At 65.7% G+C, this 57,671-nt stretch carries 44 protein-coding genes (2 of these 44 running past the window's edge); 15 read left to right on the plus strand and 29 right to left on the minus strand.

Going from position 1 to position 57,671, the window contains the following annotated elements; translation table 11 throughout:
• Window positions 1-1,507: the 5' portion of a putative bifunctional diguanylate cyclase/phosphodiesterase gene (locus ACLBKS_RS14490; protein WP_410193513.1), read on the minus strand. Its footprint begins 836 nt before the window's first position; 1,507 of the gene's 2,343 nt are visible here — the first part of the coding sequence; its start codon is at window positions 1,505-1,507; its stop codon lies off the left edge, out of view.
• 180 nt (window positions 1,508-1,687) lie between these two features.
• Here ACLBKS_RS14490 and ACLBKS_RS14495 point away from each other — a divergent pair, with 180 nt between their 5' ends.
• From ACLBKS_RS14495 to ACLBKS_RS14520, 6 genes are all read left to right on the plus strand, one after another.
• On the plus strand, window positions 1,688-2,512 hold the full coding sequence (locus ACLBKS_RS14495; protein WP_410193514.1) for an EAL domain-containing protein: 825 nt from the start codon (window positions 1,688-1,690) through the stop codon (window positions 2,510-2,512).
• A gap of 249 nt (window positions 2,513-2,761) precedes the next feature.
• Complete coding sequence (locus ACLBKS_RS14500) at window positions 2,762-3,244, plus strand: NAD(P)H-dependent oxidoreductase subunit E (RefSeq protein WP_410193515.1); 483 nt, start codon at window positions 2,762-2,764, stop codon at window positions 3,242-3,244.
• The gene (locus ACLBKS_RS14505) at window positions 3,241-4,821 is read left to right on the plus strand and encodes a formate dehydrogenase beta subunit (RefSeq protein ID WP_410193516.1); all 1,581 of its coding nucleotides are present in this window, start codon (window positions 3,241-3,243) and stop codon (window positions 4,819-4,821) included. The genes ACLBKS_RS14500 and ACLBKS_RS14505 overlap by 4 nt, the downstream gene beginning before the upstream one ends.
• Window positions 4,822-4,855: 34 nt before the next feature.
• The gene (gene fdhF / locus ACLBKS_RS14510) at window positions 4,856-7,741 is read left to right on the plus strand and encodes a formate dehydrogenase subunit alpha (protein WP_410193517.1); all 2,886 of its coding nucleotides are present in this window, start codon (window positions 4,856-4,858) and stop codon (window positions 7,739-7,741) included.
• A 20-nt stretch (window positions 7,742-7,761) separates the two neighbouring features.
• Window positions 7,762-8,643 (plus strand): formate dehydrogenase accessory sulfurtransferase FdhD, encoded by an 882-nt coding sequence (gene fdhD, locus ACLBKS_RS14515; RefSeq protein WP_410193518.1) that lies wholly within the window; start codon window positions 7,762-7,764, stop codon window positions 8,641-8,643.
• A gap of 19 nt (window positions 8,644-8,662) precedes the next feature.
• Window positions 8,663-8,884 (plus strand): formate dehydrogenase subunit delta, encoded by a 222-nt coding sequence (locus ACLBKS_RS14520; protein ID WP_410193519.1) that lies wholly within the window; start codon window positions 8,663-8,665, stop codon window positions 8,882-8,884.
• 101 nt (window positions 8,885-8,985) lie between these two features.
• Here the strand turns inward: ACLBKS_RS14520 and ACLBKS_RS14525 are convergent, their stop codons facing one another.
• Window positions 8,986-10,245, minus strand: coding sequence for an Hsp70 family protein (locus tag ACLBKS_RS14525; protein ID WP_410193520.1), 1,260 nt, complete (start codon window positions 10,243-10,245; stop codon window positions 8,986-8,988).
• 435 nt (window positions 10,246-10,680) lie between these two features.
• Here ACLBKS_RS14525 and gstA point away from each other — a divergent pair, with 435 nt between their 5' ends.
• Together gstA and ACLBKS_RS14535 are read left to right on the plus strand one after the other, a co-directional pair.
• Window positions 10,681-11,286, plus strand: coding sequence for a glutathione transferase GstA (gstA, locus tag ACLBKS_RS14530; protein ID WP_410193521.1), 606 nt, complete (start codon window positions 10,681-10,683; stop codon window positions 11,284-11,286).
• 1 nt (window position 11,287) lies between these two features.
• Entirely contained in the window at window positions 11,288-12,772 is a 1,485-nt protein-coding gene (locus ACLBKS_RS14535; protein ID WP_410193522.1) for a chromate transporter, read from the plus strand.
• A 139-nt stretch (window positions 12,773-12,911) separates the two neighbouring features.
• Here ACLBKS_RS14535 and ACLBKS_RS14540 read toward each other — a convergent pair whose 3' ends face one another.
• The 12 genes from ACLBKS_RS14540 to ACLBKS_RS14595 all read right to left on the minus strand — a co-directional run bounded on the left by ACLBKS_RS14540 (window position 12,912) and on the right by ACLBKS_RS14595 (window position 27,379).
• The gene (locus tag ACLBKS_RS14540; protein ID WP_410193523.1) at window positions 12,912-13,562 is read right to left on the minus strand and encodes a hypothetical protein; all 651 of its coding nucleotides are present in this window, start codon (window positions 13,560-13,562) and stop codon (window positions 12,912-12,914) included.
• A 109-nt stretch (window positions 13,563-13,671) separates the two neighbouring features.
• On the minus strand, window positions 13,672-14,376 hold the full coding sequence (locus ACLBKS_RS14545) for a Rieske 2Fe-2S domain-containing protein (protein ID WP_410193524.1): 705 nt from the start codon (window positions 14,374-14,376) through the stop codon (window positions 13,672-13,674).
• The gene (gene cobA, locus ACLBKS_RS14550) at window positions 14,373-15,296 is read right to left on the minus strand and encodes a uroporphyrinogen-III C-methyltransferase (RefSeq protein WP_410193525.1); all 924 of its coding nucleotides are present in this window, start codon (window positions 15,294-15,296) and stop codon (window positions 14,373-14,375) included. The genes ACLBKS_RS14545 and cobA overlap by 4 nt, the downstream gene beginning before the upstream one ends.
• Complete coding sequence (gene crcB, locus ACLBKS_RS14555) at window positions 15,293-15,706, minus strand: fluoride efflux transporter CrcB (RefSeq protein WP_410193526.1); 414 nt, start codon at window positions 15,704-15,706, stop codon at window positions 15,293-15,295. Before crcB ends, cobA begins: the two co-directional genes overlap by 4 nt.
• 32 nt (window positions 15,707-15,738) lie before the next feature.
• Window positions 15,739-16,479: a type IV pili methyl-accepting chemotaxis transducer N-terminal domain-containing protein gene (locus ACLBKS_RS14560; RefSeq protein ID WP_410193527.1), complete on the minus strand. Its 741-nt coding sequence runs from the start codon at window positions 16,477-16,479 to the stop codon at window positions 15,739-15,741.
• 42 nt (window positions 16,480-16,521) lie between these two features.
• Complete coding sequence (locus ACLBKS_RS14565; protein WP_410193528.1) at window positions 16,522-19,422, minus strand: molybdopterin-dependent oxidoreductase; 2,901 nt, start codon at window positions 19,420-19,422, stop codon at window positions 16,522-16,524.
• 119 nt (window positions 19,423-19,541) lie between these two features.
• On the minus strand, window positions 19,542-19,928 hold the full coding sequence (gene nirD, locus ACLBKS_RS14570; RefSeq protein ID WP_410193579.1) for a nitrite reductase small subunit NirD: 387 nt from the start codon (window positions 19,926-19,928) through the stop codon (window positions 19,542-19,544).
• A 42-nt stretch (window positions 19,929-19,970) separates the two neighbouring features.
• A complete protein-coding gene (gene nirB / locus ACLBKS_RS14575; protein WP_410193529.1) occupies window positions 19,971-22,430 on the minus strand; it encodes a nitrite reductase large subunit NirB in 2,460 nt (819 codons plus the stop codon).
• An 85-nt stretch (window positions 22,431-22,515) separates the two neighbouring features.
• Window positions 22,516-23,328: an ABC transporter ATP-binding protein gene (locus ACLBKS_RS14580; RefSeq protein ID WP_410193530.1), complete on the minus strand. Its 813-nt coding sequence runs from the start codon at window positions 23,326-23,328 to the stop codon at window positions 22,516-22,518.
• A 61-nt stretch (window positions 23,329-23,389) separates the two neighbouring features.
• Entirely contained in the window at window positions 23,390-24,388 is a 999-nt protein-coding gene (gene ntrB, locus ACLBKS_RS14585) for a nitrate ABC transporter permease (RefSeq protein ID WP_410193531.1), read from the minus strand.
• A 29-nt stretch (window positions 24,389-24,417) separates the two neighbouring features.
• Window positions 24,418-25,683 carry a CmpA/NrtA family ABC transporter substrate-binding protein gene (locus ACLBKS_RS14590; protein WP_410193532.1) on the minus strand — a complete coding sequence of 422 codons (1,266 nt, stop codon included), beginning with the start codon at window positions 25,681-25,683 and terminating at the stop codon, window positions 24,418-24,420.
• A gap of 466 nt (window positions 25,684-26,149) precedes the next feature.
• A complete protein-coding gene (locus ACLBKS_RS14595) occupies window positions 26,150-27,379 on the minus strand; it encodes a nitrate- and nitrite sensing domain-containing protein (RefSeq protein ID WP_410193533.1) in 1,230 nt (409 codons plus the stop codon).
• 208 nt (window positions 27,380-27,587) lie between these two features.
• Between ACLBKS_RS14595 and ACLBKS_RS14600 the strand changes: the two genes are divergently transcribed.
• Window positions 27,588-28,994, plus strand: a complete 1,407-nt coding sequence (locus ACLBKS_RS14600) for a sensor histidine kinase (RefSeq protein ID WP_410193534.1) — start codon at window positions 27,588-27,590, stop codon at window positions 28,992-28,994.
• Window positions 28,995-29,021: 27 nt separating this feature from the next.
• Complete coding sequence (locus tag ACLBKS_RS14605) at window positions 29,022-31,454, plus strand: EAL domain-containing protein (protein ID WP_410193535.1); 2,433 nt, start codon at window positions 29,022-29,024, stop codon at window positions 31,452-31,454.
• Between the two features lie 26 nt (window positions 31,455-31,480).
• Here ACLBKS_RS14605 and ACLBKS_RS14610 read toward each other — a convergent pair whose 3' ends face one another.
• The 5 genes from ACLBKS_RS14610 to ACLBKS_RS14630 form a co-directional block, all read right to left on the minus strand.
• Window positions 31,481-33,232 (minus strand): methyl-accepting chemotaxis protein, encoded by a 1,752-nt coding sequence (locus ACLBKS_RS14610; protein WP_410193536.1) that lies wholly within the window; start codon window positions 33,230-33,232, stop codon window positions 31,481-31,483.
• A 302-nt stretch (window positions 33,233-33,534) separates the two neighbouring features.
• Window positions 33,535-35,223 carry a methyl-accepting chemotaxis protein gene (locus ACLBKS_RS14615; protein ID WP_410193537.1) on the minus strand — a complete coding sequence of 563 codons (1,689 nt, stop codon included), beginning with the start codon at window positions 35,221-35,223 and terminating at the stop codon, window positions 33,535-33,537.
• Window positions 35,224-35,239: 16 nt separating this feature from the next.
• A complete protein-coding gene (locus ACLBKS_RS14620) occupies window positions 35,240-36,535 on the minus strand; it encodes a TRAP transporter large permease (RefSeq protein WP_410193538.1) in 1,296 nt (431 codons plus the stop codon).
• A gap of 6 nt (window positions 36,536-36,541) precedes the next feature.
• Complete coding sequence (locus ACLBKS_RS14625) at window positions 36,542-37,048, minus strand: TRAP transporter small permease (RefSeq protein WP_410193539.1); 507 nt, start codon at window positions 37,046-37,048, stop codon at window positions 36,542-36,544.
• Window positions 37,049-37,079: 31 nt separating this feature from the next.
• Window positions 37,080-38,051: a TRAP transporter substrate-binding protein gene (locus tag ACLBKS_RS14630; protein WP_410193540.1), complete on the minus strand. Its 972-nt coding sequence runs from the start codon at window positions 38,049-38,051 to the stop codon at window positions 37,080-37,082.
• A 164-nt stretch (window positions 38,052-38,215) separates the two neighbouring features.
• Between ACLBKS_RS14630 and ACLBKS_RS14635 the strand changes: the two genes are divergently transcribed.
• From ACLBKS_RS14635 to ACLBKS_RS14650, 4 genes are all read left to right on the plus strand, one after another.
• A complete protein-coding gene (locus ACLBKS_RS14635; RefSeq protein ID WP_410193541.1) occupies window positions 38,216-38,758 on the plus strand; it encodes a winged helix DNA-binding protein in 543 nt (180 codons plus the stop codon).
• Window positions 38,759-38,902: 144 nt separating this feature from the next.
• A complete protein-coding gene (locus ACLBKS_RS14640) occupies window positions 38,903-42,604 on the plus strand; it encodes a hydantoinase B/oxoprolinase family protein (RefSeq protein WP_410193542.1) in 3,702 nt (1,233 codons plus the stop codon).
• Between the two features lie 52 nt (window positions 42,605-42,656).
• Window positions 42,657-43,271, plus strand: coding sequence for a hypothetical protein (locus tag ACLBKS_RS14645; RefSeq protein ID WP_410193543.1), 615 nt, complete (start codon window positions 42,657-42,659; stop codon window positions 43,269-43,271).
• Window positions 43,272-43,283: 12 nt separating this feature from the next.
• Window positions 43,284-43,646, plus strand: a complete 363-nt coding sequence (locus ACLBKS_RS14650) for a hypothetical protein (protein WP_410193544.1) — start codon at window positions 43,284-43,286, stop codon at window positions 43,644-43,646.
• A 105-nt stretch (window positions 43,647-43,751) separates the two neighbouring features.
• On the opposite strand, the gene rfaE1 is transcribed toward ACLBKS_RS14650, so the two are convergent.
• From rfaE1 to gyrA, 10 genes are all read right to left on the minus strand, one after another.
• The gene (gene rfaE1, locus ACLBKS_RS14655; RefSeq protein WP_410193545.1) at window positions 43,752-44,684 is read right to left on the minus strand and encodes a D-glycero-beta-D-manno-heptose-7-phosphate kinase; all 933 of its coding nucleotides are present in this window, start codon (window positions 44,682-44,684) and stop codon (window positions 43,752-43,754) included.
• Window positions 44,685-44,846: 162 nt separating this feature from the next.
• The gene (locus tag ACLBKS_RS14660) at window positions 44,847-46,118 is read right to left on the minus strand and encodes a lipopolysaccharide assembly protein LapB (protein ID WP_410193546.1); all 1,272 of its coding nucleotides are present in this window, start codon (window positions 46,116-46,118) and stop codon (window positions 44,847-44,849) included.
• Between the two features lie 36 nt (window positions 46,119-46,154).
• The gene (locus ACLBKS_RS14665) at window positions 46,155-46,484 is read right to left on the minus strand and encodes a lipopolysaccharide assembly LapA domain-containing protein (protein ID WP_410193547.1); all 330 of its coding nucleotides are present in this window, start codon (window positions 46,482-46,484) and stop codon (window positions 46,155-46,157) included.
• Between the two features lie 69 nt (window positions 46,485-46,553).
• A complete protein-coding gene (locus ACLBKS_RS14670; protein ID WP_410193548.1) occupies window positions 46,554-46,856 on the minus strand; it encodes an integration host factor subunit beta in 303 nt (100 codons plus the stop codon).
• A gap of 116 nt (window positions 46,857-46,972) precedes the next feature.
• Entirely contained in the window at window positions 46,973-48,652 is a 1,680-nt protein-coding gene (gene rpsA / locus ACLBKS_RS14675) for a 30S ribosomal protein S1 (protein WP_006297153.1), read from the minus strand.
• 205 nt (window positions 48,653-48,857) lie between these two features.
• The gene (locus tag ACLBKS_RS14680; protein ID WP_410193549.1) at window positions 48,858-50,867 is read right to left on the minus strand and encodes a bifunctional 3-phosphoshikimate 1-carboxyvinyltransferase/cytidylate kinase; all 2,010 of its coding nucleotides are present in this window, start codon (window positions 50,865-50,867) and stop codon (window positions 48,858-48,860) included.
• Window position 50,868: 1 nt separating this feature from the next.
• On the minus strand, window positions 50,869-51,831 hold the full coding sequence (locus tag ACLBKS_RS14685) for a prephenate dehydrogenase (RefSeq protein WP_410193550.1): 963 nt from the start codon (window positions 51,829-51,831) through the stop codon (window positions 50,869-50,871).
• Between the two features lie 8 nt (window positions 51,832-51,839).
• Window positions 51,840-52,946: a prephenate dehydratase gene (gene pheA, locus ACLBKS_RS14690; protein WP_410193551.1), complete on the minus strand. Its 1,107-nt coding sequence runs from the start codon at window positions 52,944-52,946 to the stop codon at window positions 51,840-51,842.
• Between the two features lie 18 nt (window positions 52,947-52,964).
• Entirely contained in the window at window positions 52,965-54,098 is a 1,134-nt protein-coding gene (gene serC, locus ACLBKS_RS14695) for a 3-phosphoserine/phosphohydroxythreonine transaminase (protein ID WP_410193552.1), read from the minus strand.
• On the minus strand, window positions 54,095-56,767 hold the full coding sequence (gene gyrA, locus ACLBKS_RS14700; protein WP_410193553.1) for a DNA gyrase subunit A: 2,673 nt from the start codon (window positions 56,765-56,767) through the stop codon (window positions 54,095-54,097). The genes serC and gyrA overlap by 4 nt, the downstream gene beginning before the upstream one ends.
• 322 nt (window positions 56,768-57,089) lie before the next feature.
• Between gyrA and ACLBKS_RS14705 the strand changes: the two genes are divergently transcribed.
• Window positions 57,090-57,671: the 5' portion of an OmpA family protein gene (locus ACLBKS_RS14705; RefSeq protein WP_410193554.1), read on the plus strand. 24 nt of this gene lie beyond the right edge of the window; the window shows 582 of its 606 coding nt (coding positions 1-582); it begins with the start codon at window positions 57,090-57,092; its stop codon lies beyond the right edge, outside the window.

Raw genomic sequence — 57,671 nt, forward strand, 5'->3', positions numbered from 1 at the left:
CCCAGCGCCCGCGCCCCGATTCCTTCGCCGCGTACATGGCCATGTCGGCCTGCACCAGCAACCCGTCCAGCGAAACAGGTTCGTTGTGGCGCAGGGTCAATCCCACGCTGGCGCCGATGCGCAGGCTGCGCGAGCCGATTTCCACGGGCTCCGCCAGGGCGTCGACCACGCGTTGCGCCAGCTTGTCGGCCTGGGGCAGATCGGTCGGCTCGGACAGCACAACCGCGAACTCGTCGCCACCGAGGCGCGCCAGCAGCGCCTCGGTCGGAAGGTGCGCGCGCAATCGCTCCGCCACCGCTTGGAGGACGGCATCGCCCGCACTGTGACCGTGGTTGTCGTTCACCGCCTTGAAGCGGTCCAGGTCAATGGCCAGCAAGGCAAGAGGGCGCTTCTGCCCGATCAGCCGGTTCAGCGTGTCGCGCAGCATGAATCGGTTGGCCAGGCCGGTGAGCGAGTCGGTGTGGGCCAGTCGCCTCAAGGTTTCTTCGTGTCGCACTTTCTCGGTCACGTCACTGAGTACTCCGCGCCAGCCCAGGAAGGCGCCGTTCTCATCCGACAGCGGCTTGCCATTCATCAGCAGGTGCACGATGCCGCGCCCATCCTGGAGGGAAAGTCGCAGGTCCCGGAATGGCTGACCCGATGCCAATTGCCTGCCCAGCACGTCGGCCCCCGTGACGCATCGGGGCAGCAGCAGATCGAGCAAAGCCCCGCTCTCCGGCACGTCGGGCGACAGACCCAGCAGTTCGCGCAGGCGGATCGAGGTGTGCCGCAACCGTCCGGCGGCGTCGGTTTCCCACAGGGCGTCGCCCGCGTTCTGCTCAAAGTCCTGAAGCAGTAGCGACAGCATCTGTTCCTGCCTCGCCGATTGCGCCTGCGCGCGCAGCAGCGCAGTGGCCTTGTACCAGTTCACCAGCGAACCAATCACGACGATGGGTGCATACAGGCCCACAAGCAAGGCAACCTTGGCCGCGGGCGCGCTGCCGACGTTGATCAACGCTCCGATGGAGCCGAGGGTAATGGCCCCGGCCCAGGCCAGGCTTGCATAGGGCAAGGGGCTGAGCACGAAGCTGCCAGCACCGAGCATGCCGCTGATCAGCGCAACCAAGGGAAGTTGTTGTCCGACGCTTGAACCCTCGAACCACAGCAGCGGGAGCACGCCCCAGACCGAGGCGAGCAGCAAGGCATGCACTGTGGCGCGACGCACGCTGCGCGACGAGGCGGTGAGAACAGGTCGCCCTCGACGTCGTAGCCAGTTCAGCATGGCCAAGCCGCACACGGCGCACAGCGCAAACATCCAGACCCAGAGGCCGAGCGGAATGTCAGGCGTGAAAGACAACAGCGTCAAGACGCCGCTGCCGAAATTGGCGACCATCAGCGGCGGCGTCAACCGGATCACCGAACTGAGGTGAGCGCCCCGCAAGCGCGCGGCCTCGGGTTCCGCGCCGTCGTACATCGCGGTGATGTCGGCTCGCAGTTCACGCAGGGACGGGTGGCCGGGTCTCGACATGGGAGTGACAGGTGGCTTTGATTTCTTATAGCACGCGGCGCGCTTCCCGTGCTTGACGTTGGTCAGGAGTGACGCAGCTTATGCCCCTAGGGTATACGCACATCGACAAATCCCGATGTCTGTGCAGTAGTAGCACGCTGCCCGTGCCGCTCGATGATGATCCTGCTCGATAATCTTGACATGCGCAGCGACTCCACACCCCGCTTCAATCCCTCATTTCCCGTCGACTTTGTGCCCTTGCAAGGCACCCCACGAGATTGCGAGGATTGCGGCAAGGCGGAGCGGGTGGGTTTTCAGTTCGACTACGCATTCCAGCCCATCGTGGACGTTGCCGCGCGCACGGTCTTCGCGCACGAGGCGCTCGTGCGGGGCCCGCAGGGCCAAGGCGCCGCCAGCGTGCTGGCCCAGGTCAACGAGCACAACCGCTACCGTTTCGACCAAGCGTGTCGGGTCAAGGCCATCAAGTCGGCCAGCGAGTTGGGCATCGCCGAGCCCATCTCAGTCAACTTCCTGCCCAACGCCATCTACAAGCCCGAGCTGTGCATCCGCACGACCGTGGAGGCCGCCCGGGCTCATGGTTTTCCCGTGCAACGCATCATTTTTGAAGTGACCGAAGGCGAGCGCATCGAAGACGGCCCCTGGTTCGCGGACATCCTGCGCGAGTACAAGCGCTGTGGCTTCATGACCGCGATCGACGACTTCGGTGCCGGTTACGCGGGCTTGAAGTTGCTCTCCGATTTCCAGCCCGACCTGATCAAGTTGGACATGGACCTCATCAGAGGGGTGCATGTCGACAAGCCGCGTCAGGCGATTGTTCGCAGCATGGTGGCCTTGTGCGCCGACATGGGCATTCAGCTGATCGCCGAAGGCATCGAGACCGTGGCCGAGCGAGACTTTCTGAGCGACGCTGGCATCCGTCTGATGCAGGGCTATCTGTTTGCCCGTCCGGCCTTCCGTTCCACCGCGCGGATCGACCCCGCGGTCTTCCCGACGACATCGGCCTGAAAGCAGAAGGCTCCGATGTGAGCGGGTGGCACGCACTGCCGCCCATGGAGGGGGGGATAGGGTGAAGGCCCAAGTGAGAATGAAGCAATTGACATGAATTCTCATTCGCAAGGGTGTGTGAAATTGCGCTGTCACATTCACGGAATGAATCAAAGCATGTCCTAAACAAATTTGCCTTTGATCGAATACGCGATGAAACTCATCGCACAGTCCCGTCCATCCCTGCGGGTCAGACCGAGCGAGGCAAGCATGAACAAGACCACGGGCGCAGCCCGGAACCATCCCTCCAGCCCAGAGCAGAGAGCGGCGGTGCGCGCGGTGCTCGACGCGCGCAGCCAGCAACCCGGCGCTTTGCTGCCCATCCTGCACGACATCCAGGATCAGTTGGGCTACATCCCCGCCGATGTCGTGGCCGACATCGCCGAAGCCCTCAATGTCTCTCGGGCCGAGGTGCATGGGGTCATCACTTATTACCACCACTTCCGCAGCGAGCCCGCCCAGGGCGCCGTGGTTCAGGTTTGCCGGGCCGAGGCCTGCCAGTCCTGCGGTTCCGAGGCGCTGTGGGAACACGCCAGCAAGAAGGCTGCTGGTCAGAACGTGACGCTGGAGCCGGTGTATTGCTTGGGCCTGTGCGCCACCGCCCCCGCCGTGCAGATCCAGGACAAATTCCACGCACGTGTGACACCCACCAAGTTCGACCGTCTGCTGGCGCAGCTGAAGGAGGCCGCATGAGCACCACCGTGAAGATTTACGTGCCGCGCGATTCGGCCGCCCTGGCGCTGGGCGCGGATGAAACCGCCGCTGCGGTGTTGGCCGAGGCAAAGAAGCGCAACATCGCCATCGAACTGGTGCGCAACAGCTCGCGCGGCCTGTTCTGGCTGGAACCTCTGGTCGAGGTCACGACCAAGCAAGGCCGCGTGGCCTACGGCCCGGTGCAGGCCGAGGATGTGGCCGGTCTGTTCGACGTCGGCTTTCACAACGGCGGCGCGCACAAGCTCGGTCTCGGGCTGACCGAGGAGATCGCTTACCTGAAGAATCAGGAGCGCCTGACGTTCGCCCGCATGGGCATCACCGACCCGGTGTCGCTGGAGGACTACCAGGCGCACGAGGGTTACGCCGGGCTGCGCAAGGCGCTCGAGATCAAACCCACGGACGTGGTGCAGCAGGTGCTCGACTCCGGCCTGCGTGGCCGTGGCGGCGCCGCCTTCCCGGCCGGCATCAAGTGGAAGACCGTGGCTGCGGCGCAGGCGGATCAGAAATACGTGGTCTGCAACGCCGACGAGGGTGACTCCGGCACCTTCTCCGACCGCATGACCATGGAGGGCGACCCCTACATGCTGATCGAGGGCATGACCATCGCTGCCATGGCGACGGGTGCCACCCGCGGCTACATCTACGTGCGCAGCGAATACCCGCACGCGATCGCCAACCTGAATGAGGCCATTGTGCGCGCGACGAAGGCGGGCTTCCTGGGCGACAACGTGCTGGGCTCGGGCCGGGCCTTCCATCTGGAAGTGCGCAAGGGCGCGGGCAGCTACGTCTGCGGCGAAGAAACGGCCATGCTGGAAAGCATCGAGGGCAAGCGCGGCATCGTGCGCGCCAAGCCGCCGATCCCGGCCCTGCAAGGTTTGTTTGGCAAGCCCACCGTCATCAACAACGTCATCACCTACGCCTCCGTGCCCATCATCCTGGCGCGCGGCGCGGCCTTCTACGCCAACTACGGCATGGGCCGTTCCAAGGGCACGCTGCCGATCCAGCTCGCGGGCAACATCAAGCATGGCGGCCTGGTGGAAAAAGCCTTCGGTGTGACGCTGCGTGAACTGGTGTTCACCTACGGCGGCGGGACGGCCAGCGGTCGGCCCGTCAAGGCGATCCAGGTCGGGGGTCCGCTGGGCGCCTACGTGCCCGAGCAGCACTGGGACTTGCCCATGGACTATGAAGGCTGGACGGCCGTGGGCGCGACCGTCGGCCATGGTGGCATCGTGGTGCATGACGACACCTCGGACATGCGCAAGTTGGCGCGCTATGCCATGGAGTTCTGCGCCATCGAATCGTGTGGCAAGTGCACGCCCTGCCGCATCGGCTCCACGCGCGGCGTGGAGGTCATCGATCGCCTCGCCGAGGCGGATCGCCAGGGCAAGCCCGAGGTCAAGGCGCAGCAGGTCAAACTGCTGCGCGACCTGTGCGACACCATGGTCAACGGCTCGCTCTGCGCCATGGGCGGCATGACGCCGTTCCCGGTGCTGTCCGCCCTCAACCACTACCCGCAGGATTTCGGCTTGTCCAACCCGGACAAGAAAGCCGCCTGAGTCCCGGACCACCGAACCTTTGAAGGAGCGCACCATGCTCGACCATCTGAAGCTTGAAATCGACTACGGCACGCCCCTGCGTGAATCCGAGAAAAAGGTCACGCTGGAGATTGATGGCCAGACCGTCACCGTGCCCGAAGGCACGTCGCTGATGCGCGCCGCGGTGGACGCGGGCGTGAAAGTGCCCAAGCTGTGCGCCACCGACAGCCTGGAGCCCTTCGGCTCCTGCCGACTCTGCCTGGTGGAAGTGGAAGGGCGGCGCGGTTTCCCGGCCAGCTGCACCACGCCCGCTGAGAATGGCATGAAGGTGCACACGCAGACCAGCAAATTGCAGGAGCTGCGCAAGAACGTGATGGAGCTGTACATCAGCGACCACCCGCTGGATTGCTTGACCTGCTCGGCCAACGGCAATTGCGAACTGCAAGACATGGCGGGCGTGACCGGCCTGCGCGAGGTGCGCTATGGCCAAGGCGCTGACGCGGGCGCGAACCATTTCAAGGGCGAGAGCAAGCCCCTGATTGACTTCTCGAACCCCTATTTCAACTACGACGCGAGCAAGTGCATCGTCTGCAACCGCTGCGTGCGCGCTTGCGAGGAAACGCAGGGCACCTTCGCCCTGACGATTTCCGGCCGTGGTTTTGACAGCCGGGTCTCGCCCGGCCAGGACGAGCCCTTCATGGCCTCCGAATGCGTGAGCTGCGGCGCCTGCGTTGAAGCCTGCCCCACGGCCACCCTGCAAGAAAAGAGCGTGGTGCAGCTCGGCCAGCCCGAGCACAGCGCCATCACGACCTGCGCCTACTGCGGCGTGGGATGCGGCTTCAAGGCTGAGATGAAGGGAAACGAAGTCGTGCGCATGGTGCCTTGGAAGGACGGCAAGGCCAATGAGGGCCATGCATGCGTCAAGGGCCGTTTCGCCTGGGGGTATGCGACGCACAAGGACCGCATCACGAGCCCGATGATCCGCAAGAGCATCAATGACCCTTGGCAGGAAGTCAGCTGGGAAGAGGCCATCAACTACACGGCCAGCGAGTTCAAGCGCATCCAGGCCAAGTACGGCCGGGATTCGGTGGGCGCCCTCGTGTCTTCGCGTTGCACCAACGAAGAAGGTTATCTGGTTCAAAAGCTGGTGCGCGCGGCCTTCGGCAACAACAACGTGGACACCTGCGCCCGCGTCTGCCACTCGCCCACGGGCTACGGTCTGAAGCAAACGCTGGGTGAGTCCGCTGGCACGCAGACCTTCAAGTCGGTGGAGAAGAGCGACGTCATCATGGTGATCGGTGCCAACCCGACCGATGGCCACCCGGTGTTTGGCTCGCGCATGAAGAAGCGCCTGCGCGCTGGCGCCAAGTTGATCGTGGTGGACCCGCGCCAGATCGATCTGGTCAAGAGCCCGCACATCCGCTCGGACTACCACCTCAAGCTCAAGCCTGGCACCAACGTCGCCATCATCAGCGCCTTGGCGCACGTGGTGGTGACCGAGGGCCTGGTGGACGAGGAGTTCGTCAAGGCGCGTTGCGAGATGAAGTCTTTCAACGAGTGGCGTGACTTCGTGGCCAAGCCCGAGAACTCGCCCGAGGCGATGGAAGCCGTCACCGGCGTGCCGGCCGAGCAGATCCGCGGCGCCGCGCGCCTCTTCGCCACCAAGGGCAAGAACGCCGCCATCTACTACGGCCTGGGCGTGACCGAGCACAGCCAGGGTTCGACCATGGTCATGGGCATTGCCAACCTGGCCATGGCCACGGGCAACGTGGGGCGCGAGGGTGTGGGCGTCAACCCGCTGCGCGGCCAGAACAATGTGCAGGGCTCCTGCGACATGGGCTCCTTCCCGCATGAACTGCCGGGCTACCGCCATGTGTCGGACAGCACCGCGCGCAGCCTGTTTGAAAGCGCCTGGAACGTGGAACTGCGCGCCGAGCCCGGCCTGCGCATCCCCAACATGCTGGGCGCCGCCGTGGACGGCAGCTTCAAGGCCCTGTATTGCGAGGGCGAGGACCCGGTGCAATCCGACCCCGACACCCAGCACGTGGCCCATGCCCTGGAGTCCATGGAATGCGTGGTGGTGCAGGACCTGTTCCTGAACGAAACCGCCAAGTACGCGCATGTGTTCCTGCCAGGTGCATCCTTCCTGGAAAAGGACGGCACCTTCACCAATGCCGAGCGCCGCATCTCCCGCGTGCGCAAGGTGATGCCGCCCAAGGCCAAGTACGCGGACTGGGAAGTGACGCAGATGCTGTCCAACGCCCTGGGCTACCCGATGAACTACAAGCACCCGAGCGAGATCATGGACGAGATCGCCGCGCTGACGCCGACCTTCAAGGGCGTGAGCTTCGACAAGCTCGACAAGCTGGGCAGCGTGCAATGGCCGTGCAACGACGAGGCGCCCGAAGGTACCCCGACCATGCACATCGGCAGCTTCGTGCGCGGCAAGGGCAAGTTCATCATCACCCAGTACGTGCCGACCGACGAGAAGGTCACGCCCAAGTACCCGCTCATCCTGACCACGGGCCGCATCTTGTCCCAGTACAACGTGGGCGCGCAAACCCGCCGCACGGAGAACGTGCACTGGCACAGCGAAGACCGGCTGGAAATCCACCCGCAGGACGCGGAAGACCGCGGCATCAAGGAAGGCGACTGGGTCGGCATCCAGAGCCGTTCGGGCTCGACCGTGCTGCGTGCCATCGTCACCGACAAGGTGCAGCCGGGCGTGGTCTACACGACCTTCCACTTCCCCGAGTCGGGCGCCAACGTGATCACGACGGACAACTCCGACTGGGCGACCAACTGCCCCGAGTACAAGGTGACGGCGGTGCAGGTACTGCCCGTGACGCAGCCGTCCGAATGGCAGAAGGGCTACGAGCGCTTCAACCGCGAGCAGTTGCAGCACTTGCAAGCCGCTCAGGCCGAGGTGGTGGGCAAGTAAGTTTGCCGGACAATGCAGGCATGAAGCTGCAAGACCTGCCCCCACAGACACCGCCCCGCGCCGAGCTGGCGATGGCGGATGCCCGCAAAGTCCCGGTGACGGGACTGCACGACGGGCAGGTGTTTCAAGGCGAAGACTGGGTCGCCGAGGAATGCCCCGTGGCCTTGGTCTACAACGGCATCTCCCATGCGGTGATGCTGGCCACGCCCGCCGATCTGGAGGACTTCGCCCTCGGCTTTTCTCTCAGCGAAGGCATCGTGGACAGCCCGGCCCAGGTGTATGGCATCGAAGTCCAGTCGGAGCGTTCCTGCGATGGGCAACCCGGCCTCAACGTGAACCTGGACATCGCCTCCGCCAGCTTCGCCCGACTCAAGGAGCGCCGTCGCACTTTGGCGGGGCGCACGGGCTGCGGCCTGTGCGGAACGGACAGCCTGGAGCAGGCCGTGCGTGCGCCCAACACCTTGCCCAAGAACGCGGACATCGTGTTCCGTGCCGCGGCGGTTTCAGCCGCGCTTGGCCAAATGCGCGAGCGCCAGCGACTGCTGGGCATCACCGGTGCGACGCACGCCGCGGCCTGGTGCTCTGCGGATGGCACCATCGTGTTGCTGCGCGAAGACGTCGGGCGCCACAACGCGCTGGACAAGCTGATTGGTGCCTTGTCGCGCCCGGGTGCCCCAGCGGCCGCGGCCCGCGCGAATGACGGCTTCATCATCGTCAGCAGCCGGGCCAGCTATGAGATGGTGCAAAAAACCGCCAGCGCGGGCGTGACCCTGCTGGCCGCTGTTTCGGGTGTCACGGGCTTGGCCGTCGACATGGCGCAAGGCTGTGGCTTGACGCTGCTGGGCTTCGCCCGCGGCCAAGACCTTTCCGTGTACAGCCAGCCCCAAAGAATCGTTTTGTGAGATTTTGTGAGACTCCACCATGAACCTCGAACACCTCATCCGCATGGCCAACCAGATCGGCACCTTCTTCGCGGCCATGCCCGACCGTGCCGAGGCGCTGGAGGGCATTGCCAACCACATTCATAAGTTCTGGGAGGCTCGCATGCGCCGCGAGTTGGCCGCTGCGATCGAAGCCGGCCAGGCCGAGGCCTTGTTGCCCATCGTGCGCGAGGCCTTGAGCAAGCATCCTTCGCCGGCCTGACCGCGATCATCACCGTCACCAAGTCCGTTTGGCGGCATGCCGAGGCGCGGTTCAGGCAGCGTCTACCATCGCTGCGCATTCATGAGAGGGCGTGTCGCGTGTCAGGCCCCGCCGCCATAGGCCAGTCCCGAGGCCACCCCACCGAACAAATCCCCTTCCACCAGCGGCACGCCCGCGAACTCCGCCCGCAGCGCCTGCTGGAAGGGGCGCAGGGCGGATGACCCGCCGGTGAGGTAGATGGCCGAGAGCGCGCCATCGGCCACGCCCGCCAGGCGCGCGCACTCCCGTGCGCAGGCCACGGTGCGCGCCAGCAGCGCGTGCAGTTGCTCCCGCATTCCGTTCACCGTCATCGTCGCGGCCAGGTCTTTGTCCACTTCGGAAAGATCCATCGCCGTGTCACGGTCCTCTTGTGAGCAACGGATCTTGGCCTGCTCCACCGCGTGGGCGATGCGGTGACCGTGGCGTTCGCGCAGCACGCGCATCAGGCGCTGGTGCAGGCGCGCGTCGGCATAGTTGGTCCACAGGGCTTGGGCCTCGGCAATGGCCCGGGGCTGGTACAGCCAATGGATCAGATGCCAAGTCGCAAGGTCGAAGAAGATACGGCTGGGCACCTCACGGCCTTGCGGCCCCAGATGCCGGTACCCCAGCAGAGGCATGACCTGCTCCAGGCTGAGCTTGTGGTCGAAATCCGTGCCGCCGATGTGCACGCCCGTGGTGGCCAGCACGTCCGCAGCGCGGTCGGGCGCCTGCATGCGTTGCGGCCCCAGGCGCACGACGGTGAAGTCCGAGGTGCCACCGCCCAAGTCCACCACCAGCACGGTGCTCTCCCGCTCCAGGCGCCGTTCATAGTCCAGCGCGGCCGCGATGGGTTCCAGCTGGAAGGACACCTGCTCGAAGCCCACGGCCTGGGCGGCTCGTTGCAGGGAGGCTTGCGCCAGCGCGTCGCGCTCGGCGTCGTCGTCCACGAAGTGCACGGGCCGACCCATCACCACCCGCGTGGGCGCGGCGCCCAGCGCCTGCGTGGCCCGCTCGCGCAAGGTGGCCAGGAAGGTGGCGATGATGTCCTGGTAGCTCAGCGCGCGGTTGTGCACCGTCGTGGTTTCTTGCAACAAGGGACTGCCCAGCAGGCTTTTGAGCGAACGCATCAGCCGGCCCTCGGCGCCTTCGAGGTAGCGAGCCAGCGCTTCGCGGCCGAAGTGGGTGCTGAAGTCCTCGTTGTCGTAGAACACGGCCGTGGGCATGGCCGTGGCCTCGTTTTCCAGGGGAATGAGTCGCGCCCGTGACCCAGGCTCGGCCCAGGCAATGGCGGAGTTGGAGGTGCCGAAATCGATGCCGAGGGTGCCAGTGAGCGTGTGGGTCATGCGCGAGGAGCGGTGGGGTGCGTGAAGAAGGAGTCAGTGAAAACGCGGCAGCGGCGGATGAAGGCGCGGCCGATGAGACATCAGGCGAGACATCAGGCAGAGAAGTTCATCGGGCGAGACCCAGCCGCGCTTCGAAGGTCGCGGATTGTGCCACTCATGTTTGCCATGCGCTTGTGCCGTCAGGTTGAGTCTCTGGTACGAGTCGTGAGGTTGTGTCGTGAGGTTGTGTCGTGGGGTTGTGTCGTGGGGTTGTGTCGTGGGGTTGTGTCGTGGGGTTGTGTCGTGGGGTCGTGTCGCGGCGTCGTGCTACCTGTCATGCTCGGGGGGCCTGCGCGGGCGGTGCGGATTTGCCTACACTTGGCCCTTTCCCCGAAGGTCCTAGGCCCGCAAGGCCGAGTGCCATTTTTTCCATCCATCCCTCAAGAGACTACTCGCATGAAACTCTACTTCAAGCCCGGTGCCTGCTCCCTCTCTCCCCACATCGTGCTCGAGGAACTGGGCCTGCCACACGAGGCGGTGGCCGTGGATCTCAAGGCCAAGAAGCTGCCGGACGGTTCGGACTACCTGGCCATCAACCCCAAGGGCTATGTGCCCGCCTTGCAGCTCGACAGCGGCGAGGTGTTGACCGAAGGACCGGCCATCGTTCAGTACCTGGCTGATCAAAAGCCCGAGAAGAAGCTGGCCCCGGCGAATGGCACCATGGAGCGCTATCGCCTGCAAAGCTGGCTGACCTTCATCGGCACCGAGATCCACAAGTCCTTCAGCCCGCTGTTCAATTCGGCCATGCCGGAAGAGGCCAAGGCCATCGCGCGCGCCAACCTGGAGCGCCGCCTGGGTTGGGTGAACGAACAGCTCGCGGGCAAGGACTACCTGATGGGCACCGACTTCACCGTGGCCGATGCCTACCTCTACACCGTCGCCACCTGGACGCGCCCCGTCAAGCTGGACATCAGCGCCTTCACGAACCTCACGGCCTACATGGCCCGCGTTGCCGCCCGTCCCGGCGTACAGGCGGCGCTGAAGGCCGAAGGCCTGGCCTGATATGGCGCAGCGCGGGCCCTCCGCTTCCACCGATTTGGGCGCCGCGCCAGAGCCTGTCTCGCTCGGCCGGGCGCTGCGCTACTGGCTGAGGCTGGGCTTCCTGAGCTTTGGAGGCCCGGCGGGCCAGATCGCGCTCATGCACCAAGACCTGGTGGTGCAAAAGCGTTGGATTTCGGAACGGCGCTTTTTGCACGCGCTGAACTACTGCATGCTGTTGCCCGGGCCCGAGGCCCAGCAATTGGCCACCTACCTCGGGTGGCTGATGCATCGAAGCTGGGGCGGCATCATCGCCGGGGCGCTGTTCGTGCTGCCATCGCTCTTCATCCTGATTGCGCTGTCTTGGCTCTACATGGTCTGGGGGCAGACGCCGCTGGTCGCGGGCTTGTTCCACGGCGTGAAGCCCGCCATCACGGCCATCGTGGCCTTCGCGGCCTGGCGCATTGGCGCCCGTGTGCTGTACCGCGAGAGGCGACTGGACTGGGGCTTGGCGGGCATCGCGGTCGCGGCGTTCGTGGCCATCTTTTTCCTGCAGCTTCCATTTCCGCTGATCGTGGCGGTGGCGGCCTTGTTGGGCTGGGCAGCCGGGCAGTGGGGGCGCTCGTCCGGAGCGGGTCACTCCGCCGAACGGGGCAATGATCAAGGTGGTGACCAAGGCGGTGATCAAGATCTTGGGCGTGCTACTCACCCTCCCGGTGTGGTCGGGCCGGGTGGCGCCGAACCCATCGGGCCCGATGCGACCTTCTCCGGCGAACCGCCCGCGCTCATCGACGACCACACTCCGCCGCCCGCGCATGCACGATTCGCGTGGCGCAGCTTCGCATGCGTGCTCGTGGTGGGCGCGTTCTTGTGGCTGCTGCCCATGGGCCTGCTCTGGGGCTGGCTGGGCGGGTCGCACGACTACACCCAGATGGGCTGGTTCTTCACCAAGGCAGCCTTGCTGACCTTTGGCGGCGCCTACGCCGTGCTGCCCTACATCCATCAAGGCGCCGTGGGCCATTACGGCTGGTTGAGCAATGCGCAGATGATGGACGGCCTGGCCCTGGGCGAGTCCACGCCGGGTCCGCTCATCATGGTGGTGGCCTTCGTTGCCTTCGCGGGCGGCTGGAACCACGCCGTGCTGGGGCCGGATGCCCTGTTCACGGCCGGCGCCGTCGCCGCGGTGTTGGTTACGTGGTTCACCTTTCTGCCGTCGTTTCTCTTCATCCTCGCGGGCGGCCCGCTGGTGGAGTCCACCCGCGGTCGGCTGTCCTTCACCGCGCCGCTGACGGCCATCACCGCCGCCGTGGTGGGCGTGATTCTGAACCTGGCGCTGTTCTTCGCGCTTCACGTGGTCTGGCCGCAAGGTGTGGGAGGACGCGTGGACCTCGCCTCCCTGGGCCTTGCGCTGGGTGCCGCGCTGGCGCTGTGGCGCTACCGTCGTCCCGTGCTGGAGGTCATCGTGGCTTGCGCCCTGCTGGGCTTGCTATTTCAAATCCTGGGCTGGTGAGACGCTTGGCGGTTGGGCGCTTGCCCATCCGAGCTGCAGCGTGGGTTCGGGCCCGAGCCCAGACATCTGGCGTGCCCACCCAAGCTCGCCAGGCTTGGGCGCGGCCTGAGCACTGGGCCCGGCCGCGCGCGCGGCGTCCTCAGGACTGGCGCGTGCCAGGGCGCAGGCGCCACAGCCAAAGCAACACCGCCACCAACACGGCTGCGGCCATGGCATAGCCGATGGCACGTGAGAGCAGCAATTCGCCTTCCCGCGCGGCTCCCATGAAGAAGAGGATGAAGGCCAGCAGGTGCACCAGCAGGCGCTGAGCGCGCACCCACAGCGCATCGCTGCGGAGGAACCACGCCAGCAGTACGTCAAGCACCCACCAGACCGCGAACACCGTGTCCAAGCGCGGCGCGCTCACGCGCGGCGTGTTGAGGATGCGTGACCAGTCGTTGCCAAAGACCAGCACCACCGCCCAGTAGAAGTGCACAGCGAAGGCCAGCATGGACACGGTCCAGAAGGCCCGCCAGTAGCGCCAGGCCAGTGCCGAGCCACGGATGAAGGGGAACAGGCACAGGGCCGGCGTGACCAGAAAAATCGTCACCCAGATGGTGAAGAAGGTGGCGTGCAGGTCAAAGCGCTGCTCAGGCCGCATGTCGGGCACGGTGCCACCGGGCGGCAGCAGCGAGAAGATGGCATGGTCACGGGTCAACCAAGCGGCGAGCAAGGCGGCCAGCGACAGCAGCACGCCGAGCCCCAGGGCTTGCAGCAGGGCTTGGCGTTCGGTTTCGGCACGTTGGAACATGGTGCGGCGCGGAGTTGTGGGGTCGAGATGGTGCCACAACGGCCGCGGTTTTTGGGCACCGGGCCGCGTCGCGCGCGGTGGCGTCGCGATGCGCGTGGACGGCAAGCGCCTACCAGCGTGCTTGAACGAGGCCGTCGTGGACCTGGCTCTCCACCCGCGTGAGCGGTGTGTCGCCTTTCTTGATGCAGTCACCGCTGACCACGTCGAATTCCCATTCGTGCTTGGGGCAGGTCAGCGTGATGCCCTTCTGGTTCGACCGGTTCAGCGCAAGTTCAGGGATGTTGGTCGCGTTGTGGGGGCACAGGCTGTCGTACACCGTCGCGTTCTGGCCGAGGCGGTAGACGAAGAGGCCCCGGCCCTCGCATTCCACACGGCGGACTTCGCCATCGGGCACCGCTTCCAACGAGATCACGTCACGCCAACGCGGCGCCTGGCTGGCCGCACCCACCGGTACGGCCGGGGCGGCTTGGTTGATGCCCGCGCCCGCCATGCTGGCGCGCAAGGCCTCGATCGTGAACTCGGGCAGGTTCATCGACAAGATCACGTCGGTGGCCCAGACGATCTTGGTCAGACCCAGGGCGGGAAATGCCATCAGCAATGCGTCGATCACCTCGGCGGCGCTGCAGCCCTCGCGCAGAGCACGCTTGAGGTACTGCTTGAGGCCGCGCTCGGTCTGCGCGTGCACCTTGGTGATGACGGAGATCAGGTTGCGGGTCTTGGGGTCCAGGTGCTTGCCCGCGTCCTTGAGGAAGCTGAAGTAATGCGTCATGGCCTCGGGCCGGGCCTGGACGAGGTAGTCGAGCGCTGCGCTCATGGGGAAACTCCTGAAGAAGGCAAAGGCTTGAGCGGTTGCCCATCGTCGTGCGTGAGTCGCATCGCCGCACCCGTGCTCGGATCGAACCAGTCGAGCGACCCATGCAGGGTCACGACGTCCCCCACGATCAGCAAACTGGGAGAGCGCAGCTCTTGCACGCCCGGCTGGGTCGGCAGGTCGGCCAGCGTGCCTGTGATGACGCGTTGCGTGGCCAGCGTGGCGTGCTGCACGGCGGCGATGGGGCGGGTGGGGGGCGCGCCGTGTTCGATCAGCTTGCGGCAGATCGCTGGCAGGGCGGACAGTCCCATGTAGATCACCACGGTCTGCTGGGGGCGCGCGAGCGCGGCCCAGTCCAGATCGGGTTGGGTCAGGCCGCGGCTGCCATCCGGAGGGGATTCACCGCCGCCCTGCACATTCTTGAGGTGTCCGGTCACGAACAGGCAGCTCTGGGCATGGTCACGGTGGGTGAGCGGGATGCCCGCGTAGCAGGCCACGCCGCTGGCCGCCGTGACGCCCGGCACGACCTCGAAAGCCACCCCAGCCTCGGCCAGCTTTTGCATTTCCTCGCCGCCGCGGCCGAAGATGAAGGGGTCGCCGCCCTTGAGCCGCACGACCTGTCGGCCTTCGCGGGCCAACTGCACCAGCAGGGTGTTGATCTGCTCCTGGCGCAGCGTGTGCTCGTTGCGGCGCTTGCCCGCGTAGATGCGCTGCGCCGCCGGGTTGGCCAGCGCCAGCACACCGTCGGACACCAAGTTGTCGTAGACCAGGGCATCGGCCTGGGCCAGGATGCGCGCCGCGCGCAGGGTCAGCAAGTCCGGGTCGCCCGGGCCCGCCCCGACGAGGTAGACGCGCCCCGTGGTGCTGTCGATTCGGCCCTTGCTGTTGGCACGGTCGGAGAGTGATGCGAGGGAGGTGTTCATGCGGCGCGACTCGCAGCGAGGGCCAGACCCCATTTCGCGCTGTGCAGGCCGAGGAGGGTCAGCAGCAGCGAGCCGAACAAGTGCAGCGCCGCCGTGCCCAGGGACAGGGCATAACGCTGCTGCACCAGCATGCCCACCACCTCGGCGGAGAAGCTCGAGAACGTGGTCAGCGCACCCAGGAAGCCGGTGACCAGCAGCAAGCGCCACGCCGGGTCGAGCTGGGGCAGAGCCTGGAACACGGCCACGCAGACGCCCACCAAATAGCCGCCGATCAGGTTCGCCGCCAGCGTGCCCCAGGGCAGAAAGGTGCCAGCGGCGGCCGTGGAGGCATTCAGCCACAAGCCGAGTTGCCAGCGCGCCAGCGCGCCAACGCAGGCGCCGAGGCAAATCGCGAGAATCGAAGCAAACATGAGGGGAAGTTTAGCCCGTGCCAGGCCCTCCCTCAGGCCGCCAGCGTGTGCCGCTGCTCGGTCAGCACGGCCGCCTTGCGTGTCAGGCGGTCGATCACGTCCGTGATGTTGGACAGCACGTTGGCGACGACAGCGAACTCTCGTCCATGTTGACCCGCGCGCGCCGCCATGACCTGAGCGTTGAAGCTGACGATCTTCGCTTCCCTGGCCACGCCCTGGATGTCACCCACGATGCTGACCAGCTCCTTGAGCATGGCCCCGGAGCGACCGCGGGTGAGGTCGTCGAAGGTCGTCGTCGCCTTGTCCAGCGCGGCCAGAATGCGGTCGGTCTGCTCGACCAGTTGGGCGATGGCCTGAGACGCCTCGTCGGTGCCGTGCGCGAGGCCTGCGATGGCCTCGCGCACCAGGCGCATGAACGCCTCGATGACGGGCCCCACGCCCGTCGAGCCCTGGTAGGTCTCGTGGATGCGGTGGGCTTCGGCGGCGGCCAGCCCGGAGGCGGCGCCGATCAGTCGCTGGTGGCTCTCGCTGAACAGTTGCAAGGTCCGGCGTGCGTCGTCCAACCGCGTCGCGTCGCCGCGCGCGGCCAGCAGGATTTGCAGGATCAGGCGTTGCGAGAGCATGCGCTGACGCGCGGCGAGGTTGACGATGGAGATGTCCTGCGCGCGTGGCGGAGCGACCGCCGTGCCGCCGCGCGCGGGGGGCTCATTCGCCACCTTTGGCGCGAGGGGCGGGTGGGCCAAGGTAGGGGCGGAGAAGCGCGAGGTGGGCATGGTCAGGTGGGTCCGACAGGTAGGTGGCGGTCGTTCGACGTGTCAGGCGGTTTTCTCAAGCCGAGGCGTGGGCGCGGTGGCGGCCGGCGTGCGGCGCACCAGCCGCTGCAACTCCGGCACGCAGGAGCCGCAGTTCGTCCCGCATTTCAGACGGTCTTGCAAGGTGGCCAGGCGCTCGCGTTCATTGCCGCCGCATTGGGCCAGCGTCCGCGTGATGGCGCCCTCGTTCACATTGAAGCAGGTGCAGACCTGGCGGCTGACTGCTTGTGCCGCATCCAGGGTGGCTGGCGCCTGAGCGCCCGGCATCAGCAGCAGTCGGCCATAGGCCTGCACGGGCAATTCCTGTTGGAGCAGCGCGCGCAACCAGCTCTCTGCGCGCGTGTCACCGCCGAGCAGCACCGCTTGCAGCGTGGCCGGTCCGGCCGGGGTGTCCGCGTCCCGCCGCATCAGGAGGGCACGCCGCTGGCCGCGCTGGCGGTCCGCGTAACGGAGCACGCCATTCGCATCCAAACCCAGCAAAGCCTCGATGTCGCTCAGCAGTTCCTCGGAGGGGGCGGTCGCATCGGCCGCGCGCAGCAGCAGGCCGGTCTTGTCGTGGCCGAAGGGGACGCAAGTCGCATAGGCAAAGCGCGGCAGCAGGCGACGCAATGCCTCGCGCGTGGGGCCCACGCGCTCGGGCGCAAGCCAGGCCAGTCCGAGCAAGGTCCAGGGCAACTCGGCCTTCACCACCTTGACCGCCGCGTGCTTGAGCTCGGGTTGCTTCGACGCGGGGTCGAAGACCGGGGTCGTGATGGCGTTGACGCCCGCCAAGGGCTGGCCGGTGCTGTCATGCCCGCTCAAGAACTCCGAACCCCAATGCATGGCCATGCACGCCTGGCCGCTGGCGACCTCTTCGCTGGCTTGCACGGGCAGGATGATGGCGCCGCGTTGACTGCTGAGGTGCACAAGCTCTCCTTCCTTCAAGCCGCGCCGCGCCATGTCGCTGGCATTCATTTGCACCGAGGGTTCCGGCGCGTGACCGTACAGGCGTCCCAAGGTCCCGGTGCGGCTCATGCCGTGCCATTGGTCGCGCAAGCGGCCGGTGGTCAAGGCCAAGGGAAAGCGGGCGCTGCGGGGCTCGGCCACCGTCTGGTAGTCCAGCGCTGCGAAACGTGCGCGGCCGTCGGGGGTGGGGAAACGGCCCTCTTCGTACAAGCGGGCTTGGCCCAGTGCATCGGCGGGGCGCCCTCGCGGTGAGGGCTGCGTCGCAGTTTCACCCGTGTGGTCTTGGCCCTGGTCGGCGGGGCAGGGCCATTGCCGAGGTGCTGCTTCCAAGAGGGCGTAGCTCAGGCCCGTGATGTCGAGGTCACGCCCCCGGGTGCTGGCGCGGTGTTCGTTCCAAATCGCTTCAGGGCCGTCGTAGGGAAAGAGGTCGTGCCGGGGACCGATGCCCCGCGCTTGCAAACGGTGCGCGAAGTCCACGACGATCCGCCAATCATGGCGCGCCGAACCCGGCGCGGGAATTGCCGCGCGCACGCGGCTGATGCGGCGTTCGCTGTTGGTGACGGTGCCTTCCTTCTCGCCCCAGGATGTGGCGGGCAATAGAAGATCGGCGAATTCGCAGGTGGCCGTGGTGGCAAAGGCGTCCTGCACGACCACGAACTCCGCGCGTTGCAGGGCGCGGCGCACGGTCGCCTGGTCGGGCAGGCTGTGCGCGGGGTTGGTGCAGGCGATCCAGAGTGCCTTGATCTCGCCGTCCGCGGCGGCCTGGAACATCTCCACCGCGGTCTTGCCGGGGCGGTCCGGCACGGAGGGCAGGCCCCAGAGCGCAGCCACTTCCGCACGGTGCGCGGGATTGGCCAGGTCCCGGTGCGCCGAGAGCAAGTTGGCCATGCCACCCACTTCGCGCCCGCCCATGGCATTGGGCTGGCCCGTGAGCGAGAAAGGCCCGGCGCCGGGCTTGCCGATCTGCCCCGTGGCCAGGTGCAGGTTGATCAGCGCCGCGTTCTTGGCCGTGCCGCTGCTGCTTTGGTTCAGGCCTTGGCAGTAGAGGCTGAGGGTGGGTCGGCGGCGCTGTGCGTCGCCGCTGCCGCCCGTCGCGAACAGGCGGGTCGCTTCGGCCAGCGCTTCCTTCGTGATGCCGCAGACCTGCGCGGTCCGGTCGGGTGTCCAGTCACGCACGCGGTTCTTGAGTTCATCAAAGCCGGTGGTGTGCGCGCTGATGTAAGCGGCGTCCGTCCAGCCTTCCCACAGCATCAGGTGCAGCATGCCGTGGAACAGCGCCACGTCGGTGCCCGGCTGGATTTGCAGGAAGAGGTCGGCGCTGTTGGCCGTGTCGGTGCGGCGCGGGTCCACCACGACAATCTTCAACTCGGGATGGCGCCGCTTCGCGTCTTCGATCCGGCGAAACAGCACGGGGTGCGCCCAGGCCGTGTTGCTGCCCGCGATGAAGAGGCAGCTGGCGTGGTCGATGTCCTCGTAGCAGGCTGGTGGCGCGTCCGCCCCCAGCGTGAGCTTGTAGCCCGCCACCGCGCTGCTCATGCACAGGCGGGAGTTGGTGTCGATGTTGTTGCTGCCGATCAGGCCCTTAACCAGCTTGTTGAAGACGTAATAGTCCTCGGTCAGCAACTGGCCGCTGATGTAAAAGCCCACCGAATCCGGACCATGGGCTTCCAGGGCGTGGGCAAAACGCGTTGCAGCCTCGTCCAGCGCCTCGTCCCAACCGACCGCCACCGGCGCCTCACCACGCTGCCAGCGCCGCAACGGCTGCAGCAGCCGCTGTTGCCGCGTGATCTCCGGCGCGGTCGTGAGGTGCAGGGTCGAACCCTTGGAGCACAGACGCCCGAAATTCGCGGGATGATCTGGGTCACCCCGCACCCCCGTGATCTGGGCGCCCTCGCTCTCGATGATCACGCCACAGCCCACGCCGCAGTAGGGGCAGGTGGAGCGAGTTTCTTTAGGCATGAGGAGCCCCTACGGAGGCGTTTCTTATGCTCGCCCAGCGGGCGCGCCGCTTAGCGGCGAGACCGCAGTAGGGGCAGGTGGAGCGAGTTTTCTTGAGCATGCCAAGTCCCCAGTAAGGCTCAGGCGCAGGTCGCCTTGCGCAGGCAGGGGCCTGCCACGGGCGGCGCGATGTCAAGCGCGAGCGTGGCGAGCTCGTTGGCGTCCAGGTGCACCAGGCCCTGCTCCACCATCACGGCGAAGCGCGGCGTGCTGCCTTCGTCGGGGGCGCGGGCGCAGCCGCTGGTCAGTTCGATGGTCCAGTTGTGCAGCGGGCAGGCCACGCTGGCGCCGAAGACAATGCCTTGCGACAAGGGGCCGCCCTTGTGCGGGCAACGGTCGAGCAGCGCATGGACTTCGTCTTGCGCCGTGCGAAACAAGGCCACGGCCATGCCCTGGGGGCGTTCGACGCGGCGTGCGCCCAGCCGAGGAATGTCCTCAAGCTGGCAGATGGGGGTCCATTGGTTCATGTTCATGGTGGATGGGGTGGGGCTACGCGGGGTGGGCCGGCGTCAGGCCGTGGCCTTTTCGACCTGGATGGGGATGAACTGGCGCTGGTCCACGCGCGCCTTGTCGGCTTCAAACCATGGGTCGGGTTCGCCGTCCAGCGCGAACTGCAGGCGTTCCCACAAGGCCTTGCGGCCCTCGTGGTCGTCGAGGATCTTTTTCTTGACGTAGTCCATGCCCACGCGACCCACGTAGTGCACCGTGCGCTCCAGGTACCAGCCCTCCTCGCGGTAGAGCTGCAGGAAGGCGCCGCTGTACTCCAGCACCTCGGCGGCGGTCTTGACCTTGCAGAGGAACTGAGCCACCTCGGTCTTGATGCCACCGTTGCCGGCGATGTGCAGCTCCCAGCCGCTGTCCACGCCGATCACGCCCACGTCCTTGATGCCGGACTCGGCACAGTTGCGCGGGCAGCCGCTGACCGCCAGCTTGACCTTGTGCGGCGCGTACATGCGCCAGAGCGCGCGTTCCAGGTCCTTGCCCATCTGGGTACTGTCCTGCGTGCCCATGCGGCACCACTCGCTGCCCACGCAGGTCTTCACCGTGCGCAGGGCCTTGGCGTAGGCATGGCCGCTGGGCATGCCGATGTCGTTCCAGACGTTCTGCAGGTCTTCTTTCTTCACGCCCAGCAGGTCGATGCGCTGGCCGCCGGTGACCTTGACGGTGGGGATCTTGTACTTGTCCACCGCGTTGGCGATGCGGCGCAGTTCGTCGGCCGTGGTCTCGCCACCCCACATGCGCGGGATCACGCTGTAGGTGCCGTCCTTCTGGATGTTGGCGTGGCTGCGTTCGTTGATGTAGCGGCTCTGCGGGTCGTCCACGGCCTCCTTGGGCCAGGTGCTGAGCAGGTAGTAATTGACCGCGGGCCGGCAGGTGGCGCAGCCATCGGGGGTCTTCCAGTTCAGGTGCCGGTAGACCTCGGGGATGGTCAACAGCTTGTGCTGCCGGATGGCATCGCGCACGGCCTGGTGCCCATGCTCGGTGCAGCCGCACAGGGCCTTGGTCTTGGGCGTGGCCGAATAGTCGCCCCCGGCCGTGAACATCAGAATTTGTTCCACCAGGCCGGTGCAGGAACCGCAGCTCGCGCTGGCCTTGGTGTGCTTGCGCACCTCGTCCAGGGTGAACAGGCCTTTTTCCTTGATGGCCTTGCAGATCGTTCCCTTGGTGACACCATTGCAGCCGCAGACTTCGTCCGTGTCGGCCATGGCCATGGCGCGTGATTGCCCCTGGTGTCCCGCGTCGCCGATGTTGGATTCACCGAACACCAGCTTGTCGCGCAGGTCGGACACGCTGCGTCCGTCGCGCAGCAGCTTGAAGTACCAGCTGCCGTCCACCGTGTCGCCGTAGAGGCAGGCGCCGACCAGCTTGTCGTCCTTGAGCACCAGCTTTTTATAGACGCCCCCCGCGGGATCGCTCAAGACGATCTCTTCGGTGTTGTCGCCACCCATGAAATCACCGGCGGAAAACAGATCAATGCCGGTGACCTTGAGCTTGGTCGAGGTGAGTGAGCCCGTGTACCGCCCGATGCCGTGTTGCGCCAGGTGGTTGGCCAGCACCTTGCCCTGCTCGAACAAGGGCGCCACCAGACCGTAGGCGATGCCCCGATGCGCCGCGCACTCGCCCACGGCATAGATGCGGGGGTCGGTGGTGGTCTGCAGGGTGTCGTTGACCACGATGCCGCGGTTCACGTGCAGGCCGGACTGCTCGGCCAGCGCGGTGTTGGGGCGGATGCCCACGGCCATCACCACGAGTTGCGCGGGCAATTCGCTGCCGTCCTGGAAGCGCACGCTCGCGACGCGTCCCGTGGCGTCGCTGACCAGTTCCTGGGTCTGCGCGCCGATGCTGAACTTCATGCCCCGGTCTTCCAGCGATTTCTGCAGCATGCGGCCCGCGACCTCGTCCAGCTGGCGTTCCATCAGCCAGGGTGCCACGTGCACCACGGTCACGTCCATGCCGCGTTTCATCAGACCGTAGGCGGCTTCCAGGCCCAGCAGGCCACCGCCGATCACGACGGCATGCTTGTACTGCGCGGCGGCCGCGATCATGGCCTCGGTGTCGGCGATGTCACGGTAGGCCAGAACGCCTTGCAGGTCCTTGCCCGGAACGGGCAGGATGAAGGGGTTGGAGCCGGTCGCGAGGATGAGCCGGTCGTAAGGCGCGCTGCGCGTTTCACCTTGGGCGTTGCGCGCATGCACCACACGGCGGGTGCGGTCAATTTCCGTCACCGTCCAGCCCGCATGCAGGGTGATGCCGTGGGTCTCGTACCAGGCCCAGTCGTTGAGCACGATGTCTTCCAACTGCTGCTCCCCAGCGAGCACCGGTGAAAGCAGGATGCGGTTGTAGTTCGGGTGCGGCTCGGCACCGAAAACGGTGATTTCGTAGAGCTCCGGCGCCAGCTTGATCAGCTCTTCGAGGCTGCGCACGCCAGCCATGCCGTTGCCGATCATGACGAGATTCAATTTCTTCACGAGGGGTCTCCTAGACGAAGGGCGCAGGACGGGGTTGGGGCCCGCGCTGCAAGCGCGGCCGTTCGTTCCCTGCCGCCCTTGTGTTTCAGGCTGCTTTTTCCACGTGGCCTTGGCGCGTGTACAGGAAGTCGATCACGGCCTTGCGGCAGTGGTGATAGCGCGGGTCTTCCGCCAGTTCCACGCGCTTGCGCGGCCTGGGCAAGTCCACCGTGAGCACCTCGCCGATGGTCGCGGCGGGACCGTTGGTCATCATCACGATCCGGTCGGACAAGAGCACGGCCTCGTCCACGTCGTGCGTGACCATGACCACCGTGCTTTGCGTGCGCGCAACGATTTCCAACAGCTCGTCTTGCAGGCGCGCGCGCGTGAGCGCGTCCAAGGCGCCGAAGGGCTCGTCCATCAGTAGAACCTGAGGCTCCATGGACAAGGCCCGGGCGATGCCCACGCGCTGCTTCATGCCGCCGGAAATTTCTCCCGGCCGCTTTTGCGCGGCATGCGCCAGGCCGACCAGGGCCAGCGCTGCTTCGGTGCGTGCCTTGAGCTGCGCCTTGTTTTCGCGCGAGCCAAAGACGCGCTCGACCGCGAGGTGCACGTTCTCGAAACAGGTCAGCCAGGGCAGCAGCGAGTGGTTCTGGAACACCACGGCCCGCTCGGGGCCGGGCCCCGCGATTTCGCGGTTGGCGCAGATCAGCGTGCCCTCGGTGGGCGTGGCCAGCCCAGCGATCAGGTTCAGCAGCGTGGACTTGCCGCAGCCCGAATGGCCGATCAGCGCGACGAACTCGCCCTTGGCCACCGTCAGGTGGATGTCGCGCAGCGCGGGAAAGCGTCCGTTGCGGGTGCGGAAGGTCTGCGCCACGCCCTGAATCTCGATGTATTTGGTGGTCAGAGATGCGCTCACGGGGATACCTCCAAGATCTGGGTTTCGACAGCAGTGGACAGCGATGCGGCGTGGCGGGGCGTCATGACTTCACCTCGTCGTAGGTGAAGGCGCTGGCGAGGCGGATGAGGGCGATTTCCAGCAGCAGGCCGACGACGCCAATCATCACGATCGCGATGATGATGTTCTTGACGTTGAGGTTGTTCCACTCGTCCCAGACCCAGAAGCCGATGCCCACGCCGCCGGTCAGCATCTCGGCCGCGACGATCACGAGCCAGGCCGTGCCCACCGCGAGGCGCACCCCAGTCAGCATGTAGGGCAACACGGCGGGGAAGAGGATCTTGGTGATGATCTTCCACTCGGAGAGCTGCAGCACGCGCGCCACGTTCAGGTAGTCCTGCGGCACGCGCTGCACGCCCACGGCGGTGTTGATGACCATGGGCCAGATCGAGCAGATGAAGATGGTCCAGATCGCCGCCGGGTTGGCGCCCTTGAACACCAGCAGGCCGATGGGCAACCAGGCCAGCGGCGAGACCGGGCGCAGCAGGCTGATGATGGGGTTGCACATGCGGCTCAGGAATTCAAAGCGGCCGATCATGAAACCCACGGGGATGCCCACCAGCGCGGCCAGGCCGAAACCCATGGCCACGCGCTGCAGCGAGGTCAGCACGTTCCAGCCCACGCCCTGGTCATTCGGTCCCTTGCGGTAGAAGGGATCGCTGAACACTTCGACCGCCTGCCGCCAGGTGTCGGCGGGCGTCGGGATGCTGCGGCCCGTGCTGACTGACACCAGTTCCCACAGCAGCACCAGCAGGCCCAGGCCCAGCACCGGCGGGATGACGCGCATCCACAGACCGCGCCAATCGACGGCGTTGCTGGGCTTGGCGGAAGGCTCGGCCGAGGCGCTCACGGCTGCGTCGCTCGGGGTCGACGTTGCCTTGGCTTGGGCTGTCTGGACTGTCTCGACGGGCATGGGCTTGTGCATCGTGGCGTGGCGTTCGGGCTCTGGCGCGGCTGCGGCTGGGGCTGCGGACGGCTCGGGCAGGGCGATGGGCGGCAGGTGGAAGACGGCGCTGACCATGGGGTGCTCCTTTCGTGAAGCGTCGAGGCTCAGACCTTGACCTTGAAGCTGTCGGCGTACTTCTTCGGGTCCTTGCCGTCCCACACGACGCCGTCGATCAGCTTGCTCGTGCGCAGATCGCTCTTGGGCACGGGGGCCTTGGCGGCGGCGGCGGCTTGCTTGTAAAGCTCGGTCTGGTTGATCTGCTTGGCGACGGCGAGGTAGTCGGGGTGGTCCTTGAGCAAGCCCCAGCGCTTGTGCTGCGTCAGGAACCACATGCCATCGGACAGGTAGGGGTAGTTCACCGCGCCGTCGTTGTAGAACTTCATGTGGTTGGGGTCGTCCCAGGTCTTGCCCAGGCCGTTCTGGTAGCGGCCCTGGATGCGGTCCTGGATGGCGTCGACGCCGGTGTTGACGTAGCTCTTGTCGGCCACGGTCTCGGCCATCTTCTGGCGGTTGGCGGCGCTGGCATCGATCCAGCGGCCAGCCTCGATGATGGCGGCCGTGACAGCGCGCGCGGTGTTCGGGTATTGCTTCACGAAGTCCCCCGTGGTGCCCAGCACCTTCTCGGGGTGGTCCTTCCAGATGTCCTGCGTGGTGGCGGCCGTGATGCCGATGCCGTCGAGGATGGCGCGGTGGTTCCAAGGTTCGCCCACGCAGTAGCCGTCCATGTTGCCCACGCGCATGTTGGCCACCATCTGGGGCGGCGGCACGGTGATGACCTTGGCGTCCGTGAAGGGGTTGATGCCGGCCGAGGCGAGCCAGTAATAGATCCACATCGCGTGCGTGCCGGTCGGGAAAGTCTGGGCGAAGGTGTATTCGCGCTTTTCCTTGGCCATCAGCTTGGCCAGGCTGGCCGCGTCCACCGCACCCTTGTCGGCGAGTTGCTTGGACAGGGTGATGGCCTGACCGTTGTGGTTGAGGTTCATCAGCACGGCCATGTCCTTCTTCGGCCCACCGATGCCCAGGTGCACGCCATAGACCAGGCCGTAGAGCACATGGGCAAAGTCCAACTCGCCGTTGACCAGCTTGTCACGCACGCTGGGCCAGCTGGCTTCCTTGCTGGGGATGATCTTGACGCCGTACTTTTGGTCGATGCCCAAGACGGAGGCCATGACCACGCTCGCGCAGTCGGTCAGCGGGATGAAACCGATCTTGACTTCCTTCTTCTCGGGTGCGTCCGAACCCGCGGCGTGCACCACCGCGCGCAGCGCTGGACTGATGCCGACCGCGCCAGCGGCGGCGGCCTGGAGGAGGGTGCGGCGTTTGAGGGTGCCGCGGTTGCCGCCGGCGTTGGCGATCTTGGGGTCCTGCATGATCAGCTCCTGAGAGAAGGACGGAAAGCAAAAACAAAAACGGCGCCCATTCCGCCGCGAGGGTGAGCTCGCGGGAAATGGACGCCGTTGTCCAAGCACGTTCCTTAAGAACGCGGCGCCTGACCGTCATTGGTGGGCACGGTCAAGTCAAAGCAGAATCCGTGCCAGACCCGATTTCATGGCTTGTGAAGCGAAACTCCTGGGAAATCAAGGCGTTTCGGGGCAGCGCCTGGGCGGTGGAAGGTGTGCAAATCGCGGGAGCTCTGGCACTGTTCTTGTGCGCCGCACCAAGATCGGATGCCCTCGCAGGTGATTGGTCAGCCCTGCCTTGAGGCTGGGGCGCACCGCCCTACGCTTCAGACGGCTCGGTGCCGCTGAGTACCGATGACGACCCCCCACGCCCACGCCCAGGCCCCCGCACAGGGCGGCTCAGCGTCACCCGTGCCGCCGAAAGTCGGGCGCATGGTTACAGCAGGTCCGCCATGCTGAGCACGGTGTGGGCGACATCAACGAGCTTGCGGCCTTGGTTCATCGCGGTCTGGCGCAGCATGGCGTGCGCCTCTTCCTCGCTGAGTTTGCGCGTAGCCATCAGCAAACCCTTGGCCCGTTCGATCACCTTGCGTTCGTTCAGCGCGGCACGCGTGGTGGCCAGTTCGTCGCTGATGGCCTGCAACCGGCGGTTCTGCTCCTGCACCATGCCCAGCACCGAACGCTCCAAGTGCGGGCTCAGGTTCGGCGACAGCAGCGTGGTCGCGGGCTGCGCATCCGACGCGGCGGCCTGGCGCTGCAGGGCCTGCAGGCTGGCCTGCTGGTCGCGCAGCTCCGCGCGCGCCTGTGCGATGCGGCGTTCGCACAGGCTGCGCAGGTGCAGCGCCAGCGCATCCTCCACCTTGCGCATGGCGTCAATGCGGCGTGTGCAGCACTCGTACCAGGGCAGGCTGGCGTTGGAGTCGAGCGCGCTGCTCAGGCGCGCGTCCGCCGCCACGCGGCGCATTTTCTGCTGCAGGGCCTGGGTTTCGGGGTCTTGATGTTCCGCCCAGGAGGCGCGCGCCGCGTCGTCGGAAAAATCGTGGAACACCTGCAAGCAGGCGTCCTGGGCCTCGATGAGATGTCGCCATTGCTGCTGGCGTTCCGGGTCGATGCGGCCGGAGGCATAGGCTGCCGAGCCCAGTGCGCGTTCCTGACCTGCGTACTCCTTGCCCTGCATGAAGTGGAAGAGCGCCACCAGGGCGCGCGCGATCTCGGGGTCAGTGGCGCTGTCGGCGGCCTCGAGCACCACCCCCATCAGACCGGTGATCAGGCGCACGTAGGCCGTGGTGGCTTCCTCGGGCGTGAGCGCCAAATCGGCAATGCGTTCACGCAGCGCGGGCAAGCCTTCCAAGGCCTGCAGCACGTAGGCGATGCGGTTGAAGAGACGAGCACCGTTGCGCGCGCGGCTGGCGTCCGTGTCCAGCGCATCGAAACGCGCGGCCACGTCGGCCTGCAGGCGCTGGCATTCCTCCACCTGCGGCGCGCGCTGCGCGCCAAAGCGTTCACCGCGCGAGGCCAGGAACAGGTTGGAGATGCCGCGCTCCTTCTGCAAGGCGTGCACCAGGCGGCCAATCAGGCTCACCAACTCGCTGGTCAAGGCCAGGTGCTCGAGTTCGCTGATCTCACATTGGCGTGCGGCGACGAGGAAGTTCAATCCGGAGTTCATCGGCGGGGCAGTGGGTTGATGGGCCTCGTCTGGGCGCGGGGCGGACGATGGATCATAGGCTGTGCATTTTTCACGTTTTGGCTAGGCTGCGTGGCCCCCCTGCCGGGGGAATGGAGCGGTTCAGGGGATTGGAAGCGCTGGGTCAATGTGCTAACTTGGGCCCAATGAGAAAGCGTTGCGGACCTCGCGCGCTTCAACAGGGGGTCGCATGCAAGCTTTTGCCATCGAAGACGCGGCAGTCCTGGACGCCTTGTTCTCCAGCGATCTCGGCTTGGGACTGGCGGTGCTGGACCGCGATTTGCGCTACCAGCGCATGAACAGTAGCTTGGCTGCATTCAATGGCGTGTCGGTCGACGCGGCGCTGGGCCGCAAGGTGTCCGAGGTGCTGCCAGCCGCCTACCCCGAGATTGCGCCCCTCCTCGACAAGGTCTTGGCGGGCGAGCCTCAGGAAGGTCTTCGGGTGATCGCCGAGGTGCCCAGCCTGCCGGGCCAGGCCTCCGAGTGGCGCGCCAGTTACCTGCCCATCCGCGCGCGCGATGGCACGGTCAACGGGGTGCTGGTCAAGGCCGTGAACATGACGCTGCAGCAGGCGCATCAGCGCGCCCTCGCCGCCAGCGAGGCGCGCCTGCGCAGCCTGTTCGAGCAGGCGCCCGAGGGCATGACCCTGGTGGACGCCGAGGGTCGCATGCTGCTGGTCAACCGCAACATGGGCGAGCTGTTCGCCTGCGAGTCCGAGCAACTGGTGGGGCAGCACGTGAACATGCTGTTGCCCGAGGCCCGGCGCGCCACGCACCGCGTGGAGATGGGCCGCTACCTTCAGGCACCGACGAAACGCGTGATGGCCGAGCGCCGCAAGCTGACGGCCCGGCGACTGGATGGCAGCGAGTTCCCCGTGGAGGTCGCGCTCAACCCAATACCCGGACGTGAGCCCGCGGAAATTCTCGCCACCGTGGTCGACATCACCGAACGTCTGGCTGACCAGGCCGCCATGGAAGCCTCGCTGCGCGAGAAGACCTTGCTGCTCAACGAGGTGCACCACCGTGTCAAGAACAATCTGCAGATCGTGGCCAGCTTGCTGGACATCCATTCGCGCAGCGCCGAGGGCGCGGCCCGCGAGGTGCTGCGCGACAGCCGCAGCCGTGTGGGCGTGATCGCCATGACCCACCAGCTGCTCTACGAGGGCAGCAATTTTTCCGGCCTGGAGTTCGGCCCCTACTTGGGCAAGCTGGTGCAGTTGCTCAAGCAGACCTATGTGCGTGAGACCACGAGTGTGGAGCTGCTACTGGACGTGCCAGCGCATGGCATGCGCATCGAGACGCACAAGACCGTGCCCAGCGGGCTCATCATCAATGAGCTGGTGGTGAATTCGTACAAGCATGCTTTTGCTGGGCGGTCTTCTGGGTGCATCCGCGTTTCCGCCCGGCGCGACGGTCCGCAGGCCGTGCTGGAGGTCGGTGACGACGGGGTCGGATTGCCGGCCGGTTTCGTGCCCATGAATTCACGGTCCATGGGGTATCAGCTGGTCTTCATGTTGGCGCAACAGATCGGCGCCGAGGTCGAAGTTTTGCCGAGCCCAGGGACCGGACTGCGTTTCACCTTTCCGATCGACGATTGAGTGAGGACCCAAGGAGGAGCATGGATGATGAACATCGAGACCCTGCAGGAAACACCGCGTCCCATACGGGTCCAAATCGTCGAGGACGAACTGATCTTTGCCTACGACTTGCGGCAGAACCTGGAAGCCTTGGGCTACAGCGTGACCGGCATCGCTTCCAGCGAGCAACAGGCGGTGGATCTGGCCGCGCGCGAGCGCCCGGACCTGGTTCTGATGGACATCAACCTGGGGCGTGGTGGCGATGGCACGCGCGCGGCCAAGGAAGTGACGCACAAGCTGCATCTGCCGGTGATCTACCTCACGGCCTACGCGGGTGACGACATCCTGCAGCGCGCGATCGAGGCCGCGCCCTATGGCTACGTGCTCAAGCCCATCCAGATCGTGGAGCTCAACGCCACCATCCGCGCAGCCCTGGCCCGTGTGGACGAGGAACGCAAGACCCGCCGGGCTGAGCGGCGCTTTCGGCTGGCCATGGAGGCCGGGCGCTTCGGCGTGATGGAGTTCGACGCGACGCGCCAGCAGATCGAACTGGAGGGCTTTCTGGGCTCCATCCTCGCCCAAAGCTCACAAAGCTTCACGGTCAGCCGAGACGCCTTCTTGAGGCACATCGAAGACCCGGATATGCGCCAGAGCCTCGATGCCATGCTGCTCGCTGGGCGCATGGTGCAGGTCTGCGCGGCCTGGCGGCGTGACGACGGCGAGCGCATTTGGCTGGAGATCCATGCCAGCTACTTTCCGGAGGAAGACCGCGTGGTGGGCATCCTGCGCGATGTCAGCGAGCGTGTCGAGGCCGAGGAACACCTGCGCCAGGCCGCGGTGGTGTTTGAAACCACCGGCGATGGCATCCTGATCCTGGACCGCGAGCAGCGCGTGTGCATGGGCAACAAGTCCTTCGAGCGCATCACCGGCTGGCGTGTCCAGGAGGTGCTGGGTCAGCGGCCCGATGATTTTCTGCATGCGTCGCGCAGCGGCGATCGGCGCCGCGTCGCGGCCACGGACGACCAGGATTCGATCCAGGTCGAGATCACCTGCCGTCGGCGCGACCACACCCTCTTTCCAGCCTGGGAGGGACTGTCGCCCGTGATCGACCGCGTAGGCAAGCTCACACATTACGTGCTGACCTTCTGTGACATTTCGGCGCTGCGCAGCGTGGAGAGTCGCCTCACCCATGTCGCGCTGCACGATGCCTTGACGGGCTTGGGCAACCGCCATCAACTCGATATCTGCTTGCGACATAACATCGCCCGCACTGCCAGCCGCGCGGATGGCGGCTTTGGCCTGCTCTTCATCGACCTCGATGGCTTCAAGAACATCAACGATTCCCTGGGCCACTCGGTGGGTGATGAGATGCTGGTGGAAATCGCGCGGCGCTTTCGCACGACCCTGCGCCAGAACGATGTCGCGATCCGCATGGGCGGGGACGAGTTCCTGATCCTGCTGGACCTGCTGCGCAGATCCGAGGACGCGATGGCGCTGTGCCGCAAGCTCTTGGCGCTGATCTGCGAACCCATACGCACCAGCGTCGGTCAGACCGTCAGCACCACGGCCAGCATCGGCATCGCGCTGTTTCCCGAGCACGCCGACAGCGCGGACGAACTGATCAAGGCCGCCGACACCGCCCTGTACGCGGCCAAGGCCGCGGGTCGCAATCGCGGCGCAGTCTTCTCGCAAGGCCTGGCCCGGCGTGCCGTGGAGCGCCTGCAGTTGGAGCAGGGGCTGCGCCAGGCCATCGTTCGTGGCGAGCTGGAGCTGCAGTGGCAGCCCGTGATCGACATGCGCGACGGTCGCATCACTGGCGCCGAGGCCTTGCTGCGTTGGAACCATGGTGCCTCGGGGCGTGTCAGCCCCGAGCGCTTCATCCCCTTGGCTGAGGAAACCGGGCTCATCCTGCCGATAGGCGACTGGGTGCTCGAACAGGCCTGCCGCAACGCGGCGGACTGGAAGGCGCAAGGTTTGGAGCCCGGCCGCTTGGCGATCAATGTCTCGGCCGTGCAACTGCAGCAGGAGGGCTACGCCGAGCGCGTGGGCGAGGCCTTGTCGCGCCATGGCCTGTCGCCTTCGATGTTGGAGGTTGAACTCACCGAATCCTCGCTCCAGCATGGGGAAGCTGTACAGCGGGCCTTGCACAAGCTGCGGGGGCTGGGTGTGCACTTGGCGCTGGACGACTTTGGCACGGGGTTCTCGTCCCTGTCCATGCTGAAGTTCCTGCCGCTAACGCGGCTCAAGATCGACCGCAGCTTCATCCGCGACCTTGCCACCGACCCCAATGACATGGCCATCGCGCGCACCATCGCGGTGATGGCGATGACCTTGGGGCTGGAAGTCACGGCCGAGGGCGTCGAGACCGAGATCCAGCGCACCATCCTCCTGGGCCTGAACGTGCGCGAGGTGCAGGGCTGGCTCTACCACCCGGCGCTGCCGGTGGGGCAGTTCACGGAGTTGTTGTCGGCGCGCCGATGACCGGTGGCATGGGCTGACTCAGCCCTTCAGAATTGCTCCCAAGACTGCTCTTCATCGCGCCGGCTCGTCGTGGCCACGGCCGTGCTGGCGCGCTGGCTGTTGCCCAAGACCTTGTTCGGCGGGGCCTTGATGCTGGGCTTGGCGGCGCCGGGGCGGGCCGATACCTGTGCCGGGGCTGGTTGAGGGCGGGAGGCCATCGGCGCGGCGGGTGAGGCCACGACGGAAGCCACGACGCTGTTGCTACCCACGTTGAAGACCGACACCACTTCCGACAGACGGCGCGCCTGGTCGCTCAGGGAGGTCGCCGCGGCGGAGGCCTCTTCCACCAGCGCGGCGTTCTGCTGCGTCATTTGGTCGAGGTTGGTCACGGCCAGGTTGACCTGACCGATGCCATCGCGCTGTTCGGCCGAAGCCGCCGTGATTTCACCGATCAGGTCGGACACGCGGCGCACGCTGGAAACGATCTCTTCCATGCTGTGGCCTGCCTGCGTCACTTGGTTGGAGCCAGCGTCCACGTTCCGCACGCTGGTTGTGATCAGCGCCTTGATTTCCTTGGCAGCCTCCGCGCTGCGCTGCGCGAGGTTGCGCACCTCGCCCGCGACCACCGCGAAGCCCCGGCCCTGTTCGCCCGCGCGCGCGGCTTCGACGGCGGCGTTCAGCGCCAGGATGTTGGTCTGGAAGGCGATGCCGTCGATCACGCCAATGATGTCGTTGATGCGCTTGGATGAGTCGGTGATTTCCTTCATGCTGAGCACGACCTGATTCACCACGTCACCGCCGGCGCGGGCGGCTTGGGCCGCGCTGGCCGCCAGCTGCTTGGCTTGGTTGGCGGTTTCCGCCGATTGCGAGACCGTGGCGGTCAGCTCTTCCATGCTGGCAGCCGTCTCTTGCAAATTGGCCGCGGTCTGTTCGGTCCGCGCCGACAGGTCGGCATTGCCCGTCGCGATTTCCTGCGAGGCCGTCGATACGGCCTCCACGCCGGTGCGCACTTCGGCCACCACCGAGCGCAAGCGGTCGGACATGGCGCCCAGGGCACGCAGCAGTTCACCGGTTTCATCCCGTGCTTGTGATTCGATGCGGACGGTCAGGTCACCGTCCGCGATGCGTTGTGTCACGTCGACGGCGTCCCGCATGGGGCGCACGATGGACCGTGCGACGGCCATGGCCAGCACCATGCCCAGCAACACCGCGAGGGTGGCGCCGCCGCTCAAGGCCCACTGGCTTTGTTCGGCGGTGGCGTGCGCGCGCGCCTGCGTCTGGGCCAGCAGATCACGTGCATGGTCCGCGATGTCTTCCAGCGAGCGCAGGTAGGTCTGGGCCAGGGGCAGCAGTTCGACGTCCACCCGCGCCATGATGTCTTCGCCCGCCTGCTGGCGCTTGATGAGTGCGGTGCGGGCGTCCACGTAGACCTTGCGATTGCGCGCGATGGTCTCCATCAGCTCCTTGCCCTTGGCGTCGGTGATCAGTTCGACCAGCTGTTTCTGGTCTTCGCCGATGAGCTTGGACGTGGCGGCCATGTCGCGGTCCAGTTCGGCCTGGTAGTTGGTGTCGCGCGTCTTCAGTGCCGAGGACGCGCGCACCCAGTTCATGGAAGTCCGCATCCACCAGCTTTGGGCCAGCAAGGCACGCTGCATTTCCACCGAAGCGATCTGGTCGCTGGTCCTGCTCAAGGCACCGAGTCGCGAGGTGCCGACGAGGGTGATGGCGGCCGTGATGAACAGCAGCGCGGAAAAAGCCAATGTCAGGCGAGCGCTGATTTTGAGATTGGACAACTTCATGGTGATCCTCCTTGGATCGGGTTCGGATGGCCTGGCGTTTTCCGCTGCGCGTCCGTGAACTGAAGTCTCCGTTACAAATGTAAAAAACGCGAACGACAAAAGTTGGGTGTTGTCCCCCCAGTTCTGACTTTGAAAAGGCAAATTTCCAGTGCGGTCGGAACCCACCGCGACAGCAGTTTTTGGGGCAACGGCTATTTGCTCGCTTTGCTGCTTAGCTTGCCGCTATGGGTGACCTGCCAGGTGCGTAGCGCTGCTAGCAAGGTGTGAGACAGCCCAAGCCACCTCGGCCCGGGTCAGCTCCGTCAGGTCAGGGCGCGGGGCCGTGTGAATCGTGGGCTGTTGAATGTCGAGGCCGAGGCCAAGGCTTGGACGCGAGGGCCGCCGTCCCCGTACGTCTGAGCCAGGGGCCGCGCGCCGATGGCTGCGTCGTGCGGCGTGAGCTTGAAGCGTTGCACCACCTGGGCCAGGGTGCTGGCCTGATCGGCCAGCAGGGCGGCAGTCGCGGTGCATTGCTCGACCAGGGCCGCGTTTTGCTGTGACATGCCGTCGAGCTGTGCCACGGCGTTGTTGACTTGCGTGATGCGCTCGTTTTGCGCGGTGGTCGAGGCGCTGATTTCCCCGATCATCTTCGAGACCCGATGCACCGACGCCACGATGTCGCCCATGGTGGAGCCCGCCTCGCGCACCAGACGCGTGCCGGCCGTGACCTTGCTGGTGGACATGCCAATGAGGCCCTTGATTTCCTTGGCGGCTTCGGCGGAGCGTTGCGCCAGGTTGCGTACCTCGCCCGCCACCACGGCGAAGCCGCGGCCCTGCTCCCCCGCGCGGGCCGCTTCCACGGCGGCGTTCAAGGCCAGGATGTTGGTCTGGAAGGCGATGGCATCGATCATGCCCACGATGTCGGCGATGCGCTCCGAGTCGGCGGCAATGTCTTCCATGGTCGTCACGACCTCGGTCACGACGTGGCCTCCGCGACCCGCGACGTCGGACGCCGAGACCGCGACTTGGCTGGCTTGCCGGGCCACTTCCGCGGCCTCGCTCACCTGGCCCGTCAACTCCGTCATGAAGTGCGCGGTCTGCGCCAGGCTGCTGGCGGCTTCTTCCGTGCGTTGCGACAAGTCCATGCTGCCACGCGCGATTTCGGAGGAGGCGCTGCCGATGCCGTCCGTCGTGGCTTTCACTTCCGAGACCAACTCATGCAGCTGCCCGCGCATCGATTCCAAAGCCATCAGCAACTGGCCGATCTCATCGCGGCGGCTGGTGTGCTGCGACAGCGACAAATCACCCTGCGCGATGCGGTCCGCCAAGGTCACCGACGAGGCCAAGGGGCGCGTGATGGAACGGGCGATGAGCAGCGAGGCGCCGATGCCCGCCAACAGGGCGGCCCCTGCCACGGTCAGCAAGATCGCCCGAATGCGGGTCGAGGTCGCCTGCAGTTCCGCGGAGTACTGCTGACCCAGATCAGCCTCCAACCGGGCGAGGTTTTCAATGTCCTGGCTCCACGCGCGCTGCAGTCCGTCCCATTTCTCCATGTTGCGACGCAGATCAAAGCGCAAGAGGAAGGCGTTCTTCTCCGGGTCGTCGCCACCGGCTTGTTGGCGCGCATCGAGGAAGATTTGCCGCGCTGCTTTCTCGGAGACCTCGAGCTTCCCAAGCAGTGCTTTTTCCTCCGCGATCGTGAGCGTGGGGGCGAGTTGCGCTTTCACTTCGTCGTAGCGTTGGAGCGCCTGGCGCAGCTGCTCCATCTGGTTGCGTTCGTTCTCCGGTGTCTCCCCCAACGCCAGATTGCGCATGGCCAACAAGGCGTGGTTGACGGCTCGCTCCATCTGTTGGGACTGATTGGCCTTGCGCGTGTAGACCTCAGCGATGTAACCCAGGCCGCCGTTGATGCGCATCAAGCCCCAGTAGGACGTCGCCGTGATGACGGTCAGCAGCGTCAGGACGACGCCGAAGCCGAGTGCGAGGCGGTGGGAGAGAAGCAGCCTGTTCATCGAGTTACTTCACGCCTCACATGTGACCCGGCAGCCACGTCACGATGGCCGGGAAGATCCACAGCAGCAGCACCGCGGCCACCATCAGAAAGAACATGGGCAGGGTCACCCGGGCGATCCATCCGAGGGATTTACCCGTCATGCCTTGCAGCACAAACAGGTTGAAGCCGACCGGCGGCGTGATCTGCGCCATCTCCACCACCAACACCACGAAGATGCCAAACCAGATCGGGTCAATGCCAGCCTTCTGCACCGTGGGCATGAGCACGCCCATGGTCAGCACCACCATGGAGATGCCGTCCAGGAAGCAGCCCAGCAAGATGAAGAAGAGGGTAAGAACGGCCAGCAGTTGGAACTGGCTCAGGCCCAGTGTGCCGATCCACTCCGCCAGATGACGCGGCAGACCGATGTAGCCCATGGACAAAGTCAGGAAGGCCGCTCCCGCGAGGATGAGCGCGATCATGCAGTACAGCCGGGTCGCGCCCATGAGTGAGTCACGGAAGGTGGCCCAGTTCAGGGAGCCTTGTGCGGCGGACAGCAGCAAGGCCCCCACCACGCCCACGGCGGCGGCTTCGGTCGCGGTGGCCAGACCGGTGTAGATGGAGCCGAGCACGGCCGCGATCAGCAAGGCCACGGGAATCAGGCTGCGTGAGGCCGACAGCTTCTGCACGAAGCTCAGGCGGGTGTCCATGGGGGGTACCCGTTGCGGGTTGCGCCAGGCCCAGACGGCGATGTAGCCGGAAAACAGCAGGGCCAGCAACATGCCCGGCAGGATCCCTCCGACGAAGAGCTTGGCGATCGAGACCTCGGCCATCACGCCGTAGACGATCATGATGATGGAGGGGGGGATCAACAAGCCCAGCGTGCCCGCGCCCGCCAGGGTGCCGATCACGATGTCGTCGGGGTAGCCCCGCTGCTTCAGCTCGGGCAGCGTCATCTTGCCCACGGTGGCGCAGGTGGCCGCGCTGGAGCCCGAAACGGCGGCGAACAAGGTGCAGCCCGCCACGTTGGTGTGCAGCAGGCGACCAGGCAGGGATTGCATCCAGGGGGCCAGCCCTTTGAACATGTCTTGCGATAGCCGCGTGCGGAACAGGATTTCACCCATCCAAACGAACAGGGGCAAGGCGGTCAAAGTCCAGCTGGTCGCCGAGCCCCAGATGGTCACGGCCATGGCGTCGCCGGCCGGCCGTGAGGAGAAGAGTTGCATGCCGATCCAAGCGACGCCCGAGAGCGTGAGCCCGACCCAGACGCCGCTGCCCAGGATCAGGAACAGCGAAAGCACCAGCAAGGCGGTGATGGCGAAGTCGTTCATGGGGTTTCATTCATTGTGGAGGGCTTCACCGTCGACGACGGCGCGGCGGCCCAGGAGTTCGAGAACCAGCTCGTCGAGCATGGCGATCACCAGAACGACCGCGCCTGCGGCCATGCCGATTTGGGGAATCCATAAAGGTGTGGCGTCGTTGGAGGTCGATACGTCATGGAAGACATGCGAAAGCCAGGCCAGACGCACGCTGTACAAGGCGTAAAGACCGGCGAGCAAGGTGCCGATGCCCAGTGCCCAGAGTTCAAGCAGGTGCTTCCAACGGCCCTTGAGCGCGGTCAGCAGCAGCGTGACGCGGATGTGTTCGCCGCGCTTGAGCGTGTGGGCCAGCGCGAGCGAGGCGGTTCCCGCCATCAGATAGCCTGCATAGGCATCGATGCCGGAAATGTGGAAATGGAACTGCCGCCCAAGAATGGACAGCAGCACCGCGATCAACAGGCCGACCATGCACAGCGCCGCCACGGCGGCGGCGCTGTCATAGAGGGCATCGAGAGTACGGCGCATGATGGATGGCCCTCTGTTGAGCAAACGCTGCTTACTTCTTGTAGGTCGTCACCAAGGCCTGGCCGTCGGCGCCGGATTTCTCCAGCCACTCCTTCAGCATGGTCTCGCCGATCTTCTGCAGGTCGGCCTTGAGCGCGGGCGAGGGCGGCAACACTTGCATGCCCTCTGCCTTCAGCTTGGCCAGGGTGTCGCTGTTGACCTTGCGGCTCGCGTCCCAGCCGCGCTTCTCCGCCGCCGCGGCAGCCTTCAGCAGCGCGTCTTGCGTGGGCTTGTCCAAGGCGTTGAAAGCGGCCTTGTTGACGATGATCGCGTTCTTGGGCAACCAAGCCTGGGTGTCGTAGTAGTACTTCAGGTGCTCATACAGCTTGCTGTCCACACCGGTGGCGCCCGAGGTCATGGTGCTTTCCACCACGCCGGTGGCCAAGGCTTGGGCGAATTCAGCGGCCTGCACCGTCACGGGTTGAGCGCCCACCAGTTCGGCAATGCGGGCGGTGGCAGGGCTGTAGGCGCGCCACTTCACGCCTTTGAGGTCCGCGGCGCTGTTGATGGGCTTCTTGGCGTAGATGCCTTGCGGCGGCCAGGCCACGGTGTAGAGCAGCGCCATGCCTTGCTCATCCAGCTTCTTTTGCAGCAGCGGCTTCTGCGCTTGGTACAGCTTGAAGGCGCTGTCATAGCCGTCCGCCAGGAAGGGCAGACCATCCGCGCCGAAGAGGGCCCATTCATTGGTGAAGTTCACCAGCAGGATCTCGCCGACCTGCGCCTGACCTCCCTGCACCGCGCGCTTGATCTCCGGCGCCTTGAACAGCGAGGCGTTGGCGTGCACCGTGATCTTCAGCTTGCCCCCAGTGGCTTTGTCCACGTCGGCAGCGAACTGGTTGAGATTCTCGGTGTGGAAGTTGGTGGCCGGGTAGGCCGCGGGCAGGTCCCACTTGGTCTGGGCCAGGGCGCTGCCGCCGATCAAGGTCAGGGCGGCAGTGGCTAGGGTGAACAGGCGACGTTTCATGTGATCTCCAGTGAAATGGGTTGAAAACGGATTGCAAACTGTAGTGAAAGCGGCACGGATACTGCTTGGTGTTTTCCCGTGATGTCGACATTTTGTTGGTAAATTGTTTTTTATCTCCCTACAATTCGTCGCATGCAATATCGATGCCAGTCAGGAGTCACTTGATGCCGCGCAAAGCTGCCGTTTCATCCGCTAAGAAGTCCGCCAACTCTCCCATCGTGTCGTCGGCCCACCTGGTTTCGCCGCGCAGCGCAGAGATGAGCGAGTTCGAGTTCGGCCTCATCGTCGCGGGCAATGCCTTCCACCGCTGGATCGCGCACTGCATGAGTGCGGCGGGCCTGAAGGACCTGACGCCGCTTGACGTCCTGGTGCTGCACCACGTGACGCACCGCGCCCGTGACAAGCGCCTCGCGGACATCTGCTTCATCATGAACGTGGAAGACACCCACCTCATCAATTACTCGCTCAAGAAGCTGCAAGGCCTGGGCGTGGTGGCCTCCAGCAAGAACGGCAAGGAGGTGACCTATGCATCCACCGAAGAGGGGCAGCAGTATGTGCAGCGTTACCGCGAGATCCGCGAAACCTGCCTGATCGATGCGCTCAAGGCCGATGACGCCTTGAATCGTGACATCGGTGAACTGGCGCGGCTGCTGCGTGTTCTCTCGGGCGTTTATGACCAGGCAGCGCGCGCTGCCGCGTCCCTGTGAGACATGCCGTGGAGCGAGCGGTGCGCACCGTTCGAGCGCGTCATGGTGACTGAATGCACCAATCTGAATTTCTTCCGCGTCCCGCAGTCTTCGTGACCACGGACCGCTTTTTTTGACTTTTTCTCAAGCCCGAGCCACTTGATCATGTTGAATAACGCACTTCCCTCCCGCTGGCAATTCTGGATCGACCGCGGCGGCACCTTCACCGACATCGTGGCCAAGCGGCCCGACGGATCGCTCACCACGCACAAGCTGCTGTCCGAGAACCCGGAGCAGTACAAAGACGCAGCGGTCGCAGGCATTCGCCACTTGCTGGGCCTCAAGCCGGGCGAAGCCGTCACGCCCGCGCAGGTGGAATGCGTGAAGATGGGCACCACGGTGGCGACCAACGCCCTGCTGGAGCGCAAGGGTGAGCCGACGTTGCTCGTCACGACGCGCGGTTTCCGCGACGCGCTGCGCATCGCGTATCAGAATCGGCCTCGCCTGTTTGATCGCCGCATCCTGCTACCGGAATTGCTCTACGCCGCCGTCGTCGAAGCCGATGAGCGCATGGGGGCACATGGCGAAGTGGTGGCGCCTCTGGGCGATGTCTCAGCCTCGACCTTGCGGCGTGATCTGCAGGCGCAGTTCGACGCAGGCCTGCGCAGCGTGGCCATCGTGTTCATGCACGGCTACCGCTACAGCGAGCACGAAGCGCGGGCCGCTGCCATCGCGCGCGAGGTCGGCTTCACCCAAATCAGCACCTCGCATGGCACCAGCCCGCTGATGAAGTTCGTGAGTCGGGGCGACACCACGGTGGTGGATGCCTACCTTTCGCCCATCCTGCGTCGCTATGTCGAGCAAGTGGCCGGCGAGATGCCGGGCGTGCCGCTGTATTTCATGCAGTCCTCGGGTGGCTTGACGGACGCACGCGCCTTCCAGGGCAAGGACGCCATCTTGTCGGGTCCCGCCGGGGGCATCGTGGGCATGGCGCGCACGGCGGAGCTGGCCTTCACCGACGCGGCTTCCGCCCCAGCCGAGGGCGGCGTGAAGGTCATCGGCTTCGACATGGGCGGCACCAGCACCGACGTCAGCCACTACGCGGGCGCCTTCGAGCGCGAGTTCGAGACCCAGGTGGCCGGCGTGCGCATGCGCGCGCCCATGATGAGCATCCACACGGTGGCGGCGGGCGGGGGCTCCATCTTGAGTTTTGATGGCGCGCGCTTCCGCGTTGGCCCGGAGAGCGCAGGCGCCAACCCGGGGCCGGCCAGCTACCGGCGCGGCGGCCCCTTGGCCGTGACCGATGCCAACGTGCTGCTCGGCAAGATCCAGCCGGCGTGGTTTCCCAAGGTGTTCGGACCCAAGGCCAACGAAACGCTGGATGCCGAGGCCGTGCGCCTGAAGTTTGGCGAACTCGCGACCCGCACTGGGCGCAGCGCCGAGGAAGTGGCCGAGGGCTTCATCAACATCGCGGTGCAGCAGATGGCCAACGCCATCAAGAAGATTTCGGTCGCGCGCGGCTACGACGTGACGCGCTACACCTTGCAATGCTTTGGCGGCGCGGGTGGTCAGCATGCCTGCCTGGTCGCTGATGCGCTGGGCATGACGCGCGTGCTGGTGCACCCACTCGCGGGCGTGCTTTCCGCCTACGGTATGGGCCTGGCTGACCAAAGCCTGATCCGTGAGCAGGCCGTGGAAATCGCCCTGAGTGAGGCCGCGCTGCCTGATCTGAAGACACGGCTCGACGCGCTGGCGGACAGCGCGACCGATGCGCTGGCGGTGCAACAGGTCAGCCAGGGCGCGATCACCGTGCAGCGGCGCGTGCACGTGCGCTACGAGGGCAGTGACGCAGCCCTGGTCGTGTCCTACCCCGAGGCGGCGGATGCCGCGGCCATCCACGCGGGCATCGTTGCGGGCTTCGAGTCCGCTTACCGCCAGCGTTACGCCTTCCTGATGCCGGGCAAGGGCTTGATTGTTGAAGCGGTGTCGGTCGAAGCCGTGATCGCTGGCGATGCGCCCGCTGAGCGCCGGCATGCCTTGAGCGTGCCGCGCGAAACGCCACGCCGTGACACCGTGCGGCTTTACTCCGGCGGCGCCTGGCACGAGGCTGCCCTGGTCGTGCGCGAGGACCTGCGTCCTGGCGACGTCATCACCGGACCGGCCATCATCGCCGAGAAGAACGCGACCACCGTGGTCGAGCCTGGCTGGGAAGCGAAACTGACTGCCCTGGACCATCTGGTGCTGGAGCGCCGCCTCGCGCGCGAACAGCGCTACGCGGCGGGAACGCAGGCCGATCCCGTGTTGCTGGAGGTGTTCAACAACCTGTTCATGAACATCGCCGAGCAGATGGGCCTGCAACTGCAGAACACCGCGCACTCGGTCAACATCAAGGAACGGCTGGATTTTTCCTGCGCGCTGTTCGATGCCCAGGGCAATCTGATCGCCAACGCGCCGCACATGCCGGTGCACCTGGGCTCCATGGGTGAGAGCATCAAGACGGTGATCCGCGAGAACACGGGTCGCATGCAACCGGGCGATGTCTACATGCTCAACGACCCCTACCACGGTGGCACGCACCTGCCGGATGTGACGGTGATCACGCCGGTCTACATCGCAGGCAGTGCCGAGCCGACTTTCTACGTCGGCTCGCGCGGACACCACGCGGACATCGGTGGCACGACGCCGGGCTCCATGCCGCCGTTCTCGACGCGCATCGAGGAAGAGGGTGTGCAGATCAACAACGTGAAGCTGGTGGACCGGGGCGCCTTGCGCGAGGCCGAGGTGCTGGCCTTGCTGGCCAGCGGCGAGTACCCGTCGCGCAACCCGCAGCAGAACCTGGCCGACCTCAAGGCACAGATCGCCGCCAATGAAAAAGGCGTGCAGGAACTGCGCAAGATGGTCGCGCAGTTCGGCCTTGACGTGGTGCAGGCCTACATGCGCCACGTGCAGGACAACGCGGAGGAATCCGTGCGCCGGGTCATCACCCGGCTCAAGGACGGCAGCTACACCCTGCCGCTGGACAATGGCGCGCAAATCAGCGTCGCCGTGCGCGTTGATGCAGCCAACCGTGGCGCCGAGATTGACTTCACCGGGACCAGCCCGCAGCAGATCAACAACTTCAACGCGCCCACGGCGGTCTGCATGGCGGCGGTGCTCTATGTGTTCCGCACCCTGGTCGACGACGACATTCCCTTGAACGCAGGCTGTCTGAAACCACTGAAGGTGATCATCCCGCAAGGTTCGATGTTGAACCCCAACCCACCGGCTTCGGTGGTCGCGGGCAATGTGGAAACCTCGTCCTGCATCACCAACGCGCTTTATGGTGCCTTGGGCATGATGGCGGCCAGCCAGTGCACCATGAACAACTTCACCTTCGGGAACGCTCAGTACCAGTACTATGAAACCATTTCCGGGGGCTCCGGCGCAGGTGCGCTCGTTGACGACACCGGTCGGTTGGTGGGTGGCTTCGATGGCACGAGCGTGGTGCAGACCCACATGACCAACTCACGTCTCACCGATCCCGAGGTGCTGGAGTTCCGCTTCCCGGTGCGTTTGCTCGCCTACGAGATCCGCCGCGGTTCGGGCGGTGTTGGCCGTTGGCGTGGCGGCGATGGCGGTGTGCGGCGCGTCCAGTTCCTGGAACCCATGACCGCGGGCATCTTGTCCAACGGTCGCGTCCACGGCGCTTTTGGCATGGCGGGTGGGGCGCCGGGACAAGCGGGCGTCAACCGGGTTGTGCGCGCGGCGGGGGATGGCGCAGCCGGTGCGGTCGAGGTGCTCGGGCACATCGGCACCGCGGAGATGCGGCCGGGCGATGTCTTTGAAATCCACACGCCGGGCGGTGGGGGCTATGGCGTGCCAGCCTGAGCCTTGGCTACACTGATGGGCTGTTCATCCGCAACGCCCATCAGAAGAACGCATGGAGATCTTTCTCGCCCTCGTGCTCGCGCCCTTTTTGGGCTTCCAATTCCTCAAAATTCAAGACCAGCGCCGGCGCATCCTGCTGCTGGCGCGGTTTCTGAACCAGCACCAGATCGAAAAGCTGATGCAGACCGTGACGGAAGGTTATCTCCGTGCGCTGGAGGCCAACGAGCCCGTGCGCCGCGAGCAAATCTGGACCAGTTTGCAAGGCTCCGAGCAGGAACTGAGTCGGCAGTTCAATCGATTCGCCGAGGATTTTTCCAAAGTCTGGAACGACCAGACCTTGGTCAGCACCTTGGACTGGGCTTTTCCCTACGCGGACAAGCTCTTGCCCCGGCGCACCTTCGACATGCGAGCCTTGCTCACCGTCCATGCCGAGGGCATCAGCGCGGTGGCGGACAACCGAGAGCAGCGTTCGCTCCGTGACAAGGCTTACACGCTGATGGCGGAATTGCTGTTGATGCAGCACAGCTGCCACTGGTTTTGCCGCTCGCGTGGCGTGGCCGACGCCCGCATGGTCACGCGCCATCAAACCCGGCATGCTCAGTTGCTTGACGCGGTGTCGCCCGCGACCCGAGCGGGCTATTTGCAGGTCACCGGCGTCCGCGCCTGAAAGGGACAGGGCATGAAACAGTTCAATCTGAACCGACCCTCCGCGCCTTCCAAGGCTTGGCGTGGCCGCTGGCCCGGTGCATGGGCCTTGGTGGTGGTCTGCGGCTTGTCAGCCTGCAGTGCACTGAACCCGCGCCAGCACGACGACATCCGGCTGGTCACGGAAGTCGAGGCGTTTCCCTGCCAGCGTTTGGGCACCACGTCGGTGACCGTGTGGGCCGGCGTGGGGCCTGTCGCCCGTGTTTCCGAAGCCGTGGAAGAAAACCTGTTGATCGAGGCCCGCCGCCAAGCATTCCGCCTGGGCGGCAACGCGCTGGTGAGCGGCGCATCGCCACAGTTGGGGCAACGAAGTTTCGAGGTCTACCGCTGCCCCTGACGTGGAACCCGAGGCTTGCGCATAGACTGCGCAGTCGTGCGCGAGGGGGCTCTGCGCGGGCGAGGCGAGTTGGGCGCGACGCTCAGCGGTCTGAGCGGTGCCCATTCAGCCGCCAAACAATTCCTCATGGCTGACGGTGGCCGTGCCGAACTTACCCACGACGATGCCCGCGGCCTTGTTGACCCAGGGTAGGGCCTCGCGGGGTGACAGGCCCGCGCACATCAGAACTGCGAGGCTGGCGATCACCGTGTCGCCCGCACCCGTCACGTCGTACACCTCACGCGACTGCGCGGCCACGCAGGTCTCGCCCTCGGCGTCGTACAGCGTCATGCCGTCCTCGCTGCGGGTCAGTAGCAGGGCACTCAGCTGCAGATCCGCGCGCAAGGCCTGGGCCTTGGCGCGCAGCTCTTCTTCGTTTCGCCAAGCACCGACGACTTGCCGCAACTCTTCGCGGTTCGGGGTGATGACCGTGGCGCCTGCGTAGGCGGTGTAGTCCGTTCCTTTCGGGTCGATCAGCACCGGGCGATCCAGCGCGCGTGCCTGTTCGATCATTCTGGGCAAGGGTCCCAAGCCGCCCTTGCCATAGTCGGAGAGCAGCACGGCGTCGTGCGCGGGCAGCAGCTGCTCAAACCGGGACATCTGCGCCGCGAGAGCGGCGCTGGGCGGCGGGTTCTCGAAATCAAGGCGGATCAATTGCTGCTGACGGCCGATCACCCGCAGCTTGACCGTGGTCTGCAATCCCGGGTCTCTGACCAAGTGCGCTTGAACGCCACTGCGCGCGATCAATCTGTCCAATGAGTGACCGGCGTCGTCATCTCCGATCACGCTGAGCAGGGAGGCTCGCGCGCCCAGCGCCACCACGTTGGCCGCCGCGTTCGCGGCGCCGCCCACGCGCAACTCCTCGCGAGTGACTCGCACGACCGGCACAGGTGCCTCCGGACTGATGCGATCCACCGTGCCATGCCAGTAGCGGTCCAACATGGCGTCGCCCACCACCAACACGCGAGAACGCGCCAGATCGGTCGGGGTGATTTTCATGGCGAAGGAGGTGTGACGCGCTTCACAAAGGCTCACTGCGGGGCGGTTTGAACGACTGCTGTTGGCGCGGGGGGCGCCGAACTGACGGGCCGCTGCCACGGGTCGCGCTTCCCACGCACGATGCGCCGCGCAGGGCGGTCTCCATGCGCTCGCAGCGCCCGATCACAACTCTTCCACCCGGCGCGCGGGGTAGCTGTCCCAGGATTGGCAGCCTGGGCATTGCCAGAAATGCTGCTTGGCCTCGAAGCCGCAGGCGGCACAGCGGTAGCGCAGCAGGGGTTGTGTCGCGCGGTCCAATGCACGTTGAACCAGCGGGCGATGTTCCTCATGCGCCAGTTTCTCCCCGGCCAGCCATTTGCTGGCCGCCGCGAGGGAGGGCTCGTGCCGCAGATGGCGCAGGTACCAGCCCCGCAAGCTCTCGGGCAGTGACGCGTCCGCAGTGGCAGTGGCGTCAGGTACTGGTGCGTGCAATGCGATCAAGGCTTCCAGCAGGTCCAGCGAAGGCGCCTGGTCATACAAACCACGCAAGCGGGCTTGCACCGCGGCCTCCTGCCCACAAGCCAATGCGGCCTTGACCAGGGGCGCGGCGATCAAAGGCGCCGCGGCGGGGCTGGCATCCAAGGCGGCGATCAAGGTCTCGCAGGCCTGACGCGCAGCTTCACGGCGCACGGATTCGTCGTCCGAGGTTTGGCTCCGCTGCATGTGCAGTCGGGCGAGGTCGATGCGCGGTCGCGGGGCCGCAGGCGCGGTTTCGATGGCGCGCAAGAGCAGTTCCTGTGCGCCTTCGACGTTCCGGGATGCCAACCGCTCCGCCGCCTGCTCGCACAAATAGTGCGCGAGGCGGGGTGCGAAGCTGCCCGAAAGTTGCGTGCCAGCGCCAGGCCCGGCAGCCAAGTCCCGGGCGTTGTCGAGGGAGCGAGCGATCGCGGCCGCCTGGGCCCAGTCACGCGCTCGTTCGTGGTTGGCCAAGCGCGCGAGGCGTGCCTGGGTTTGAAAGGGCGTCCCTTCCAGCTTGAGCAGGGCGTTTTCCGCGTGGTCCAGCAGACCCGCTTTGAGGTAGTCCAGCGCCAAGGCGTGCTGGGCACGCTGGTGCTCGGTCTCACTCAAGTCCCCCCGCGACAGCAAGTGCTGGTGCACGCGCACCGCGCGTTCGTAGTCACCACGGCGGCGGAACAAATTGCCGAGCGCGAAATGCAATTCGGACGTGTCGGGGTCGTTCTGCACGGCCTCGATGAAGGCGTCGATCGCTTGGTCTTGCTGCTCGTTCAGCAGAAAGTTCAATCCCCGGAAATAGGCTCGCGGATTGCGGCGGTCTTCGAGTTTCAGTTGGCGCCAATCGAGGCGGGAGGCCAGCCAGCCCAAGGCGAACGCGACGGGCAGGGCCATCAGGCCAAAAGACAACCAGCTGGGTAGCCAGCTCAGTTCAGGAGTCATAGGTAGGGAGTGTCCGGCGGTCGGTGTGGGTGCGCTTCATCCGGCGGTGCGGTCGTGGGTGAAAGGTGTCGAGGGCATGAACTGCGTGCTCATGCCCAGCTTGCTTTCGCTGTCCGATTCGAGCTGACGACGTGCCTTGCGCGCCGCGTTTCGCTGGCTCAGCCAGCGTGGCAGCATCACCACGACGCCCAAGGCCCAGCCCAGCGCAAAGGTCACCAGCACGATGAACACCAGGGGCGCGGTCCATTGGTAGTCAAAGAATAAATTCAGCGTCACACGTGTCTGGTTGTTGAGCGCGAACACCAGCAAGGCGAAAAAAATGGCCGCTCTAAGCATCCACTTGAGCAGCCAAATCAGTTTGTTCATCGTGCGACCTCGGTTGTCCACCTTCGTCCCGTGCGGGTGGGAGGCCCGATTTTAAGCGCGGTGTCGCTCTCAGTCAGGATCGTCGCTCGGCGCGCTCTCGTCGACGGCCTCGCGCAGGGCCTTGCCCGGCTTGAAATGGGGGACACGCTTTTCCGGGATCGCGACGCTTTCGCCACTGCGTGGGTTGCGGCCCATGCGCGGCGGACGGCGGTTGATGGAAAAACTGCCGAAGCCGCGAATCTCGATGCGGCGCCCACGCACCAGCGCGTCATTCATCGCGTCCAGAATGGCCTTGACGGCCGATTCAGCGTCTCGGTGCGTGAGCTGCTCGAAACGGGCAGCCAGCGCTTCAACCAAATCGGAGCGGGTCATGACGTGACGTGCGCGTGGGGCGTTGCGAAAAACCCCGCCGCCTTTTCCCCGTCGAGGCGCAGGACCCGTGAGGGGCCTGCGCCGACGGGGGCGGCGGCAAGGTCAGTCCGACATCATCAGCCGTTGTTGCCGTCGAGCTTGGCCTTGAGTAGCGCGCCCAGGTTGGTCGTGCCAGCGTTGCCCGAATTTTGGTTCAGGTTGGCCATGGCGCCTTGCTCGTCGGCCAGGTCCTTGGCGCGGATCGACAGCTGGATGTTGCGCGTCTTGCGGTCCACGTTGGTGACGACCGCCGTGACTTCGTCGCCTTCCTTCAGCACGTTGCGCGCGTCTTCCACGCGGTCGCGGCTGATTTCGGAGGCGCGCAGGTAACCGATCACGTCTTCGCCCAGGTCGATCTCGGCGCCGCGGGCATCCACCGTCTTGACCTTGCCGGTCACGGTCGCGCCCTTGTCGTTGATCGAGGTGAAGGTGGCAAACGGGTCACCGTCCAGCTGTTTGATGCCCAGGCTGATGCGCTCGCGGTCCACGTCGATGGCCAGCACGATGGCTTCCACGTCCTGGCCCTTCTTGTAGTTGCGCACGGCGGCTTCGCCGGGCTCGTTCCAAGAGAGGTCGGACAGGTGCACCAGGCCGTCGATGCCAGCGGCCAGGCCCACGAACACGCCGAAGTCGGTGATGGACTTGACGGGACCCTTGACGCGGTCGCCGCGCTTGGTGTTCTGCGCGAACTCTTGCCAGGGGTTGGCCTTGCACTGCTTCATGCCCAGGGAGATGCGGCGCTTGTCTTCGTCGATCTCGAGCACCATGACTTCCACTTCGTCGCCCAGGGAGACGAGCTTGGACGGGGCCACGTTCTTGTTGGTCCAGTCCATTTCGGACACGTGCACCAGGCCTTCGATGCCCGGTTCCAGTTCCACGAACGCGCCGTAGTCGGCGATGTTCGTGACCTTGCCGAACAGGCGCGTGCTTTGCGGGTAGCGACGCGAGACGCCCAGCCACGGGTCGTCGCCCATCTGCTTCAGACCCAGGGAGACGCGGTTCTTCTCGGTGTCGAACTTGAGGATCTTGGCCGTGATTTCCTGGCCAGCCTGCACCACCTCGCTGGGGTGGCGCACGCGGCGCCAGGCCATGTCGGTGATGTGCAGCAGGCCGTCGATGCCGCCGAGGTCCACGAACGCACCGTATTCGGTGATGTTCTTGACCACGCCTTGCACGATGGCGCCTTCCTTCAGGTTCTGCATCAGCTTGGCGCGCTCTTCGCCCATGGAGGCTTCCACCACGGCGCGGCGGCTCAGCACCACGTTGTTGCGCTTGCGATCCAGTTTGATGACCTTGAATTCCAGGGTCTTGTTCTCGTACGGCGTGAGGTCCTTGGTCGGACGGGTGTCGACCAGGGAGCCGGGCAGGAAGGCGCGGATGCCGTTGACCAGCACGGTCAGGCCACCCTTGACCTTGCCGCTGGTGGTGCCGGTGACGAATTCGCCGGATTCCAGGGCCTTTTCCAGGCTCATCCAGGAAGCCAGGCGCTTGGCCTTGTCGCGCGACAGGATGGTGTCGCCATAGCCGTTTTCGATGGCGTCCACGGCCACCGACACGAAGTCACCCACTTGGACTTCGAGCTCGCCCTGGTCGTTCTTGAATTCCTCGACGGGAACGAAGGCTTCGGACTTGAGGCCCGCGTTCACCACGACGTGGTTGTGGTCGATGCGCACGACCTCGGCCGTGATGACCTCGCCCGCTTTCATTTCGGAGCGCTTGAGGGATTCTTCGAACAGGGCGGCAAAAGATTCAGACATTGAGTTTCCTTGTCCGTCTTGGCGTCCACGGCGCGCTTGCGGCGCGAGCCCGTGGCGTGACACCGGCACCATTGCCGATGGGGGCTAGCTTTCGACGGTGGTTGTGTGCGGACATTCCGCGGCAGGAGTGGATGAACCCGCCGATCAGTGCGCTGCTGCGCGAGAAGGACCGACGGGACCGGTCAACCGTTCAAGGTGCGTGACTTCAAGCAGCCTTGAACGGCTGTTTGTCCTGCCACCAGGCCAACACCTGATCCACCGAGGCTTCGATGGAAAGGCTGGAGTTGTCCAGGAGCAGGGCGTCTTCGGCGGGCTTCAAGGGCGCGACCGCGCGGTTCATGTCCCGTGCGTCACGCGCCTCAAGGTCAGCGCGAAGGACGTCGATTCTAGCCGGAATTCCCTTGGAAATCAATTGCTTATGCCGGCGTTCGGCGCGCTGCGCGGCGCTGGCCGTGAGGAAGACCTTGAGCGGCGCGGCCGGGAAGATGACGGTGCCCATGTCGCGGCCGTCGGCCACCAGGCCGGGCAGGCGGGCAAAGCTGTGCTGCAGGGCGACCAGGGCGACCCGCACGGCGGGCAAGGCCGAGACCTTGGAGGCGTTCATGCCACCTTCCTCGCTGCGGATGGCGTCGCTCACATCCCGGCCGTCCAGCAGCACGCGGTCGCCCTCGAAGCGCACGGGCAGGCGCCGCGCCAGTTCCGCGATGGCCGCCTCGTTCGTCGCATCGATGCTCAACCCGGCTTGCAGCGCGGCCAAGGCGGTCACGCGGTAGAGCGCCCCCGAATCGAGCAGGTGGTAACCCAGCCGCTCAGCCAGCCGCGCGGCCAGCGTGCCTTTGCCCGAGGCCGTGGGACCGTCCACGCAGAGCACCGGCACGGTGCTGGCCACCGGTGTGGTGACCGAGAACAAGGCCTCGAAGTAGTCCGGAAAGGTCTTCGCCACGCACTTCGGATCCAGAATGCGCACGGGCAGTTGCGCTGGATTAAAGGCCGCCAGGGAGAAGCACATGGCCACCCGGTGGTCATCGTAGGTGTGGATGCTGGCCGCTTTCCAGTCCCGCAGAGCGGGCGGTGTGACGCGGATGAAATCGGGGCCTTCTTCCACCGTGGCACCCAGCTTGCGCAATTCCGCCGCCATGGCCGCGATCCGGTCGGTTTCCTTGACGCGCCAGCTGGCGATGTTGCGCAGCGTGGTAGGCCCATCGGCAGGGTCGGTGAAGAGGGCCATCACCGCCAGGGTCATGGCCGCGTCGGGGATGTGGTTGCAATCCAGGTCTATCGCTTTCAAAGGACCATGACCGCGTGATACCTCGAGCCAATTCGGGCCGCTCCAGATCTGCGCGCCCATGAGGCGCGCGGCTTCGACGAAGCGGATGTCGCCCTGGATCGATTCCTCGCCCACGCCCTCGATGCGCACCGGCGTGGCGGTGTCGGCCGCCAGCGCGCCCAAGGCGATGAAATAGCTGGCCGAGGAGGCATCGGCTTCCACGTGCAGCGTGCCTGGGGAGCGATAACGGCTGCCGGCCGGGATGGTGAAACGTTGCCAGCCTTCACGCTGGACATCGATGCCGTAGCGGGACAGCAGCTTGAGGGTGATCTCGATGTAAGGCTTGGAGATCAGATCTCCGACCACGTCGATGGTGACGGCATGATGTTCACTCACAAGGGGCAGCGCCATCAGTAGCGCCGTGAGGAACTGGCTAGAGACGTCACCTCGCACTTGGATCGGGGCATCCAACTTGAGTCGTGGACGGCCCACGCGCAGCGGCGGGTAGCCCTCCTTGCCCAGGTAGTCGATCGTGCAGCCCAGCGGGCGCAGTGCGTCCACCAAGTCCCCGATGGGGCGCTCGTGCATGCGGGCCACGCCGGAAAGCTCAAAGTCCCCGCCCGCGATGGCCAGCACGGCGGTCAATGGACGCATGGCCGTGCCCGCGTTGCCCATGAAGAACTTCAGTGGTTCCCGCGGCAGGCGGCCCGCGATGCCATCGATGACCACGGTGCTGCCGTCGTGCGTCACGCCGCAGCCGAGCTGGCGCAAGGCGTCCAGCATCACGCGCGTGTCGTCGGAATCCAGCACGTCGTGCAGCGTGGTCCGCCCTTCGCACAGAGCCGACAGCAGCAGCACTCGGTTGGAGATGCTCTTGGAGCCAGGCAGGCGCACCGTGCCCTGGGCCTGGCTGAGCGGAGGAAGGTCAATGAAGGGCGTGGTGTACATCTCAGTGGGTCCCCTGCGGGCCGTTCATGCGTGCGCGCTCGGCGCTGGCCCGGGCGATGCGCGCCTCCAGGGCGCCGGCCTGTTGGTGTTCGATCAGGGTGTCGAAGGCCCGCAAGGCCTGTTGCAGCTGGCGAGACTGTGCGAGAACCTGTGTGCGATTGGCCAGCAAGATGTCGCGCCACACTTTTGGGTCGCTGGCCGCGATGCGAGTGCTGTCGCGAAAACCGCTGCCGGCCAGCTCCAGCCATTCGGGGCCCAGGGTCTGACCCGCCACGCTGTCCATCAGCGCGAACGCCAGCAAGTGCGGCAGGTGGCTGACGGCGGCGAAGGCCGCGTCGTGGGCCTCGGCGCTCATGTGCCGCACCTCGCAACCCAGGGCCCGCCAAAGCCTTGCTGCCTGGGCCAAGGGACCGGTCTGTGTCTCTTGCATGGGTGTGAGGATCACCTGCCGTCCGCGAAACAAGGCCGCGTCCGCATGGGCAACGCCCGCCTTCTCCTTGCCCGCGATCGGGTGGGCGGGCACGAAGTTGCCGATGCGCTCGCCCAGCGCCGGTCGTGCCGCCGCGATGACGTCGCCCTTGGTGGAGCCCGCGTCCATCAGCAGCGCGCGGGGCTGGATGTAGGGCGCGATGCCGCGCAGCACCTCTTCCGTGGCCGACACGGGCACCGCCAGGAAAATCAAATCCGCACCGGTCACGTCTTGGCCATTGGTGTCATCGCGCCAGGCGCCGACCGTGTGGGCGGCCGTGGGCGCGGCGCGGTCGATCACGCCCCGAGCCAGCGCTTCTTGCATGGAAGCGGCATGCGCGTCGTATCCCACCACATGACGCACCAAACCAGCTTGCTTGAGTGCCAGGGCGAAGCAGCCGCCGATCAGGCCGCAGCCGATCAGGCCGAGTTGCTCGAAATAGGGGGCGGTCTGCGCCGATGGGCGGGCGGCGTCTGGCCCAGCGTGAGGGTCCATGCCGGTGGTCATTCCGAAACCGGGTAGGCGCCGAGCACCTTGTAGAAAGCGCACAGGGCCTGCAATTCCTGCAAGGCCGCGGCCACATGCGGCTCCGAAGGGTGGCCCTGCAGGTCGATGTAGAAGTGGTACTCCCAGGCCGACACGGGGCTGCCGGAGCGCGCTGGGCGGGACTCAAAGCGGGTCATCGACACGCCATGCTTCTTCAGCGGCGTCAGCAGGTCATGCACCGCTCCTGGTCGGTTGGGCACGGACAGAACCAGGCTCACGCAGTCACGCCCACCCTGGGGGGCGCTGGGCGCGGGCATGGCCAAAGTCGAGGGCAGGCAGAGGACGGAGAAGCGGGTCCGGTTGCCGGCTTCGTCCTGGATGGCGGGCGCGACCACGTGCAGACCGAACTCACTGGCCGCTCGCTCACTGGCGATTCCGGCCCAGGCAGGATTCGTCGTGGCCAGGCGCGCGCCCTCGGCATTGCTGCTGGCGGCATGCCGTTCGGCGTTTGGCAGATGGCTGTTGAGCCATTGCTGGCATTGGGCCAGGGCCTGCGGGTGAGCGTAGACGGCGGTGACGCCCTCCAGCGAAGGCGAACTGCGCAGCAGGTTGTGCCGCACCAGCAGGCTGGTTTCGCCGACCACGTGGAGGGGCGAGTTCAACAGCAGGTCCAGGGAGCGCGACACCACACCCTCGGTGGAGTTTTCCATGGGGGCGACGCCATAGTCGGCGCGACCCGCGGCGGTGGCCTGAAAGACTTCGTCGATGCTGGCGCAGGGCACGCGCTCGATGCTGGCGCCGAAGAACTGCAGCGCGGCTTGTTCGCTGAAAGTGCCTGCAGGTCCCAGGTAGGCCACCCGCAGCCGGGCTTCCAACGCGCGGCAGGCCGACATCACTTCACGCCAGATGTGCGCGATGCCCTCGGGCTTGAGCGGGCCTGGGTTGGCTTGCTGCAGGCCAGCAATCACCTGGGCTTCGCGCTCGGGTCGGAAGACCGGCGAGCCGTCGATTTTCTTGACTTCTCCGACCTCATGCGCGAGCTCGGCACGGCGGTTCAGCAGGGCCAGGAGTTCCTTGTCCAGCGCATCGATGGAGGTGCGGAGTTCGGCGAGGGAGCGAGCCATGTCGTTGTCTGGGTGTCGTCAGGCTTGGGTTTTCTCGAAGTCACGCATGTAGTCCACCAGCGCCTGCACGCCTTCGATGGGCATGGCGTTGTAGATGGAGGCGCGCATGCCGCCCACCGACTTGTGGCCCTTGAGCTGCAGCAAGCCAGCGGACTTGGCGCCATCGAGGAAAGCGGTATTGCGAGTTTCGTCGCGCAGGAAGAAGGGCACGTTCATGCGGGAGCGGCTCTCCTTCGCGACCTTGTTCACATACAACTGGGAGCCGTCGATGAAGTCGTACAGCAGCCGCGCCTTGGCGATGTTGCGTGCCTCGATCGCCGCAATGCCACCTTGCTTCTTGAGCCACTGGAACACCAGGCCCGCGATGTAGATGGCGTAAGTTGGCGGCGTGTTGAACATGGAGTTGTTCTCGGCCACCGTCTGGTAGTTGAAGGCGCTGGGGCAGACAGACAAGGCGTGGCCCAGCAGGTCTTCGCGCACGATGACCAGGGTCAGGCCGGCGGGCCCCAGGTTTTTCTGCGCGCCGCCAAAGGCCAGGCCCACGCGAGACCAGTCCACCGGCCGCGAGGCCGCGTGCGAGGAAAAGTCGATCACCAGCGGGGCATCCGAACCCAGGGCCTTCAGGTCGGGCAGCTGGTGGTATTCCACGCCGTGGATGGTTTCGTTCGTGCAGATGTGGACGTAGCTGGCGTTGGCGTTGAGTTGCCAAGTCGCTGGTTCGGGGATTTGGGTGAAGCCCTCGGCCTCCCCCGTTCCAGCGATGCGAACGTCACCGTAGCGCCGGGCTTCCTTGGCCGACTTTTGGCTCCAGCTGCCGGTCACCACGTAGTCCATGACACCGCCACCCTGGCCCGCGGAAGGTTTGCGCCCCGCGAGGTTCAAGGGGACGATGGCGTTTTCCGCCAGCCCGCCGCCTTGCATGAAAAGGATGCGGAAGTTCGCGGGCACGGCCAGCAATTCGCGCAGGTCCGCCAGCGCCTGGTTGTGGATGCTGTCGAACTCCTTGCCGCGGTGGCTCATCTCCATGACGCTCATGCCGCTGCCGTGCCAATCCAGCATCTCGGCGGCCGCCTGGCTCAGCACCTCGGCGGGGATGGCCGCCGGACCCGCAGAAAAGTTGTAAGGGCGGGCGGGCAGGATGCGTGCGTTCATGCCTCGCCGCCTTCCTCGTTCCCGTTGCCGTTCGCGTCCACGTTGATTTCGCCGTTCGCGTCGTTTTCGACGATGCGCTGCAGGCCGCTCAGCTGGGTGCCGTCGTCGAGCGCGATCAGGGTCACGCCCTGGGTGGCGCGTCCCATTTCGCGGATTTCGCTCACGCGGGTGCGCACCAGCACGCCCTTGTCGGTGATCAGCATGATCTCGTCGTCCGCATGCACCAGCGTGGCCGCCACGACCTTGCCGTTGCGCTCGCTTTGCTGGATGGCGATCATGCCCTTGGTGCCGCGTCCATGGCGTGTGTATTCGGCGATCGGCGTGCGCTTGCCGTAACCGTTCTCGGTGGCGGTAAGCACGCTGGTGCGCGCCGCCTCGCCATTGGCGTCGTTCTGGGCTTCGCCCTGGGCTACCAGCATGGCGATGACGCTCTGACCCTCGTCCAACATCATGCCGCGCACGCCGCGCGCGTTGCGGCCCATGGGGCGCACGTCGTTCTCGTCGAAGCGCACGGCCTTGCCGCCGTCAGAGAACAGCATCACGTCATGTTGGCCGTCGGTCAGCGCTGCTCCGATCAGGAAGTCGCCCGCGTCCAAGTCGACGGCAATGATGCCGGCCTTGCGCGGGTTGTTGAATTCGTCCAGGGTCGTCTTCTTGACCGTGCCCATGCTCGTGGCCATGAACACATAGTGATCGGACGGGAAACTGCTGAATTCACCGGTCAGCGGCAGCACGACGGTGATCTTCTCGCCTTCGGCCAGCGGGAACATGTTGACGATGGGGCGGCCGCGCGAGGTGCGCGAACCCTCGGGCACTTCCCAGACCTTGAGCCAGTACAGGCGGCCGCGGTTGGAGAAGCACAGGATGTAGTCGTGCGTGTTGGCGATGAAGAGCTGGTCGATCCAGTCGTCTTCCTTGGTCTGGGTGGCCTGCTTGCCGCGCCCGCCGCGCTTTTGGGCGCGGTATTCGGACAGGGGCTGGCTCTTGATGTAGCCCGCATGCGAGAGCGTGACCACCTTGTCTTCCGGCGCGATCAGGTCCTCGGTGGCCAGGTCCTGTGCGTTGTGCTCGACCACGCTGCGGCGCGCGCCCAGCTTGGTCTGGCCGAACTCCTGCTTGATGGCCGTGAGTTCTTCGCCCACGATGGTGGCGACGCGCTCGGGCTTGGCCAGGATGTCGAGCAGGTTCTCGATCTCGGCCATGACGTCCTTGTACTCGGCGACGATCTTGTCCTGCTCCAGGCCGGTCAGGCGCTGCAGGCGCATCTGCAGGATTTCCTGGGCTTGCGTCTCGGACAGCTTGTACAGGCCGTCACCCTGCATGCCGAATTCGCGTTCCAAACCTTCGGGGCGGTAGTCGTCGGCGTTGACCACGCCCCCATCGGAACGGCTGCGGGTCAGCATTTCGCGCACCAGTTTGCTGTCCCAGGCGCGCGTCATCAGCTCAGCCTTGGCCACAGGGGGCGTGGGCGATTCGCGGATGATGCGGATGAATTCGTCGATGTTGGCCAGGGCCACGGCCAGGCCTTCGAGCACGTGACCGCGCTCGCGCGCCTTGCGCAGCTCGAACACGGTGCGGCGCGTCACCACTTCGCGGCGGTGGTCCAGGAAGACCTCGATCAAATCCTTCAGGTTGCACAACTTGGGCTGGCCACCCACCAGGGCCACCATGTTCATGCCGAAGGTGTCCTGCAGCTGCGTTTGCTTGTAGAGGTTGTTCAGCACCACCTCGGGCAACTCGCCACGCTTGAGTTCGATCACCACGCGCATGCCGGACTTGTCGCTTTCGTCCTGGATGTGGCTGATGCCTTCGATCTTCTTGTCGTGGACCAACTCGGCGATGCGCTCCAGCAAGGTCTTTTTGTTGACCTGGTAGGGCAGCTCGTCGACGATGATGGCTTGGCGCTGGCCTTTGTCGATGTCCTCGAAGTGGCACTTGGCGCGCATCACCACGCGGCCCCGGCCCGTGCGATAGCCGTCCTTGACGCCTTGCATGCCATAAATGATGCCGGCGGTGGGGAAGTCCGGGGCCGGGATGATCTCCATCAGCTCGTCGATGGAGGCGCCCGGGTTCTTCAGCACGTGCAGGCAGGCGTCCACCACCTCGTTGAGGTTGTGCGGCGGGATGTTGGTCGCCATGCCCACGGCGATACCGCCCGAACCGTTGACCAAGAGGTTCGGGACGCGGGTGGGCAGCACCAGGGGTTCTTTTTCCGAGCCGTCGTAGTTCGGCCCGAAGTCCACCGTTTCCTTGTCGATGTCGGCCAGCGTCTCGTGCGCGATCTTGGCCAGCCGGATTTCGGTGTAACGCATGGCGGCGGCGGGGTCGCCATCCACCGAGCCGAAGTTGCCCTGACCATCCACCAGCATGTGGCGCATTGAAAAATCCTGCGCCATGCGCACGATGGTGTCGTACACCGACTGGTCGCCGTGCGGGTGGTACTTGCCGATCACGTCGCCGACGATACGCGCCGATTTCTTGTAGGGGCGATTCCAGTCGTTGTTCAACTCGTGCATCGCGTACAGCACGCGTCGGTGCACCGGCTTGAAGCCGTCGCGCGCATCCGGCAGGGCCCGGCCGATGATGACGCTCATGGCGTAGTCGAGGTAGCTGCGGCGCATCTCCTCTTCCAGGCTGATGGGCAGGGTTTCCTTGGCGAATTCGGTCATGGGCTGGAACGAGGTGTTCTTGGGGATCCGAGGGGCCGCGCGACGGCTAAAGCAGGCTCCGCGTGCGCAGGCAATCCGCCATTTTAGTTCGACCCCGGTGCGTGGTCCGTACCCGCCGAACCCCGCGATGCGTGGGCCGAACTTTTCAGGCCTCGTGAAGTCGTTTCCGCTGATCCACAGACTTACACCACGCAACAGTTGGATTCACGGCCCAGCGGCGCTTTTTCATGAGGGCTCTGGCAGAATCGACCGCCTGCACACACCCTGACCTCGTGTCAGACGTCTTTTCCGTCAGGGGCCTAGCCCCCTCAAAGAGGATCCCATGAAAAACATCAGTGAGGCCCGCGCCCGCGCGCAATCCGCTTTCTCCCGCTTTTCCCAGGCGCTCTCAGTCATGACTGCGGCCATCGTGCTGGCTGGCTGTGCCGCCTCCGTCCAGACGCCGACGCCTCAGGCCGATGCCGCGCCTGCGACCACGGGCCAAGCTCCGGCTCCTGCCCCGACTCCGGCGCCCGCCGCAGCGGCACCCAAGCCCGAGACCAAGCCCCAACCCGATGTCGTGCTGACTTCTCCAGTGGGTGTCAAGCAGGTGGAGACGGTCACCGTGTTCTTTGACTTCGATAAATCGGAGCTCAAGGCCGAGGCGATCGCTTCCCTGGACGCGCTGGCCGCCAAAGCCAAGGGCCGGACCGTCGAGGCCACCATCGTTGTCGGCCACACTGACTCGATTGGCACGCCCGAGTACAACCTGAAGCTCTCCGTGCGCCGGGCCGAGGCTGTCAAGACGCATCTGACGGCCCAAGGCATCAACCCCGCCAGCGTCTTCACCGAAGGCAAGGGCTTGACCGCTCCCGCGCGCCCGAACGACACAGCCGAAGGCCGTGCCATGAACCGCCGCGCAGAC

The sequence above is a fragment of the Hylemonella sp. W303a genome, assembly GCF_046452315.1.
Classification (GTDB): Bacteria; Pseudomonadota; Gammaproteobacteria; order Burkholderiales; family Burkholderiaceae_C; genus Hylemonella.

What these genes read in the sequence shown, in the direction of transcription:
- ACLBKS_RS14495 (WP_410193514.1), top strand. Translation starts at nt 1,688, where the DNA reads ATGCGCAGCGACTCCACACCCCGCTTCAATCCCTCATTTCCCGTCGAC.
- ACLBKS_RS14500 (WP_410193515.1), top strand. Translation starts at nt 2,762, where the DNA reads ATGAACAAGACCACGGGCGCAGCCCGGAACCATCCCTCCAGCCCAGAG.
- ACLBKS_RS14505 (WP_410193516.1), top strand. Translation starts at nt 3,241, where the DNA reads ATGAGCACCACCGTGAAGATTTACGTGCCGCGCGATTCGGCCGCCCTG.
- fdhF (WP_410193517.1), top strand. Translation starts at nt 4,856, where the DNA reads ATGCTCGACCATCTGAAGCTTGAAATCGACTACGGCACGCCCCTGCGT.
- fdhD (WP_410193518.1), top strand. Translation starts at nt 7,762, where the DNA reads ATGAAGCTGCAAGACCTGCCCCCACAGACACCGCCCCGCGCCGAGCTG.
- ACLBKS_RS14520 (WP_410193519.1), top strand. Translation starts at nt 8,663, where the DNA reads ATGAACCTCGAACACCTCATCCGCATGGCCAACCAGATCGGCACCTTC.
- ACLBKS_RS14525 (WP_410193520.1), bottom strand. Translation starts at nt 10,245, where the DNA reads ATGACCCACACGCTCACTGGCACCCTCGGCATCGATTTCGGCACCTCC.
- gstA (WP_410193521.1), top strand. Translation starts at nt 10,681, where the DNA reads ATGAAACTCTACTTCAAGCCCGGTGCCTGCTCCCTCTCTCCCCACATC.
- ACLBKS_RS14535 (WP_410193522.1), top strand. Translation starts at nt 11,288, where the DNA reads ATGGCGCAGCGCGGGCCCTCCGCTTCCACCGATTTGGGCGCCGCGCCA.
- ACLBKS_RS14540 (WP_410193523.1), bottom strand. Translation starts at nt 13,562, where the DNA reads ATGTTCCAACGTGCCGAAACCGAACGCCAAGCCCTGCTGCAAGCCCTG.
- ACLBKS_RS14545 (WP_410193524.1), bottom strand. Translation starts at nt 14,376, where the DNA reads ATGAGCGCAGCGCTCGACTACCTCGTCCAGGCCCGGCCCGAGGCCATG.
- cobA (WP_410193525.1), bottom strand. Translation starts at nt 15,296, where the DNA reads ATGAACACCTCCCTCGCATCACTCTCCGACCGTGCCAACAGCAAGGGC.
- crcB (WP_410193526.1), bottom strand. Translation starts at nt 15,706, where the DNA reads ATGTTTGCTTCGATTCTCGCGATTTGCCTCGGCGCCTGCGTTGGCGCG.
- ACLBKS_RS14560 (WP_410193527.1), bottom strand. Translation starts at nt 16,479, where the DNA reads ATGCCCACCTCGCGCTTCTCCGCCCCTACCTTGGCCCACCCGCCCCTC.
- ACLBKS_RS14565 (WP_410193528.1), bottom strand. Translation starts at nt 19,422, where the DNA reads ATGCCTAAAGAAACTCGCTCCACCTGCCCCTACTGCGGCGTGGGCTGT.
- nirD (WP_410193579.1), bottom strand. Translation starts at nt 19,928, where the DNA reads ATGAACCAATGGACCCCCATCTGCCAGCTTGAGGACATTCCTCGGCTG.
- ntrB (WP_410193531.1), bottom strand. Translation starts at nt 24,388, where the DNA reads ATGGTCAGCGCCGTCTTCCACCTGCCGCCCATCGCCCTGCCCGAGCCG.
- ACLBKS_RS14590 (WP_410193532.1), bottom strand. Translation starts at nt 25,683, where the DNA reads ATGCAGGACCCCAAGATCGCCAACGCCGGCGGCAACCGCGGCACCCTC.
- ACLBKS_RS14595 (WP_410193533.1), bottom strand. Translation starts at nt 27,379, where the DNA reads ATGAACTCCGGATTGAACTTCCTCGTCGCCGCACGCCAATGTGAGATC.
- ACLBKS_RS14600 (WP_410193534.1), top strand. Translation starts at nt 27,588, where the DNA reads ATGCAAGCTTTTGCCATCGAAGACGCGGCAGTCCTGGACGCCTTGTTC.
- ACLBKS_RS14605 (WP_410193535.1), top strand. Translation starts at nt 29,022, where the DNA reads ATGAACATCGAGACCCTGCAGGAAACACCGCGTCCCATACGGGTCCAA.
- ACLBKS_RS14610 (WP_410193536.1), bottom strand. Translation starts at nt 33,232, where the DNA reads ATGAAGTTGTCCAATCTCAAAATCAGCGCTCGCCTGACATTGGCTTTT.
- ACLBKS_RS14615 (WP_410193537.1), bottom strand. Translation starts at nt 35,223, where the DNA reads ATGAACAGGCTGCTTCTCTCCCACCGCCTCGCACTCGGCTTCGGCGTC.
- ACLBKS_RS14620 (WP_410193538.1), bottom strand. Translation starts at nt 36,535, where the DNA reads ATGAACGACTTCGCCATCACCGCCTTGCTGGTGCTTTCGCTGTTCCTG.
- ACLBKS_RS14625 (WP_410193539.1), bottom strand. Translation starts at nt 37,048, where the DNA reads ATGCGCCGTACTCTCGATGCCCTCTATGACAGCGCCGCCGCCGTGGCG.
- ACLBKS_RS14630 (WP_410193540.1), bottom strand. Translation starts at nt 38,051, where the DNA reads ATGAAACGTCGCCTGTTCACCCTAGCCACTGCCGCCCTGACCTTGATC.
- ACLBKS_RS14635 (WP_410193541.1), top strand. Translation starts at nt 38,216, where the DNA reads ATGCCGCGCAAAGCTGCCGTTTCATCCGCTAAGAAGTCCGCCAACTCT.
- ACLBKS_RS14640 (WP_410193542.1), top strand. Translation starts at nt 38,903, where the DNA reads ATGTTGAATAACGCACTTCCCTCCCGCTGGCAATTCTGGATCGACCGC.
- ACLBKS_RS14645 (WP_410193543.1), top strand. Translation starts at nt 42,657, where the DNA reads ATGGAGATCTTTCTCGCCCTCGTGCTCGCGCCCTTTTTGGGCTTCCAA.
- ACLBKS_RS14650 (WP_410193544.1), top strand. Translation starts at nt 43,284, where the DNA reads ATGAAACAGTTCAATCTGAACCGACCCTCCGCGCCTTCCAAGGCTTGG.
- rfaE1 (WP_410193545.1), bottom strand. Translation starts at nt 44,684, where the DNA reads ATGAAAATCACCCCGACCGATCTGGCGCGTTCTCGCGTGTTGGTGGTG.
- ACLBKS_RS14660 (WP_410193546.1), bottom strand. Translation starts at nt 46,118, where the DNA reads ATGACTCCTGAACTGAGCTGGCTACCCAGCTGGTTGTCTTTTGGCCTG.
- ACLBKS_RS14665 (WP_410193547.1), bottom strand. Translation starts at nt 46,484, where the DNA reads ATGAACAAACTGATTTGGCTGCTCAAGTGGATGCTTAGAGCGGCCATT.
- ACLBKS_RS14670 (WP_410193548.1), bottom strand. Translation starts at nt 46,856, where the DNA reads ATGACCCGCTCCGATTTGGTTGAAGCGCTGGCTGCCCGTTTCGAGCAG.
- rpsA (WP_006297153.1), bottom strand. Translation starts at nt 48,652, where the DNA reads ATGTCTGAATCTTTTGCCGCCCTGTTCGAAGAATCCCTCAAGCGCTCC.
- ACLBKS_RS14680 (WP_410193549.1), bottom strand. Translation starts at nt 50,867, where the DNA reads ATGTACACCACGCCCTTCATTGACCTTCCTCCGCTCAGCCAGGCCCAG.
- ACLBKS_RS14685 (WP_410193550.1), bottom strand. Translation starts at nt 51,831, where the DNA reads ATGGACCCTCACGCTGGGCCAGACGCCGCCCGCCCATCGGCGCAGACC.
- pheA (WP_410193551.1), bottom strand. Translation starts at nt 52,946, where the DNA reads ATGGCTCGCTCCCTCGCCGAACTCCGCACCTCCATCGATGCGCTGGAC.
- serC (WP_410193552.1), bottom strand. Translation starts at nt 54,098, where the DNA reads ATGAACGCACGCATCCTGCCCGCCCGCCCTTACAACTTTTCTGCGGGT.
- gyrA (WP_410193553.1), bottom strand. Translation starts at nt 56,767, where the DNA reads ATGACCGAATTCGCCAAGGAAACCCTGCCCATCAGCCTGGAAGAGGAG.